The 52,885-nt window shown below is 54.5% G+C and carries 72 protein-coding genes and 1 tRNA gene (2 of these 73 only partly in view); 58 read left to right on the top strand and 15 right to left on the bottom strand.

The annotated features are described in order from the left end of the window. The 3 genes in view from PFER_RS04840 to PFER_RS04830 are tightly spaced (at most 4 nt apart) and all read left to right on the top strand, a layout consistent with a single transcriptional unit that may run on beyond the window. A protein-coding gene (locus tag PFER_RS04840; RefSeq protein WP_170218349.1) for a hypothetical protein crosses the window boundary here: on the top strand, positions 1-963 show its 3' portion. It extends 102 nt beyond the left edge of the window; 963 of the gene's 1,065 nt are visible here — the last part of the coding sequence; its start codon lies off the left edge, out of view; the stop codon is at positions 961-963. A 4-nt stretch (positions 964-967) separates the two neighbouring features. Beyond that, positions 968-2,182, top strand: coding sequence for a hypothetical protein (locus tag PFER_RS04835; RefSeq protein ID WP_048149344.1), 1,215 nt, complete (start codon positions 968-970; stop codon positions 2,180-2,182). Then, a complete protein-coding gene (locus PFER_RS04830) occupies positions 2,179-3,387 on the top strand; it encodes a hypothetical protein (protein WP_157255090.1) in 1,209 nt (402 codons plus the stop codon). Before PFER_RS04835 ends, PFER_RS04830 begins: the two co-directional genes overlap by 4 nt. Before the next feature lie 73 nt (positions 3,388-3,460). Here PFER_RS04830 and PFER_RS04825 read toward each other — a convergent pair whose 3' ends face one another. Both PFER_RS04825 and PFER_RS04820 read right to left on the bottom strand, forming a co-directional pair. After that, positions 3,461-3,676 carry a heavy-metal-associated domain-containing protein gene (locus PFER_RS04825; RefSeq protein ID WP_048149339.1) on the bottom strand — a complete coding sequence of 72 codons (216 nt, stop codon included), beginning with the start codon at positions 3,674-3,676 and terminating at the stop codon, positions 3,461-3,463. Between the two features lie 96 nt (positions 3,677-3,772). Continuing rightward, positions 3,773-4,846, bottom strand: a complete 1,074-nt coding sequence (locus PFER_RS04820; RefSeq protein WP_048149338.1) for a M24 family metallopeptidase — start codon at positions 4,844-4,846, stop codon at positions 3,773-3,775. 245 nt (positions 4,847-5,091) lie between these two features. On the opposite strand from PFER_RS04820, the gene PFER_RS04815 reads away from it, so the two are divergent. The 4 genes from PFER_RS04815 (at position 5,092) to PFER_RS12410 (ending at position 7,963) form a co-directional block, all read left to right on the top strand. Then, positions 5,092-6,108, top strand: coding sequence for a Kelch repeat-containing protein (locus tag PFER_RS04815; protein ID WP_048149336.1), 1,017 nt, complete (start codon positions 5,092-5,094; stop codon positions 6,106-6,108). 156 nt (positions 6,109-6,264) lie between these two features. Continuing rightward, positions 6,265-6,849, top strand: a complete 585-nt coding sequence (locus tag PFER_RS04810) for a 50S ribosomal protein L15e (RefSeq protein WP_048149421.1) — start codon at positions 6,265-6,267, stop codon at positions 6,847-6,849. A gap of 117 nt (positions 6,850-6,966) precedes the next feature. Next, positions 6,967-7,602 (top strand): hypothetical protein, encoded by a 636-nt coding sequence (locus PFER_RS12415; RefSeq protein WP_245612445.1) that lies wholly within the window; start codon positions 6,967-6,969, stop codon positions 7,600-7,602. After that, the gene (locus PFER_RS12410) at positions 7,529-7,963 is read left to right on the top strand and encodes a DUF389 domain-containing protein (protein WP_245612444.1); all 435 of its coding nucleotides are present in this window, start codon (positions 7,529-7,531) and stop codon (positions 7,961-7,963) included. Before PFER_RS12415 ends, PFER_RS12410 begins: the two co-directional genes overlap by 74 nt. Here PFER_RS12410 and PFER_RS04800 read toward each other — a convergent pair. From PFER_RS04800 to PFER_RS04775, 6 genes are read right to left on the bottom strand one after another with little or no spacing between them, the layout of a single operon-like run. Further along, entirely contained in the window at positions 7,960-8,721 is a 762-nt protein-coding gene (locus PFER_RS04800; protein ID WP_048149334.1) for an energy-coupling factor transporter transmembrane component T family protein, read from the bottom strand. The two genes, PFER_RS12410 and PFER_RS04800, sit on opposite strands and share 4 nt — an antisense overlap. Further along, a complete protein-coding gene (locus tag PFER_RS04795) occupies positions 8,718-9,509 on the bottom strand; it encodes an energy-coupling factor ABC transporter ATP-binding protein (protein WP_048149332.1) in 792 nt (263 codons plus the stop codon). Before PFER_RS04795 ends, PFER_RS04800 begins: the two co-directional genes overlap by 4 nt. A gap of 23 nt (positions 9,510-9,532) precedes the next feature. Next, positions 9,533-10,264: a biotin--[acetyl-CoA-carboxylase] ligase gene (locus tag PFER_RS04790; RefSeq protein WP_048149330.1), complete on the bottom strand. Its 732-nt coding sequence runs from the start codon at positions 10,262-10,264 to the stop codon at positions 9,533-9,535. Between the two features lie 3 nt (positions 10,265-10,267). Continuing rightward, on the bottom strand, positions 10,268-10,627 hold the full coding sequence (locus PFER_RS04785) for a ribonuclease P protein component 2 (protein ID WP_048149328.1): 360 nt from the start codon (positions 10,625-10,627) through the stop codon (positions 10,268-10,270). A gap of 26 nt (positions 10,628-10,653) precedes the next feature. After that, the gene (locus PFER_RS04780; RefSeq protein ID WP_048149326.1) at positions 10,654-11,289 is read right to left on the bottom strand and encodes a Ribonuclease P protein component 3; all 636 of its coding nucleotides are present in this window, start codon (positions 11,287-11,289) and stop codon (positions 10,654-10,656) included. Continuing rightward, on the bottom strand, positions 11,286-11,732 hold the full coding sequence (locus PFER_RS04775; protein ID WP_394296995.1) for an RNA-binding protein: 447 nt from the start codon (positions 11,730-11,732) through the stop codon (positions 11,286-11,288). The genes PFER_RS04780 and PFER_RS04775 overlap by 4 nt, the downstream gene beginning before the upstream one ends. A gap of 60 nt (positions 11,733-11,792) precedes the next feature. Between PFER_RS04775 and mobA the strand changes: the two genes are divergently transcribed. Beyond that, a complete protein-coding gene (gene mobA, locus PFER_RS04770; protein ID WP_048149322.1) occupies positions 11,793-12,386 on the top strand; it encodes a molybdenum cofactor guanylyltransferase in 594 nt (197 codons plus the stop codon). On the opposite strand, the gene PFER_RS04765 is transcribed toward mobA, so the two are convergent. Next, a complete protein-coding gene (locus PFER_RS04765) occupies positions 12,383-12,892 on the bottom strand; it encodes a biotin transporter BioY (protein WP_048149320.1) in 510 nt (169 codons plus the stop codon). The two genes, mobA and PFER_RS04765, sit on opposite strands and share 4 nt — an antisense overlap. A gap of 157 nt (positions 12,893-13,049) precedes the next feature. Here PFER_RS04765 and psmA point away from each other — a divergent pair, with 157 nt between their 5' ends. The 16 genes from psmA (at position 13,050) to PFER_RS04685 (ending at position 21,958) form a co-directional block, all read left to right on the top strand. After that, complete coding sequence (psmA, locus tag PFER_RS04760; protein ID WP_048149318.1) at positions 13,050-13,832, top strand: archaeal proteasome endopeptidase complex subunit alpha; 783 nt, start codon at positions 13,050-13,052, stop codon at positions 13,830-13,832. An 11-nt stretch (positions 13,833-13,843) separates the two neighbouring features. After that, entirely contained in the window at positions 13,844-14,554 is a 711-nt protein-coding gene (locus PFER_RS04755) for a ribosome assembly factor SBDS (protein ID WP_048149316.1), read from the top strand. Continuing rightward, on the top strand, positions 14,551-15,306 hold the full coding sequence (gene rrp4, locus PFER_RS04750) for an exosome complex RNA-binding protein Rrp4 (RefSeq protein WP_048149314.1): 756 nt from the start codon (positions 14,551-14,553) through the stop codon (positions 15,304-15,306). The genes PFER_RS04755 and rrp4 overlap by 4 nt, the downstream gene beginning before the upstream one ends. Continuing rightward, positions 15,303-16,040: an exosome complex exonuclease Rrp41 gene (gene rrp41, locus PFER_RS04745; protein WP_048149312.1), complete on the top strand. Its 738-nt coding sequence runs from the start codon at positions 15,303-15,305 to the stop codon at positions 16,038-16,040. The genes rrp4 and rrp41 overlap by 4 nt, the downstream gene beginning before the upstream one ends. A gap of 3 nt (positions 16,041-16,043) precedes the next feature. Continuing rightward, the gene (gene rrp42 / locus PFER_RS04740) at positions 16,044-16,853 is read left to right on the top strand and encodes an exosome complex protein Rrp42 (protein ID WP_048149310.1); all 810 of its coding nucleotides are present in this window, start codon (positions 16,044-16,046) and stop codon (positions 16,851-16,853) included. Between the two features lie 167 nt (positions 16,854-17,020). Continuing rightward, positions 17,021-17,302, top strand: coding sequence for a 50S ribosomal protein L37ae (locus tag PFER_RS04735; RefSeq protein ID WP_048149308.1), 282 nt, complete (start codon positions 17,021-17,023; stop codon positions 17,300-17,302). Positions 17,303-17,331: 29 nt separating this feature from the next. Beyond that, the gene (locus PFER_RS04730) at positions 17,332-17,481 is read left to right on the top strand and encodes a DNA-directed RNA polymerase subunit P (RefSeq protein ID WP_048149305.1); all 150 of its coding nucleotides are present in this window, start codon (positions 17,332-17,334) and stop codon (positions 17,479-17,481) included. 27 nt (positions 17,482-17,508) lie between these two features. Further along, entirely contained in the window at positions 17,509-18,165 is a 657-nt protein-coding gene (locus PFER_RS04725; protein ID WP_048149303.1) for a ribosomal biogenesis protein, read from the top strand. A 10-nt stretch (positions 18,166-18,175) separates the two neighbouring features. Next, positions 18,176-18,781 carry a Na+/H+ antiporter subunit E gene (locus tag PFER_RS04720; RefSeq protein WP_048149301.1) on the top strand — a complete coding sequence of 202 codons (606 nt, stop codon included), beginning with the start codon at positions 18,176-18,178 and terminating at the stop codon, positions 18,779-18,781. Further along, positions 18,757-19,029, top strand: coding sequence for a monovalent cation/H+ antiporter complex subunit F (locus tag PFER_RS04715; RefSeq protein WP_048149299.1), 273 nt, complete (start codon positions 18,757-18,759; stop codon positions 19,027-19,029). The genes PFER_RS04720 and PFER_RS04715 overlap by 25 nt, the downstream gene beginning before the upstream one ends. Beyond that, positions 19,026-19,340: a monovalent cation/H(+) antiporter subunit G gene (gene mnhG, locus PFER_RS04710; RefSeq protein ID WP_048149297.1), complete on the top strand. Its 315-nt coding sequence runs from the start codon at positions 19,026-19,028 to the stop codon at positions 19,338-19,340. The genes PFER_RS04715 and mnhG overlap by 4 nt, the downstream gene beginning before the upstream one ends. Further along, a complete protein-coding gene (locus PFER_RS04705) occupies positions 19,321-19,551 on the top strand; it encodes a hydrogenase subunit MbhD domain-containing protein (protein WP_048149295.1) in 231 nt (76 codons plus the stop codon). Before mnhG ends, PFER_RS04705 begins: the two co-directional genes overlap by 20 nt. Beyond that, positions 19,548-19,793, top strand: a complete 246-nt coding sequence (locus tag PFER_RS04700) for a hypothetical protein (protein WP_048149292.1) — start codon at positions 19,548-19,550, stop codon at positions 19,791-19,793. The genes PFER_RS04705 and PFER_RS04700 overlap by 4 nt, the downstream gene beginning before the upstream one ends. Next, on the top strand, positions 19,790-20,197 hold the full coding sequence (locus PFER_RS04695) for a Na(+)/H(+) antiporter subunit B (RefSeq protein ID WP_048149290.1): 408 nt from the start codon (positions 19,790-19,792) through the stop codon (positions 20,195-20,197). Before PFER_RS04700 ends, PFER_RS04695 begins: the two co-directional genes overlap by 4 nt. After that, a complete protein-coding gene (locus tag PFER_RS04690; protein ID WP_048149288.1) occupies positions 20,190-20,480 on the top strand; it encodes a cation:proton antiporter subunit C in 291 nt (96 codons plus the stop codon). The genes PFER_RS04695 and PFER_RS04690 overlap by 8 nt, the downstream gene beginning before the upstream one ends. Continuing rightward, complete coding sequence (locus PFER_RS04685) at positions 20,471-21,958, top strand: proton-conducting transporter transmembrane domain-containing protein (RefSeq protein ID WP_084593910.1); 1,488 nt, start codon at positions 20,471-20,473, stop codon at positions 21,956-21,958. Before PFER_RS04690 ends, PFER_RS04685 begins: the two co-directional genes overlap by 10 nt. Here the strand turns inward: PFER_RS04685 and PFER_RS04680 are convergent. Further along, positions 21,935-22,342, bottom strand: a complete 408-nt coding sequence (locus PFER_RS04680; protein ID WP_048149283.1) for an ACT domain-containing protein — start codon at positions 22,340-22,342, stop codon at positions 21,935-21,937. The two genes, PFER_RS04685 and PFER_RS04680, sit on opposite strands and share 24 nt — an antisense overlap. A gap of 84 nt (positions 22,343-22,426) precedes the next feature. Between PFER_RS04680 and PFER_RS04675 the strand changes: the two genes are divergently transcribed. The 20 genes from PFER_RS04675 (at position 22,427) to PFER_RS04580 (ending at position 38,178) form a co-directional block, all read left to right on the top strand. Next, positions 22,427-23,572, top strand: a complete 1,146-nt coding sequence (locus tag PFER_RS04675; protein ID WP_157255096.1) for a cation:proton antiporter — start codon at positions 22,427-22,429, stop codon at positions 23,570-23,572. Further along, on the top strand, positions 23,565-23,810 hold the full coding sequence (pcc1, locus tag PFER_RS04670) for a KEOPS complex subunit Pcc1 (protein WP_048149279.1): 246 nt from the start codon (positions 23,565-23,567) through the stop codon (positions 23,808-23,810). The genes PFER_RS04675 and pcc1 overlap by 8 nt, the downstream gene beginning before the upstream one ends. A gap of 74 nt (positions 23,811-23,884) precedes the next feature. Next, entirely contained in the window at positions 23,885-24,235 is a 351-nt protein-coding gene (locus tag PFER_RS04665; protein WP_048149277.1) for a prefoldin subunit beta, read from the top strand. A gap of 28 nt (positions 24,236-24,263) precedes the next feature. After that, positions 24,264-24,566: a DUF3194 domain-containing protein gene (locus tag PFER_RS04660; protein WP_048149275.1), complete on the top strand. Its 303-nt coding sequence runs from the start codon at positions 24,264-24,266 to the stop codon at positions 24,564-24,566. Positions 24,567-24,602: 36 nt separating this feature from the next. Further along, a complete protein-coding gene (locus PFER_RS04655) occupies positions 24,603-24,926 on the top strand; it encodes a nucleotidyltransferase domain-containing protein (RefSeq protein WP_048149273.1) in 324 nt (107 codons plus the stop codon). After that, positions 24,916-25,302 carry a HEPN domain-containing protein gene (locus tag PFER_RS04650; RefSeq protein WP_048149272.1) on the top strand — a complete coding sequence of 129 codons (387 nt, stop codon included), beginning with the start codon at positions 24,916-24,918 and terminating at the stop codon, positions 25,300-25,302. Before PFER_RS04655 ends, PFER_RS04650 begins: the two co-directional genes overlap by 11 nt. Further along, on the top strand, positions 25,299-26,273 hold the full coding sequence (locus tag PFER_RS04645) for a DHH family phosphoesterase (RefSeq protein ID WP_048149270.1): 975 nt from the start codon (positions 25,299-25,301) through the stop codon (positions 26,271-26,273). The genes PFER_RS04650 and PFER_RS04645 overlap by 4 nt, the downstream gene beginning before the upstream one ends. A gap of 60 nt (positions 26,274-26,333) precedes the next feature. Next, positions 26,334-26,663, top strand: coding sequence for a hypothetical protein (locus tag PFER_RS04640; protein ID WP_048149268.1), 330 nt, complete (start codon positions 26,334-26,336; stop codon positions 26,661-26,663). Beyond that, complete coding sequence (locus PFER_RS04635; protein ID WP_048149266.1) at positions 26,660-27,727, top strand: hypothetical protein; 1,068 nt, start codon at positions 26,660-26,662, stop codon at positions 27,725-27,727. The genes PFER_RS04640 and PFER_RS04635 overlap by 4 nt, the downstream gene beginning before the upstream one ends. Next, entirely contained in the window at positions 27,711-28,436 is a 726-nt protein-coding gene (locus PFER_RS04630) for a tRNA-binding protein (RefSeq protein ID WP_048149264.1), read from the top strand. Before PFER_RS04635 ends, PFER_RS04630 begins: the two co-directional genes overlap by 17 nt. 163 nt (positions 28,437-28,599) lie before the next feature. Then, a complete protein-coding gene (locus PFER_RS04625; protein WP_245612443.1) occupies positions 28,600-29,484 on the top strand; it encodes a hypothetical protein in 885 nt (294 codons plus the stop codon). 197 nt (positions 29,485-29,681) lie between these two features. Next, positions 29,682-30,428 carry a hypothetical protein gene (locus PFER_RS04620; protein ID WP_048149260.1) on the top strand — a complete coding sequence of 249 codons (747 nt, stop codon included), beginning with the start codon at positions 29,682-29,684 and terminating at the stop codon, positions 30,426-30,428. A gap of 68 nt (positions 30,429-30,496) precedes the next feature. Then, a complete protein-coding gene (locus PFER_RS04615; protein WP_048149257.1) occupies positions 30,497-31,636 on the top strand; it encodes an RNA ligase in 1,140 nt (379 codons plus the stop codon). Positions 31,637-31,742: 106 nt separating this feature from the next. Further along, a complete protein-coding gene (locus tag PFER_RS04610) occupies positions 31,743-33,107 on the top strand; it encodes an ATP-binding protein (protein ID WP_048149255.1) in 1,365 nt (454 codons plus the stop codon). A gap of 272 nt (positions 33,108-33,379) precedes the next feature. Continuing rightward, on the top strand, positions 33,380-34,975 hold the full coding sequence (locus PFER_RS04605; protein ID WP_245612441.1) for an ATP-binding protein: 1,596 nt from the start codon (positions 33,380-33,382) through the stop codon (positions 34,973-34,975). A gap of 3 nt (positions 34,976-34,978) precedes the next feature. Then, a complete protein-coding gene (locus PFER_RS04600; RefSeq protein WP_157255088.1) occupies positions 34,979-35,239 on the top strand; it encodes a hypothetical protein in 261 nt (86 codons plus the stop codon). A gap of 93 nt (positions 35,240-35,332) precedes the next feature. Then, positions 35,333-36,013, top strand: a complete 681-nt coding sequence (locus PFER_RS04595; protein WP_048149251.1) for a hypothetical protein — start codon at positions 35,333-35,335, stop codon at positions 36,011-36,013. 144 nt (positions 36,014-36,157) lie between these two features. Beyond that, positions 36,158-36,571 carry a nucleotidyltransferase domain-containing protein gene (locus PFER_RS04590; protein WP_048149249.1) on the top strand — a complete coding sequence of 138 codons (414 nt, stop codon included), beginning with the start codon at positions 36,158-36,160 and terminating at the stop codon, positions 36,569-36,571. Then, the gene (locus PFER_RS04585; RefSeq protein ID WP_048149247.1) at positions 36,540-36,944 is read left to right on the top strand and encodes a DUF86 domain-containing protein; all 405 of its coding nucleotides are present in this window, start codon (positions 36,540-36,542) and stop codon (positions 36,942-36,944) included. The genes PFER_RS04590 and PFER_RS04585 overlap by 32 nt, the downstream gene beginning before the upstream one ends. Positions 36,945-37,071: 127 nt before the next feature. Continuing rightward, a complete protein-coding gene (locus tag PFER_RS04580) occupies positions 37,072-38,178 on the top strand; it encodes a hypothetical protein (RefSeq protein ID WP_048149245.1) in 1,107 nt (368 codons plus the stop codon). A gap of 17 nt (positions 38,179-38,195) precedes the next feature. Here PFER_RS04580 and PFER_RS04575 read toward each other — a convergent pair whose 3' ends face one another. Continuing rightward, positions 38,196-38,783: an RNA ligase partner protein gene (locus tag PFER_RS04575; RefSeq protein WP_048149243.1), complete on the bottom strand. Its 588-nt coding sequence runs from the start codon at positions 38,781-38,783 to the stop codon at positions 38,196-38,198. A gap of 52 nt (positions 38,784-38,835) precedes the next feature. On the opposite strand from PFER_RS04575, the gene PFER_RS04570 reads away from it, so the two are divergent. Together PFER_RS04570 and PFER_RS04565 are read left to right on the top strand one after the other, a co-directional pair. Next, positions 38,836-40,044, top strand: coding sequence for a hypothetical protein (locus PFER_RS04570; protein WP_048149241.1), 1,209 nt, complete (start codon positions 38,836-38,838; stop codon positions 40,042-40,044). A 53-nt stretch (positions 40,045-40,097) separates the two neighbouring features. Further along, a complete protein-coding gene (locus tag PFER_RS04565; protein WP_048149239.1) occupies positions 40,098-40,856 on the top strand; it encodes a hypothetical protein in 759 nt (252 codons plus the stop codon). Positions 40,857-40,974: 118 nt separating this feature from the next. On the opposite strand, the gene PFER_RS04560 is transcribed toward PFER_RS04565, so the two are convergent. Genes PFER_RS04560 through PFER_RS04550 form a run of 3 tightly spaced genes read right to left on the bottom strand, consistent with a single transcriptional unit; the run spans position 40,975 to position 44,784 of the window. Next, positions 40,975-43,320 (bottom strand): TRAP transporter permease, encoded by a 2,346-nt coding sequence (locus PFER_RS04560; protein ID WP_048149237.1) that lies wholly within the window; start codon positions 43,318-43,320, stop codon positions 40,975-40,977. A gap of 1 nt (position 43,321) precedes the next feature. Next, on the bottom strand, positions 43,322-43,780 hold the full coding sequence (locus tag PFER_RS04555; RefSeq protein ID WP_084593912.1) for a DUF1850 domain-containing protein: 459 nt from the start codon (positions 43,778-43,780) through the stop codon (positions 43,322-43,324). Between the two features lie 5 nt (positions 43,781-43,785). After that, the gene (locus PFER_RS04550) at positions 43,786-44,784 is read right to left on the bottom strand and encodes a TAXI family TRAP transporter solute-binding subunit (RefSeq protein WP_048149233.1); all 999 of its coding nucleotides are present in this window, start codon (positions 44,782-44,784) and stop codon (positions 43,786-43,788) included. A gap of 313 nt (positions 44,785-45,097) precedes the next feature. Here PFER_RS04550 and PFER_RS04545 point away from each other — a divergent pair, with 313 nt between their 5' ends. The 9 genes from PFER_RS04545 to PFER_RS04505 all read left to right on the top strand — a co-directional run bounded on the left by PFER_RS04545 (position 45,098) and on the right by PFER_RS04505 (position 51,295). Continuing rightward, positions 45,098-45,916, top strand: coding sequence for a D-aminoacyl-tRNA deacylase (locus PFER_RS04545; protein ID WP_048149232.1), 819 nt, complete (start codon positions 45,098-45,100; stop codon positions 45,914-45,916). A 73-nt stretch (positions 45,917-45,989) separates the two neighbouring features. Continuing rightward, entirely contained in the window at positions 45,990-47,117 is a 1,128-nt protein-coding gene (ftsZ, locus tag PFER_RS04540; RefSeq protein ID WP_048149230.1) for a cell division protein FtsZ, read from the top strand. A 32-nt stretch (positions 47,118-47,149) separates the two neighbouring features. After that, on the top strand, positions 47,150-47,341 hold the full coding sequence (locus tag PFER_RS04535) for a protein translocase SEC61 complex subunit gamma (protein ID WP_048149228.1): 192 nt from the start codon (positions 47,150-47,152) through the stop codon (positions 47,339-47,341). Between the two features lie 20 nt (positions 47,342-47,361). Next, on the top strand, positions 47,362-47,814 hold the full coding sequence (locus PFER_RS04530) for a transcription elongation factor Spt5 (RefSeq protein ID WP_048149226.1): 453 nt from the start codon (positions 47,362-47,364) through the stop codon (positions 47,812-47,814). A 15-nt stretch (positions 47,815-47,829) separates the two neighbouring features. Beyond that, positions 47,830-48,318, top strand: coding sequence for a 50S ribosomal protein L11 (locus PFER_RS04525; protein WP_048149224.1), 489 nt, complete (start codon positions 47,830-47,832; stop codon positions 48,316-48,318). Positions 48,319-48,403: 85 nt separating this feature from the next. Beyond that, positions 48,404-49,054, top strand: a complete 651-nt coding sequence (locus PFER_RS04520) for a 50S ribosomal protein L1 (protein ID WP_048149223.1) — start codon at positions 48,404-48,406, stop codon at positions 49,052-49,054. Positions 49,055-49,059: 5 nt separating this feature from the next. Next, positions 49,060-50,085, top strand: a complete 1,026-nt coding sequence (locus tag PFER_RS04515; protein WP_048149221.1) for a 50S ribosomal protein L10 — start codon at positions 49,060-49,062, stop codon at positions 50,083-50,085. A gap of 64 nt (positions 50,086-50,149) precedes the next feature. Continuing rightward, positions 50,150-50,464 carry a 50S ribosomal protein P1 gene (rpl12p, locus tag PFER_RS04510; RefSeq protein WP_048149219.1) on the top strand — a complete coding sequence of 105 codons (315 nt, stop codon included), beginning with the start codon at positions 50,150-50,152 and terminating at the stop codon, positions 50,462-50,464. A gap of 93 nt (positions 50,465-50,557) precedes the next feature. Next, entirely contained in the window at positions 50,558-51,295 is a 738-nt protein-coding gene (locus PFER_RS04505) for a hypothetical protein (protein ID WP_157255086.1), read from the top strand. On the opposite strand, the gene dcd is transcribed toward PFER_RS04505, so the two are convergent. Next, on the bottom strand, positions 51,278-51,745 hold the full coding sequence (gene dcd, locus PFER_RS04500) for a dCTP deaminase (protein WP_048149214.1): 468 nt from the start codon (positions 51,743-51,745) through the stop codon (positions 51,278-51,280). The genes PFER_RS04505 and dcd overlap by 18 nt on opposite strands. Before the next feature lie 48 nt (positions 51,746-51,793). On the opposite strand from dcd, the gene PFER_RS04495 reads away from it, so the two are divergent. The 3 genes from PFER_RS04495 to PFER_RS04485 form a co-directional block, all read left to right on the top strand. Next, positions 51,794-51,869: transfer RNA gene (locus tag PFER_RS04495), tRNA-Arg, on the top strand. Between the two features lie 447 nt (positions 51,870-52,316). After that, entirely contained in the window at positions 52,317-52,517 is a 201-nt protein-coding gene (hpkA, locus tag PFER_RS04490) for an archaeal histone HpkA (RefSeq protein WP_048149212.1), read from the top strand. An 89-nt stretch (positions 52,518-52,606) separates the two neighbouring features. Beyond that, positions 52,607-52,885, top strand: partial view of a TIGR04013 family B12-binding domain/radical SAM domain-containing protein gene (locus PFER_RS04485; protein ID WP_048149210.1) — the 5' portion only. It continues 993 nt past the right edge of the window; 279 of the gene's 1,272 nt are visible here — the first part of the coding sequence; the start codon lies at positions 52,607-52,609; the stop codon falls past the right edge of the window.

Below are 52,885 nucleotides of genomic sequence, written 5' to 3'. Positions count from 1 at the left end.
GGATATTCCAATGCAACGGAGGTCTTCGATCGTGCGGAGTTGGATCTGATACAAAAAGAGCGTTTTGATCCGAGAGTGCAGGAGTATTATAAAATTCTTAAATTCATGGAGTTGAATGGGGTTAATACAAAAGACTTTTTATTAATGCTTGAGAGGAGGATTAGGGAGACTCATGAGATAATAACAACGGATGAGGCAATAGCGCTAGCCAAGCAGTATTATCAACAAAGAACTGGTAAGAGGATTGATGATAATGCCTTAAAGATTCTCACAGTGGAAGAACCCATTAAACCTATGGGTTCAACAGAAGTTGACACAATTTACGACATTTACGACCCTTCCAAGAAAATATACGTTCAAACACGCACCAAACTAAAATTTGATATCTTAGACGCTCAATATGTAGGAATGGCCACATACGTATACATAAAAGATGAGTATGTGGGTAAATCAACTCCCAAAGGAAATGGAATAATCCCTGAGCACTATGATTACACGTGGACAATGTATACCCCTCCTGAAGATGAGAAGAACTGGGTTCTAAATGATCTAAATCAGAAATACGGCATAACTGAAAATATGGTAGAAATGATACACATAAAATATTTTACCAATGCCAAAGCTAAAAGAGTCTATTATGAAGGATGGAGCTTAGGTATTAACATGGGCACCACGATTGCAGGATACATTGCATACTATTACAGCTGGATTGAGCTTTGGAGCGAAGCCAATTATTATCCGGATTCAGGAACATGGGATGGGGAAGGATATCCTAATGATCGTGATGGAGGAGCGGAAATAATTAAAAATAATGGGGAAGTACATACAAGTGCGGGATTTGCGATGGAAGGGTATACTCCGTATCCTATATTTTCCTACAGGGAATTTGGAGGTGGTTCTGAGACACATATCTCTTTAAAACTGTATTCTAGTATATGGCACCAGCAGCAAATCCAGAGGTGATTCAATGAAAAAGGCCTATCTTGCGCTCCCCATTTTTCTTCTCGTTGTGTTGGTGCTTTATTTCTCCCTTTCTGAAAGGCCCTGTGGTCTTGAAACGACCGAGTACTCCTTTGACGGCATAAAGAACGTGATTTTGAGCAACGGCCCTATAGTTGAGTCCGATGATGGCGTCCACATAATAGCCCCCGATGGAAGTGTGAAAACTTTGCCCAGGCCAAACGGCACAGTACTGGGTAACATCGGTGAATTCCTCGTGGTTGAGAGCGCTAACTACCTGGAGGTCATGGGGGAGAAAAGCCTCTTTAGAGCCCCGAAGAGCAAGGTTCTTCGAAAGGTTCTGGTGACGGGAGTGATAAACGAGACAATCCCCCTTGAATTCGGAGTAGGGGACGAATACCTGGCCCTGCTGGAGCCCCTTGATGACTACCACGTCCGGCTGACCTTCTACTATCCCGAATCCGGGAAAACCCTTAGGTACGTCCTAAGCGAAAATCCCAGGTTTCTCAAACTTCTCGTGAGGGGGAATGTCACAGTCCTCGGAGGCTATCCCGATTGGAACCTCTACTACTTCATCAACGGGAGCAGGGCCTACGGGACCAAAATCCCCGTGGAGTGCGGCTACGAGGATTACGGCGGCTTTACAATATGGCTCGGGGAAAAGGGGAGGGGCTACACGCTCACGAGCATGAACGGGACGGCGGGCTACTTTGATGGGCGGGGAGTTAGGACCGTTTCCCTAAATCCCCCGCACTGTTTCAGCCCCTCGGAGCGGGTGAGCCTCACCACGGCGGAGGGCGGCGTTGCCATTGGGGGCTGCCTCGTGCTCACAGTCCATGGAGATGAAGACTATCTCGGCTTCTACGACGTCAACCGCGCTGTTCCCGGGCTCGTCTTTAGGGCCCCCTACACGGCCGACCTCATTGGCTCGGGGGGCTACGTTCTGGCCCGCTATGATAGCGTTTCCGTGCTCTTCAACTGCACGGGGGAAGTTGAGAGAGTCCACCGGCCCTACGATGAGATCTATCCCTTCAGGGGTGGTTTTCTCTTGGTTGGCTACAATGGAGGCACAACCACTCTAACGTTCCTCCCATCGGAGAAAAAATTTGAGATGGAAGGTTTAAAGGTTATAGGAGTTTTAAACGGGAATATTGTGGGAATCAGGGGAGGAAAACTCCTTATTTTTAGTCCAGAGGTAGATGGGTGGAGGGATTCCACATGAAAAGGAGATACGTTGTTTTGGCATCCTCTGCGATAATCCTTCTCCTGCTGGCACTGTGGCCCCTTGACACACCATCTCCCGGAGTTGAGCATCAGGGTAATCGCACCATCATAAGCTACCCTTTTGATAGGATTGACAGTGTGGCAGTATCGAATGGGGTGATTGTGCGTTCCGGTGGAACCGCCTATTTGGTGAGGAAAGACAGCACCAGGGCTTATAGAATCGGGAGTGGGAAGATAGTGGGGGCCGTGGGGGAGTATATCGTAACTTACCTGAATTACAAGGTACACGTGAAACGTGCCAATGGTCTTATCTTGAACGACAAGTGGTCTAAGTCGCTGAAATTAGGGAGTTCCGTGGCCGTTGGGAGGGATTTTATCGTAACCGCGGAGCACGACGATAGGGAGCTGAAGGTGAACGTTCTCTTTTATTTCCCCGAGAGTGGGAAGAAAAAGGAGTACTCCTTCAGAAGCGACCGCAAAGGCACCGCGCCCAGGGCAGTGGCAAATGGGGAATACGCCGTTGTCGGAGTGCCCTATACGTGGAGGCTCTACTACTTCAAGGATGGCGAGCTCCTGTGGGAAGGTTCCCTCCCTGTGGAGTGCGGTTACGGGGATTATCCTTACTTCACCGTATTCCTCAATGAAGACGGCTCCGGTTACGTCATTTCGAGCGAGGGCTACGCGGTGGGCTACTTCAACTCCTCGGGCTTCGGGACGATAGGGTTGAACAGGGGTTACTGCCTCAGCTTTGCCAAGGAACCGCCCGAGAACCTAACCGTGGTTAGAGGGGCGGCGGTTTTTGACGGGTGTGTCGCTTTGATGACTTACATGGGAGAGGGCTCCGGTCTCTATTTTTATAGGGCCGGGCGGGACTATTACGCGGAAAACTTCACTTTCAAGGCGGACTTCACGACGAAGGTTCTAGCAGCTGGCGGTCGTCTCCTCGCCCTCTACAGGAACCATACCTCACTATTCAACTGCACCGGGGAGGTTCTCCGTGTTGAAGGGAGGTACGATGAGGCCTATCCCCTCGCTGACGGCTTCCTCCTCGTGCGCTACGAGGGGGATAAAACGCTCCTCCACATCATACCCTCAGGGGAAACCTACGAACTCGAGGGCGCTAGGGTGGTTGGAACCATTGATGAGGGGGTGGTGGGGATAAAGGGGAATAGGGTGCTGCTCCTAAAGCTCCAGCCGCAGTAAAACCCACAAGAAGTGCCAAAACCGTTTATACGCCCTGAGAAAAGTTGAGATGGTGAAAAGAGGGGAGTGGCCCTCAGCATCCGGCGGGGCCCATCTTCACGTTGAAGCCCCTCTCCCTTATGGCCTCCATTATCTCCCCAATGGTCACCCGTCTGGGGTTGAAATCTATGACCGCGGTTTTCCTTTCGAGGCTTATCTCTCCCATTACTCCCAGGCTCTCCAGTGCCTCCCGCACCTTCTCCAGAGAATCCTGTGACTCCATATCGGGTATAAGCAGAACGGCTTTCATCGAACCCCACCCCGTGTTTTTGTAGGGGCTTCCCCTTCATTAGCTTAACGGCCCTCCTAAATAGAGCTGAGCCGTAAAAAGGGTATTGGGGGGGTTTTAAAGAACCACGAGCTCCCTCTCTGCCTTGGTCAGCCGCTTCCCCCGGCCATCAATCACCGCAACGTCGTCCTCTATGCGAACCCCTCCGAGGCCTGGAAGATAGATCCCGGGTTCTATCGTGAAGGTCATCCTATCCTCGAGGACTACCTCACCGTCGGGCCCTATGAACGGCTCTTCGTGGACGTCAAGGCCTATCCCGTGGCCCGTTCTGTGGGTGAAGTACTCCCCATAACCGGCCTTCGCGATGGTTTCCCTGGCAGCTTTGTCTATCTCCTTCGCCTTCTTTCCTGCCCTTACTGATTTGTAGGCCTTTTCCTGGGCGTCTTTGACAACCTCGTAAACCTCAAGGAGCTTCTCATCGGGCCTTCCAACTGCTATCGTTCGCGTTATGTCCGAGCAGTAGCCCTTCCACTTTGCCCCGTAGTCGAGGATGACCATGTCCCCCTTCCTTATCCTCCTATCGCCAGGTGCGTGGTGGGGATTTGCCGCGTTCTCACTGCTGGCCACTATGGGTTCAAAGGAAATCCCATCGCTCAACTCCCTTATTTCGAGTTCAATTTTGAGGGCCAGCTCCCTCTCGCGCATTCCGAGAATGTCCCAGCTCAAAAGCTCCTCAAAGACGCGGTCAACGACCTTCGCCGCGTGCTTCATATTGTCGAGCTCCCATCTGTCCTTCCTCATGCGGAGCTCCCTCATCACGGAGCTTAATGGGTAGAACTCGAAGCCCCTGTTCCCGACGCGGAGGATGTTTATGAGCCAGTCGGCCCTCATCGTATCCTCGACGAGAATCCTCCCGGAAATTCCGAGCTCTCCTAAGAGCCACGCGAGCTTCTCGTAGGGGTTCTCTCCATCGCGCCAGAACGTGACGGGGAAGTTCACAATGGTGTTTTCATAGAGACCCGGTGCGAGCAGCTGATATTCACCTTCGGAGCTCACGAGGAGGAGGGTAAGCCTCTCCCCCGCCTCGTGGATGTGGAGACCCGTGAGGTAGTACAGGTTCGAGCCGGGGCTTATGAGGGCGCCGTCGTATCCAGTCGTGTTCATGAGCTTTAAAAAGCGGTCAAGCCTCATTCTATCACCTCACAAATGTTCGTGTAATCCCTTAAAGCTTTTTCATTTTGACATGGGATGTATATATTTGTCCATTCTTTTACTCTGGTTTCTTTCGGCTGGAGCAAGTTTTATAACTATTTATTTTGGTTTAAAAATAACCCAAATTAAAAGAAAAAATTATAAGGGTTACTGCCTCAGAGGGAGGAGAGGGAGACAATGTTTAAAATAGGATGACGGAAATACCACCACGGGGAGGATGAAAAATGAAAAGACCCCTCCCATTTTTTCTCATTTTGCTCCTGCTCCTAACGGGCATTGCAGCTGTAAAGATACTGGAGAATGAGTACCTTGACGGCATTGAGGAAGGTACCTTCGGAGGAGTCCCAAAACTCGATGACAGCGTTTACCTTCACGCCCGTTTTGCCGTATGGACCGGGAAAGAAATTGTTGTGGGGGCGGATGTTCTTAGCAAAGAAACGGATACCAAAGAATTCCGAATTTACAAGATTTATGGAGAGAAGAAAAAGGTTGCCCTGAGAATTCCCATTGGAGAGAAACCAATTCCCGGTGAGACTGCCGCCTGGACGGGAAAGGAAGTCATCATCTTCGGGGGCACTGAAAACGAGGGGACGGCGTATGAAACACCCGATGTGTACTTATACAACCCCGAAACAAATCAGCTGACGACCCTGAACGTCTCCTTGCCGTATCCCAATTCGGGCAAAGCCGCACTATGGGACGGGAGGTACGTATACCTATTCTTAAAATCATTTGATTTAGAGGAAAGGTTCGTTTACAGGTTTGATCCGGATAACCCGGGACTTGAAATGTTAAACGTCACGTATCCCGATGGATTCGATAACCCCGGAACGTGTAAGTACTCCACGGTGTGGTACAGAGGGCGAGGCTACCTCGTGTTCCGGGACAGGATAGCCCTGTTCGACCCGCAGTCACTCTCGTTCGAGTGGCTTAACGTGACCTTGCCCACGAAATATTACGCCCGAAGCGCGGTTGCCACAGACGATGGCATCTTCATATTCGGTGGCTTCCTAACGTGGGAGAACTTCAGCACGGAGATCTTCAAATTCAGTCCCGAGGAGAACTCGGTGGAGAAAATGAAGAGCGAACTTCCGTTTCCCCTCGCCCAGGCTCCCGTTGTTTGGGATGGGAGGTATATCTATTTAATCGGTGGATACAGCAACGGTAGGGATGTCAATGCGATAATCACATACGACTACAGGTCGGATAAAGTGCTTTTAGTTGATGAAAAGCGGGGCTGAAGTTCCGGCTGTTCACAGGGTTTGAGAACATTTGAGGTTCAGCACCTAATTCCGCAACCCTTAAAAACCCAACCTCGAACTTCCCATGACTTGGCGGGGTAGACCCGCGGGATGTTCCCGTAAGGGAGAACCACAAACATGGAAGGAGGGAACGAGATGGGAATGTACAAGTACATAAGGGAAGCCTGGAAGGCCCCGAAGGAGAGCTACGTTAAGGAGCTCCTCAGGAGCAGGATGATAAAGTGGAGGAGAGAGCCTTCAGTTACAAGGATTGAGAGGCCCACGAGGCTTGACCGCGCTAGAAACCTCGGCTATCAGGCAAAGCAGGGCTACGTCGTCGTTAGGGTTCGCGTGAGGAGGGGAGGAAGGAAGAGGCCCAGGTGGAAGGGCGGCAGGAAGCCCTCCAAGATGGGTATGGTGAGGTACTCCCCCAAGAAGAGCCTCCAGTGGATAGCCGAGGAGAGGGCAGCGAGGAAGTACCCGAACCTCGAGGTTCTCAACTCCTACTGGGTCGGCGAGGACGGTATGTACAAGTGGTTTGAGGTCATCATGGTTGACCCGCATCACCCCGTCATCAAGAGCGACCCGAAGATAGCGTGGATAGCCGGCAAGGCCCACAAGGGACGCGTCTTCCGCGGTCTGACCTCCGCTGGAAAGAAGAGCAGGGGACTTAGGAACAAGGGTAAGGGTGCCGAGAAGGTCAGGCCCAGCATAAGGGCCAACAAGGGCAGGGGCAAGTGAAGCCCCTTCCATTCTTCTTCTGGATTTTCAGGTTTTGTGCCGTTGATACTTCTTTTACCCCCAAAAAGCGTGCCGGAAACGTTATTAGGCGCGAGCCCTACACCTCCATGATGTCCCATGCTGCGCCTTGAGCTCTACTGCGCGGAAAACGAGGGGGAGAAGGTATCGGAGATTCTCTCCCGCTGGAAGGTGCAGTTCTACGTTGAGGAGGTACGGGGCAGCGGCGAGGTTGTTTTGAGGTTCACCGCTCTGGTTCCCGAGTTCGCCATAAACGACCTTGTGGACGAGCTCATGAAGTCGGTGGACCTCCGCAGGGTGAATTCCTCGATAACGTGGGCCCCCGTTAGCGGCAGGTCCGTCAAGTACTCCAACTCCGTAAGGGCCCTCCAGAAGTTCAGGGGGCGCTGGACGATGGCGGACATAGAGGGGCTCGTGGAAAAGGCCAACAGGCAGGCGGAGGTTGACCCGATTCAGCTGACCCTCGGGGCGGTGGCTTCTATAATAGCCCTCTTCGGCCTGATAAACGAGAGCGTCGTTATGATCATCTCCGCCATGCTTCTCTCGCCCATCCTCGGGCCACTCTACGGCTTCTCCCTCAACATCGTCATGGGGAAGGGACGCACTGAAGGCTGTTTACTCCATTCTAAAGCTCCTTGGGGTTGTATTCACCTCATCCCTTGTGGTCTCGCTCCTTATGAGGTCTCTCTCCCTCATGCCGCCCGCTCCCACGGGGGAAATCCTCGCGAGGGGTGAATCGGGCCTCGTGTACATAGTGCTGGCCATAATCCTTGGCTACGCCGGGGTGGTTGCGATAGTGAGCAGAATCCCGGAGATACTTGCGGGGGTATCCATAGCGGCCGCTCTCGTTCCCCCGACGACGGTTGTGGGGATATCCCTCGCCATGGGCTGGTTGGAGGTCTTCAGGGGCTCCCTGATACTCACCGCGGAGAACGTACTCGGCCTTTTGAGCGGCTCCCTGCTCTCCCTCTACATCCTCAACGTCTCACCGAGGAGCTACTACGAGAAGAGGGCCGCGAAGCTCTACACCAAAAGGACGATGCTCGTTATGGGGCTGATGCTTAGTGCTCTCCTCGCCATGGAGCTCATGAGCTAAAACCTCAACTCAACGTGGCCGAGGCCGTAGCGGTAGCGCAGAAACATCAGCACGGCAAAACCGGCCATCAGAACGGCCAGCGCGGCGTAGTCCCTTCCCTTCATCTCGATATCGTGGAGGAGCGTCCTCTTCTTCCCCGCCCCGAAGCCCCTGCTCTCAAGGGCTATAGCCAGCTCGTGGGCCGTTTTTATGGAGGACACTATTAGGGGTACGAGGATCGGGACGGTCTTCCTCGCCCTCTGAAGGAAGTTACCCTTCTCCAGCTCAAGGCCCCTGGCCTTCTGGGCGTCCATTATGTTGGTGGCGAGAATGTAGAGGGTTGGGATGTAGCGGAGGGCTATCGTGAGGGTCAGGCCTATCTCGTAGGGCATGCCGAGTTTTATGAAGCCGAGCACGAGTTCCTTCTGCTTCGTGGTCAGCAGGAGGGAGAAGGTTATCAAAGCCATGCTCCCGAGGCGGAAGGCGTAGCCCGCGCCAAAGAGAAGGCCGAAGAGCGGGGGCTTTAAAATGAAGGGCCATATGGCAGCGGTGATAATCATTAGGGGAAGGAGGGGCTTTAGAACCCTCCACTGCTCCCCCAGCGTTATCCTCCCCAGGAGCCTGAGGCCCGCGATGAGCATTAGGAAGAGGGCGCCGAGGAGGTAAGGGCTGTTGAAGGTCACCACCGCGACGATACCAAGGAAAGCGCCGATTATCTTAACCCTAGGGTCGAGGGAGTGAAGGAGCGAATCCCTCTGGACGTAGAGGTTGTATATCACGGCAGCTCCCTCCCCAGCCGCTCTATGAACTCGTCCACGCTCCTGACAAAGCCAATCCCCGCCCTTTCGGCTATCTTCAGGAGGGAGGGCTTTTCAAGTCCGTGCATCCTCAGGTCGAGGGAGAAAAACTCTTCCGGAAGGCCCTCGAAGATTTTCCTGCCGTTCTGGAGCATCACGACCCTCTCCGCCAGCTCAAGGACGAGCTCCATCTCGTGGGTTATGAGAACTATCCCGTGGCCATCATCGTGGAGCCTCCTTATGACCTCCTTAACGCTGGCCGCGCTCCTCTCGTCCAGACCCGTCGTTGGCTCGTCCAGAACGAGGTACTTCGGCCTCATAGCCAGAACGCACGCTATCGCCAGCCTCTGCTTCTCCCCACCGCTCAGGGAGTAGGGGCTCCTGTCCTCGTAGCCCCGAAGGTTGACCACGTCTAGGGCCCACTTCACCCTCTCCTCCACCTCATCCTCGCTCAGCCCGAGGTTCCTCGGCCCGAAAGCGACCTCCTTGAAAACGTTCTCCTCGAAGAACATGTGCTCGGGGTTCTGAAAAACGTAGCCCACCTTTCTGCTCAGCTCCGCCACGCTCGCCTCTCTAGTGTCCACACCGTCCACCAGAACCTCCCCCGAGGTTGGCTTGAGCAAACCGTTGAGGTGCTTCGCCAGCGTTGTCTTTCCGCTTCCGTTGGGCCCCACTAACGCCACTATCTCCTCGCCCACGGTGAGGTAAACCCCTTTCAGTGCCTCCTTTCCATCGGGGTAGGTGTGGTGAAGGTTCCTTACCTCTATCATCTCTCAAAACTTCAGGGCCGGACTTAAAAAGGTGTGGGCTGGAGGGCCTTCACGAGCTCATCGAAAAGCCTCCGGGCAAACCCCAGAAGGCTCACCCTCTCCCCCAGTTCCGTTGAGAGCGATGTGCCCCCCTGGGGAACGGGGTTGTTTACGTTCACTCCCACCCCGAGGATGGCGAACCTCACCATGTCGGCCTCCCCGAAGGCCTCCACGAGGGTTCCCGCTATCTTCCTTCCCTCAACGAAGACGTCGCCGTTATCTGCCACCGCCTCAATCCCCATCTCGCCAATGACCCCCGCGACCACTTCCGCCGCCCGTATGGAGAGCTCCCTAACCCTCTCAAGGGGGAGGCGGGGCCTCAGGAGCACGGAGAAGTAGAGGCCGCCGGGGGGAGATTCCCACTCCCTGCCCACCCTTCCCCTGCCCGAGCTCTGCCGTCCCGCTATGACGAGGGCAAATTCCTCCCTCTCGGCCAGCTTTCTCGCCTCGTCCATGGTTGAATGGGTAACTGGGAGGTAGTAGGCCTTAACGTCCAGCTCCCAGGGATAGGGAACGTCCGCCTCGCCAAGAAGCCTGTATCCCCTGGGTGTGGATTCTATGGTGTAGCCGAGTTCGTTTAGTTCTTTAACGTGCTTCCACACTGCTATCCTCGAAACGCCGCACTCCCTGGCTACCTCTTCACCGGAAACGTATTCCTTCTCCCGGAGAAGCTGCAGGAGCCTCCGCCTAACCGGAGAATCGCGGAGGGGCTTCACACTTCACCACCCGAATTCCCTGAGGAACTTGAGCCTGAGCCTCCTTATGGTTCCCGAGACTCCGAGAACCCTGAAAGCTGCCTTGGAGCCGTTTATCTCCGTTATGAGCGCGAGGGCGAAGCGTACCTCTTCGACGTGCCTTCTGTCGCACCGCACTATTCCCGTCTGGCTCTTCTCGTTGAACTTTATGAACCACGGTTTTGCCCGCGCGCTCCCGAGGGTTCCGAGCGTTGAGAGCGCCGCCTCCCAGACGGCGTTCTTTATCTCCTTGGAGGAAAAGGGCCTCTCACCGATAACCTGGATGGCCAGATACCTGTGCTTGTCCCTTAGGGTCGGTGGGAGGGTCTTCGGCTTCTCGCTCATGGGGGAGGGATTGGAGGCGGGGTTTATTAAGTTTGCCTGAGGAGCATCCTCTCCGGGAAAACCGTTAGGGAGGCCTTGGCCTGGGGTAAGTCCATCCCGAGGGCGACGCCGAAGCTCACGAGGTCCCGCGGATCTCTAACGCCCCATCTGGTTTCAGCCGAACTCGTTATGAACCTTGGGGCGCGGTACTTCTCAATGAGGCGCCAGTTGCGCATCATCTCCCTCAGCATCGCAGCCTTCTCGTAGGGGTTAGCCCTGAGGAGGGGCGCCAAGGAAAAGCCTATCGCGACGTCGTTTTTGGCCGCGAGACGTGCCAGGACGTGATCCAACCCCGAATCCCTCCTCCCGAACTCCGGGCTTATGAGCGCATCAACACCACTCTCCAGCGCGAAGCGGTTCACCCTAAGGTTCCCGCCCTGCACGTAGATTAGGGCCTTTAGGTTCCGCCTCTTAACCTCCCTGATCAGGGATGGCTTCGTGGTCTCTATTAGGAGGGCAACGTGGTCGTACTTCCCGCGGAGCTCCCTAAGCTCCTCCTTGAGCTTTCCGTAGTCGGGGCTCTTCTCGAGGCGGAGAACCTTAGTGTAAACCACCTCGTCGAAGAGCTCCTCCGCCCTCTCGTAGGCCTCCTCGCTCCTCACGTCCGGCTCAACCCATCTCATCCCGCCAGCCACTCCTCAACCGCTTTCACAACGCTTTCCTTCCTCATGGGGAACGCCTTGACCTTGACCATGACCTTGATGACGTCCTCGCCCTCGGCCACTTCCGCCTCCCCGAGGTAGGCCTTCTGCTTGTCGAAGCGGATGTAGAGTGTCCCGTCCTCGTCAACCTTCTCGTCGAGGTGCTCGAGGATGTAGTCCACATCATCCTCCGTGAGGAGGCTCTTCAGGTGTTTCAGAAAGGCCCTGACGGCCTTTGAGCGCTTTATCTCCGCGGTAACAACTTTGATGGGGTTGCCGAAGTAACCCTCCGTTGATACCACCTCGAAGTTCACGTCCTCATCGTCAATCTCACCGGGGATAAAGGTTGAGAGCGCCTCGAGCACCTTGTCCTCGTCCTCGGTTGCGTGTATGAAGGTGCTTATCCTCACATGGTGTGCCTGCATTCTCACCACCTGGGCTCACTAGGGCAATGCCCTTAAAAACCATTGCGCGCATGTGGGAGTATGCTCGGAGTAATTCTCGCCTTCAGGGAGAGGGGAATCGGGTACCTCACGCCCCTCGACGATGAGCCGATGGTATCGCTCGTGGAGAGGAGGCTCGGACAGGCCAAGAGGATAGGGGATGTTCTCACGGTGGTCCCCTCCGGGAAGGTGAAGCGCTATTCCCTTCATGTGGGGAACCCCATTGGTGTGCGGGCAAAGAACGAGGTGGAAGCACTCCTGAATGCCCTGCCGCGCTCGGGGGAAGTGTTCCTCGTGAGAGGCAACATGCCGCTTCTCATGCCGTTCCTCGTGAACTACCTCTCCACGCTCTTCCTTGAGAGCGATGCTGAGGCTTTAATACCCCGCTGGGCCAACGGGAGCCTTGAGGTGACACATGCTTTTTACGAGGTTGAGGCACTGAGAGCTACCCTAGATGCGTGCCTGGCCGAGGGGGAGAGCCGTATCTCATGCATCCCCCACCACCTCGACTACGAGCCCGTATCCATAGAGGAGCTGAGTGCCAGGAACCCGAAGGTGACGCTAAGCTTCTTCAAGGTGAGAACTCCCTTTGACCTCAGGTTCGCGGAGAAGAACCTGGAAAATGGGGGAGTTTAGAGGGAGAGGGCCCTTCTTACCCTTCCCGTCACGCTAACGGCTACCGCGGCCTTGATCAGATCGAAAACTACGAACGGGACGACCCCTACGAGGAGGGCCTTCCTGAAGTCGTGGAGGAACAGCCCGAGGCGGAACCAGCCGAGGAGGTATATCACTCCTATAGCGACGAGTGCTCCAAAGATGCAGTACTCGAGGCGTCGTTTCTCAGCAAAGAGGCCCGCTATACCGGCCGCTATGGGGAAGGCCATTAAGTAGCCTCCCGTGGGTCCGTACAGGACGGCCAGTCCACCGGATAGACCCGCGAACACCGGAAAGCCCACCGCTCCGGCTATAATGTACACGAGCTGGCTGATTGCTCCGAGACGCGCCCCCAGAATCGTTCCACTCAGGAGAACGAAGAGCACCTGGAGCGTTATTGGAACCTCGCCTATGGGAATGCTTATTTGAGCTCCTACCGCTGTAAGGGCCGCGAAGAGTCCCGCGAACGCTACCTCACGTCCTTTCATTTCAACCACCGGGGGGACTATAACGTTAACCTTAAAATTTTTGTGGTTAACGAAAGGGGGCGTGGAAAAACTTAATAAAAAACCGGCGGAGGGTATATAAGGGGAAGAGTGAAAGTCGGATTATAAAAAGTTACGATAACTCATGAGGTGATGTAAAATGGCGTTTGTACCACCACAGGCCGGCTACGACAGGGCAATAACTGTTTTCAGCCCTGACGGACGGCTTTTCCAGGTGCAGTATGCAAGGGAGGCCGTGAAACGCGGTGCTACGGCCGTTGGAGTAAAGTGCAAGGAAGGCGTGGTTCTGGCGGTTGAGAAGAGGGTTACGAGCAGGCTTATCGAGCCCGAGAGCTACGAAAAGATATTCCAGATTGATGAGCACATAGCTGCCGCCTCAAGTGGAATAATTGCCGATGCGAGGATTCTCGTGGACAGGGCCCGCTTGGAGGCCCAGGTTTACCGCCTCACCTACGGCGAACCCGTTCCCCTGAACGTTCTCGTTAAGAAGATATGCGACCTCAAACAGATGCACACTCAGTACGGCGGTGTCAGGCCCTTCGGTGCGGCCCTGCTCATGGCGGGTGTTAACGAGAAGCCCGAACTCTACGAGACGGATCCGAGCGGTGCCTACTTTGAGTGGAAGGCCGTCGCCATAGGCAGCGGAAGGAACACCGCCATGGCCATCTTCGAGGAGCACTACAAGGAGGACATGAGCCTCGACGAGGCCATAAGGCTCGCGGTTCTGGCCCTCGCCAAGACTATAGAAGAACCCAGCCCCGAGAGCATAGAGGTTGCAGTCATAACCGTCAAGGACAAGAAGTTCATGAAGGTCGAGAAGGAGAAGGTCGCCAAGTGCCTCGAGGAGGCCCTCAAAGAGGCCGAAAAAGAGGAAGTCGAGGAAGAGGAAGTTGACTACTCCGAACTCGACAGCAACTACTGAGGTGGGGGCGCATGCCGATAAGCGTTGACAAGGCAGTGATTGCCCGGTTAAAGACACACGGTGAGACCTTCGAGGTACTCGTTGACCCCTACCTCGCCAGGGACTTCAAGGAGGGCAAGGACGTTCCGATGGAGGAGATCCTTGCCACCCCCTACGTCTTTAAGGATGCCCATAAGGGGGACAAGGCGAGCGAGCACGAGATGGAGAAGGTGTTTGGCACGAGCGATCCCTACGAGGTGGCCAAGGTAATCCTTAGGAAGGGCGAAGTCCAGCTCACGGCCCAGCAGAGGCGTGAGATGCTCGAGGAGAAGAGAAGGCAGATAGCGGTCATAATTCACCGTAACGGCGTTGACCCGAGAACCGGCTACCCCCATCCGCCGGAGAGAATCCTCAAGGCAATGGACGAGGCTGGAGTCCACGTTGACCTCTTTAAAGATGCTGAGGCCCAGGTGCCGAACGTGCTTAAGGCCATACGCAGAATTCTCCCAATAAAGATCGAGACAAAGGTGATAGCCGTCAAGATACCCTCCGAATACACGGGCAGGGCCTTCGGGGAGGTTCGCCACTTTGGAACCATCAAGAAGGAGGAATGGGCCAGCGACGGCTCGTGGATGTTTTTAATCGAGATTCCCGGCGGACTTGAGAACGAGTTCTATGAGAAGCTCAACGCCCTCACGAAGGGCACCGTCGTAACTAAACTGGTAGAGAGGAAGGGCTTATGAAGAAGGTGTTTGTGAATAGTAAGGAACTGGTGGTTCCGGGAACTCTGATAGCTCAGGGACCATTCAAGGCAGGTAAAGGCACTTTTAGGGAAGGGAACAGGGTTTACGCGGCAGTTATAGGGCTTGTGGAAGTCAGGAACGACCTCGTTAGAGTGATCCCCCTCGAGGGGCCGTACATACCTGAGGTTGGGGACAACGTCATAGGCATGATAGTTGACGTCCGCTTCTCGAACTGGGCCGTTGATATAGGCGCCCCCTATCAGGCCGGCCTTCGCGTCCAGGACGCAACGGACGAGCGTATAGACCTCGCTAAGACGGACCTTAGGAGGATATTCGACATAGGGGACATAATCTACGCCAGGGTGAAGGCATTCAACGAGATAAACCAGATTGACCTCACCACGAAGGGCATGCCCTTCCGCGGTGGTCCCCTCAGGGGAGGCCAGCTCGTCACAATAACGCCCTCAAAGGTTCCGAGGCTCATAGGAAAGGGTGGCTCCATGATAAACATGATCAAGAGCCTCACCCGGACGAGGATAGTGGTGGGTCAGAACGGCTGGGTGTGGGTCAGCGGAAAGGAGAAGGAGCTTGAGAAGGTTGCCATTGAGGCGATAATAAAGGTGAACAGGGAGAGCCACACCCAGGGGCTCACGGACAGGGTGAAGGAGTACATAATTGGACGCCTTCAGGAGCTAAAGGAGCAGGGTGTTATTGAGGAGGTACCCCAAATCGAGGGAGGCGAGGGAGAATGATGGGAAAACCCGAGGATTTGAAGCTCATTGATGAGAACGGAAAGAGGATAGACGGAAGAAAGAAGTACGAACTCAGGCCCATCACAATGGAGGTGGGCGTCCTTAAGAACGCCGACGGTTCGGCCTATATAGAATGGGGCAAGAACAAGATTTTGGCCGCCGTTTACGGCCCGAGGGAGATCCATCCCAAGCACCTCCAGAGGCCGGACAGGGGGATCCTGAGGGTTCGCTACAACATGGCCCCCTTCAGCGTTGAGGATAGGAAGAAGCCCGGACCGGACAGGAGGAGTGTGGAGATAAGCAAAGTCATCAAGGGCGCCCTTGAGCCTGCGGTAATACTCGAGCTCTTCCCGAGGACAGCGGTTGACGTGTTCATCGAGGTTCTGCAGGCGGATGCTGGAACGAGGGTCGCGGGAATAGTGGCCGCTTCACTCGCCCTCGCCGACGCGGGAATACCCATGAAGGACCTCGTCTCGGCCTGCGCCGCCGGAAAGATAGAGGACACGATAGTGCTCGACCTCAACAAGGAGGAGGACAACTACGGAAGAGCTGACGTGCCGGTTGCCATAATGCCCATAAAGAACAACATAACGCTCCTCCAGATGGACGGCTACCTCACCAAGGAGGAGTTCATGGAGGCAGTCAGGTTAGCTATCAAGGGCGCCAAGGCGATATACCAGAAGCAGCGCGAGGCCCTGAAGGAAAAATACCTCAACGTGCTCAAGGAGGAATGAAAGATGAACGTTGTAGCCACGATTATGAAGGATTACATCCTCGAGCTCCTTAAGGAGGGCAAGAGGGCTGACGGCAGGGCCTTTGACGAGTACAGGCCCCTCGAAGTTAAAGTCAACGTTATCGAGAAGGCGGAGGGTTCCGCGTGGGTGAGACTCGGAGACACGCAGGTTCTCGTGGGAATAAAGGCCGACGTGGGGGAGCCGTTCCCCGACCTGCCCAACAGGGGTGTCATGACCACCAACGTCGAGCTCGTTCCCCTCGCTTCACCGACCTTCGAGCCCGGCCCGCCGGATGAGAGGGCCATAGAGCTCGCGCGTGTGGTTGACAGGGGCATAAGAGAAAGCGAGGCGGTTGACCTCGAAAAGCTCGTCATAGTTCCCGGAAAGCTCGTCAGGGTTATATTCATAGACGTCCATGTCTTAGACCACGACGGAAACCTCTTCGACGCCACGGGGATAGCGATAATAGCGGCCCTCATGAGCACAAAACTGCCGAAGGTCGTTTACAACGAAGAAACTGGAGAGCTTGAGACCCTCGACGAGTACGAGCCCCTTCCCGTAACGAAGGTCCCCATCCCGGTTACCTTCGCCAAGATAAGGGATGTCCTTCTCGTTGACCCGAACCTCGACGAGGAGAACGTCATGGACTCGAGGCTGACCATTACAACGGACGAGAACGGCTACATATCCGCCGTCCAGAAGAGCGAAGCCGGAAGCTTCAAGCTTGAGGAGATTGGTGCGGCCGTTGACATCGCCCTCAGGAAGGCGGCGGAGCTCAGGGAGGCAGTGCTTCAGGCGGTTAAGGGGGAGTGAGGCAACTCCTCTCCGTCCTCTTTTGGCTTTTCTCAAGCAAAAGACTTATAAGTGGCTGATTAGAGCTAAGGTTGGCGGAGATAGCTCCCTAAAATTTTAAGGAAAAGCCTTTTAAATGGCCATATCATATGGCCTTCAGCACAATCATCATTAGGGGTGATGCTCATATGGCTAAAGCTAAGAAGAAGAGCAGGAAGGTTGGTAAGGTCGGGTCGGCCGGAAGGTTTGGCCCCCGCTACGGTCTCAAGATTAGGAGAAGGGTTGCGGCCGTCGAGGCCAGGATGAGGCAGAAGCACATCTGCCCCGTATGCGGCAGGAAAGCCGTCAAGAGGATAAGCACTGGCATCTGGCAGTGCCAGAAGTGCGGTGCGACCTTCGCCGGTGGTGCGTACCTCCCGAGCACCCCCGTTGGAAAGGTCGCCCAGAGGGTTACCAAGGCTAGGGGCTGAGCCCCCAAAAACTCTTTTTGGTGAAAGCCATGGTCGAGGCCACGTACAGGTGTTTGAAGTGCGGTAAGGAGTTTACGCTTGATCTGGAGACCGTTAGGGAAGTCCGCTGCCCCTACTGCGGGAGCAAGATTCTCTACAAGCCCAGGCCAAAGGTGGCAAGGCGCGTAAAGGCGATTTGAGTTTCTTTTTTACCCCGGGTGCGAGCCATGATGCTGATAACCACCTCCCACAGACCCACAAGAAGGACGAGGAGCTTCGGACACGACTTGGAGAGGGTTTTCCCCAACTCCCTCTACCTCACCCGGGGAAAGAAGACGCTCCAGGATCTTCTCATGGAGGCCTACGACAGGGGCTATGAGAGGCTTTTGATAATCAACGTCTGGAAGGGCAACCCCCTCAAGATGACCTTCATCAAGGTTGACCCCGAGGACTGGGGCTACCTCGGCTACCTCTACCTCCACGGCATAAAGCTCCAGCGCGAGATAGGGTTCAGGGATTTGAGGCCCATAAAGGAGGACATGCCCCTCGTCGTCACGGTGGCCAAGAGAACTGGAATTGACCACCTCTCCTTCGCCCAGGTCTTTGCGGAACTGACAGGTGGAACCTTCGTCCCGAGGAGGAACTACAGCCTCACCACCATAGCGGACAAGTACAACACGGACGTTATAGGCGTCGTCGAGCGGCATCCAAGGGGAATAGCGATTAACTTCCACCGCATGGATGTGGAGAGGGAGAGGGCGGTTGGTCCGCTCATAAGCGTTAAGATATGGATAATGGAGGACGGTAGAAGGTGGGACTACAAGGAGGCCCTCGGCCTGAAGAGGGGAGAACAGGCCTCAAAAGACTTTTTAAGTTTGGAGTAGAACTCTGTGTATGAGCCGCATCCACTTCTACCTCAAGAGCCGCCTCGAGGAGGTTCAAAGAAGGGTTCTCTACGAGAGCTACGAGGCTAGGAAGCTTCCCGCGTGGGAGAGGGTGGGAATAACTTGGCTTGCACTCTTCGCCTTCTGGCTCGTCGTAAGCGGCAAGTTCTCACCTTCCCACATTATCACAGGGGCTCTTGTGACCCTCATGGTTGCCATGGTAACGAGGGACTTTCTGACGGACGACATAAGGCAGACGGGGCACCTCCTCTCGAAGGCGGCCTACATATTCCTCTTCCTGGTTCCGCAGTACCTTTTCATCATGGCTTTTCGCCTGCTTGAGAGCAACCTTAAGGTCGTCAAGAACGTCATCTTCATGGACATAAATCCCGGGATAGTTAAGGTGAAGGCTGACCTTCACTCCAACACGGGCCTAACCGTTCTCGCGAACTCCATAACACTAACGCCCGGTACTCTCACACTGGACGTGAACAAGAAGCTCGGTGAGGCCTACCTCTACGTGCACTGGATTGAGGTCGAAACCCTCGACCAGGAGAAGGCTGGAATGAAGATAAAGGGGGAGCTTGAGGAATGGCTGAGGAAAATCTTCTGGTGATTCTGCCCTACGCAGTGGCTTTCCTCGTGTTTACTGCGACACTGGTTAGCTACCGTGTTATTTTCGGGCCAACGCTCGCAGACAGGGCAGTCGCGCTGAACACGGCAACGACGAAGGCTGTGGTGATAATAGCGATGCTCTCACTCCTCTACGATGCTCCCTACCTCCTCGACGTGAGCGTAGTGCTCCTCATGGTCAACGCCGTAGGCGGGCTCATCATAGCGAAGTACATGGAGGTGAGGGCGTGATAGCTCTCCTCTTCCTCCTCTTCGGCCTCTTCATAATGTTATTCGGGGCCCTCGGTTTGCTCCGCTTCCCCGACGTTTACACGAGACTCCACGCAACAGCGAAGTGCGACACGGGAGGGGCAATAAGCATACTCCTGGCCCTGGCCCTAGCATCGCACTTCTCCCTTACAGGGAAGCTGAAGTTTCTTGTTATAGCGTTCATGATAGCCATGATAAACCCGATGGTCAGCCACGCGATAGCGAGGGCCGCCTATAAGAGTGGGATAAAGCCGAAAGCGGTGGTGGACATGTATGCCTGGGACAATCCATGAAGTCCTCCTCGTGGCGATAGTACTCCTCTCGGTCTCGGTGATCGAAGCTAAAAAGCTCACCTCCGCGGTGCTGCGCTACGGTCTCCTCGGCCTAGCATTCGTCATCGTCCTGATCCAGCTAAGGGCTCCAGACGTTGCCCTTTCAGCCGTCGTGGTTGGGGCGATAGTCACTGGCTTGTTCCTCTACACCATAAAGGAGGTGGGGGAGTGAAGCGCCTCATCGGAGCGCTCATCAGTTCGGCTCTCCTGCTGGAGCTCCTCGGGCTTGACTACACTAAAGTTTCCGGGGGGAGCTACGCCTACTACATAAGCCATTGGCGTGAGGTTGGGATACCCAACCTTGTGACGGCCATATTAGCAGACTGGAGGGCCTACGACAGTCTTGGCGAGGCAACGCTCCTCTTTGCAGCCGTTACGGGCTTTTACCTGCTCCTCGGGGGGAGAAAGAGATGAAGATGAGCCTGGTGGTGAGGACGACGACCAAGCTCGTTGCCCCGTTCCTGGTCGCCTATGGAGCTTACCTCACCATATACGGCTACGAGAGCCCCGGCGGCGGCTTCCAGGCGGGGGTAATCTTCGCCGTGAGCGTTATCCTGCTCATGACCGCCTACGGCTACAGGAGGACTAGAAAACACTTCCCACTAAGGACCGTCCAGCTCGTGGAGTCCTCCGCGGCCCTATTCATTGTGGGAACCGCGCTGATGGGCCTTGCCTTCGGGGCCTTCTTCCTCAACTTCCTCCGCCCCTACGTTCCCGGGGGGACCGTAATGACCTTCAACATAGGAGTCGCCCTCAAGGTGGGAACTTCCTTCGTCCTTGTATTCTACATCCTTTCGAGGTGGGTTGACCGTGATTAACGCCGAAACAGCTGGAATAATCGTGATGCTCATCGGCCTCTACGGCCTGATATCGAAGGAGAACCCGATAAAGCAGGTGCTCTCAATCAACGTAATCTCCCTCGGCCTGATACTGTTCTTCATAGGGGCAGGCTACGTGGAGGGAGGGAGCTTCCCCATAATGCCCTCCAACCCGGTTGACCCCCTCCCGGCGACGCTCATGCTGACAACGCTCGTTGTGGATGTTGCCATAACCGCGCTGGCCCTGGCGATGATACTGCGCAATGGAGGGGAGTGGACTTGATAGCCGTTCTTGTTGCAATCCCATTGCTCTTTGCCTTCCTCACTGCCCTAACAATCCCCGTTAGAATGAAAAAGTACGCTAAGTACCCTTTTCTGGCCGGCTCACTGCTCCCGTGGCTGGCCTACCTACTCACTGGGAGTGGGAGCGAGGTTGTGGGCGGCTGGCCGAAGATTGGCGGCATAGAAGTAGCTCTCGACGCTTACAACTCCCTCCTCGTGCTCGGCGAGCTTATCCTCTTCTCCGCCGTTTCCCTGTACTCCATTAACTACTTCAAAAAGGAAGTAAAGGCCCTCGTCCTGCTACTCCTGGTCCATGCGGGCCTCCTTGGAGCGTTTATAAGCAGGGACCTCTTCAACTTATACATCTTCATGGAGATAGCCTCGGTGTCTTCCTTCGCATTGGTGGGCTTCTCCGGAGAGAGAAGGGCAACCAGGGCGGCATACAAGTACCTCATGCTCTCCCTCCTCGCTTCCTACTTCTTCGTATTTTCGATAGGCGTCATCTACCTTAAGACGGGCTATTTGAACCTTGAGCTGATTTCCCAGGCTTCGCCCGCAGCGGAAATAAGGGCTGCCGTCGCAGTGGCCTTCACCTCTCTCCTCCTCAAGGCCGGTATCTTCCCCCTCCACACGTGGCTTCCCGATGCACACGCCAACGCCCCCTCCCCGGTCTCGGCGCTCCTTTCTGGTGCTGTTGTCAAGGCCCCAGCCTACGGGATGCTCCTCCTCTCGCTCTACCTGCCGCTTCCGGAAAACCTCAAAACGACCTTTCTCGTTTTAGCGTTCTCCTCGATGTTTTTTGGGGTTGTGATGATGCTGCTGGAGAGAGACATAAAGCGCTTTTTAGCTTATTCGACGGTTTCCCAGATGGGCTACGTCCTCCTCGGGATAGCCACGCTCAACCCGCAGGGGGTTGTCTATTACGCCTTCGCCCACATGCTCTTCAAGGGCGGCCTCTTCCTATCCGCCGGGGCTATGGTGGACAAAGCCAGGACGAGAGAACTTGAGAAGCTCTCCTACAGGGGCGACCCCCTCCTGATGACCTCGGTCCTGATGCTGAGCCTCGCGATAGGGGGGATATGGCCCTTCGTCGGCTCTCCGGCGAAGGCAGCCCTCCTGAAGGCGCTTCCCCATGGTAGGGAACTGTTCTACCTCGCCGGTCTGGGGACGCTCGCTTCCTTCACAAAGCTCAACTACCATCTCATGAGGGGTGGAGGAGAGAGGAGCGGCGCGCTGGCCCTTCCGTCCTCCATGATGGCGCTCGCGGCACTCCTCGCTGGAGTCTCGCTCGGAGGCTCTCCAAAGGTTATGGATGCTTACCTCCTCGCCGGAGGGGTCTTGCTCTTTCTGCTCCTCAAAACAAGCGGTGTGTTTAGGTTAAAGCTTCAAAAAGAGGAAATAGTACCGGAGGAGGTGAACACTGGCGCGGCCCTCTTCGCCCTATTTCTGCTCCTCCTACTCCACCTCTCTCAGGGTTAGCTCCCTGACCTCCTCCAGCCCCTTAAGGGCCTTTTCAAGCTCCTCAAGTGAAACCCTGCTTCCGCTGACGTCCACGATGGCCACTATGGCAGCGAGACCCAGCTCGCCCAGCTCCTCGCTCTCGTTGAAGAGGATGTTTATCCCGTGCTTTCCAAAGAGCCCACTGACCTTGGCCAGAACCCCGGGCCTGTCCTCCACAACGAGTTCAACCTCGACCAGTCTCTTCCCCGGGAGGGCTATCCTCTCCATGTGGGCCTCCTTGAGGTCGGTGTCAACCTCTACCAGGAAGTAGGCTCCTTTGACGAGCCCGAGCTCGTAGGCGAACTCGAGCGGGATCTCCACCTTTCCATCTTCCTTAACCTTTATGAGCTCGTAGTGCCTCATATCCTCCACTCCCTGCCCATCCTAAAATAGCTTGCCATCTCAAAGCATTTAAACCCTGGGCACTACAATATGTGGGGATGCCGCTTGGCTTTTGACGTTATCGGTTACGTCTTCATTATAATCGCCGTTGCGCGCCTCCTGGCCGAGGTTTCCGAGCGCTTGGGTTATCCCGGATTCCTTGGGGAAATCTCGGCGGGCCTCGTGCTTGGAGTTGTCCTCAACGACCTGCCCCGTGAAGATTTGAGCCTCCTGGCCGAGCTTGGGGTGTTCTTCCTCATGATGTACGCGGGCCTTGAGCTCACTCCTGAGGAGGTGCGTATAGGAGGGAGGAAGAGCTTTCCTATCTACACCATCACCCTACTCGCGATGTTCTTCCTCACGCTCCCCTTCACGGACTATCGTGTGGAGACTGACAACTTCATAGTGGCGTCAATACTTGCCGTGGCCTCGGCTCCCATAGTGCTCCGCCTCACGAGGTTCTTCGGCCGGGATTTCCTCCACGTTGCCCTCTCCTATGCGGTGATAAGCGAGGTGGGGGCCCTCGTCATCCTCTACCTCCTCATAAACTTCGAGCTCCACCACCTGAGCTATGTGGAGCTGGGCCTGGAGCTCCTGAAGGATGCCCTCTTCCTTACCGTAGTCCTCGGGATAAACTACGCCATCGGGATAAAGCACAGGGTTTTGATAACAACGAAGCTCCGCAGGCTGAAGAGCGATGAAGCGGTATTCGGCATGGTGATGATTCTGGCAACTTCTTTGGCCCTCATCAGTGAAGAGCTCGGCCTCCACTTCAGTATTGGGGCGTTCCTCGTTGGTTTGATGCTCCACAGCGACCTCATGGGAACTAAGCAGTTCGAGAGGGTGCACACGATAATATCCGGCGTTACCTACGGCATATTTGCCCCCATATTCTTCGCCTGGAGGGGCATAAACTTTGAGACGGAGTTCTCCCTAGATGTTGTTTACTTCTTTGTGGTTATATACATCGTCAGGATTCTCCTCACAACCGTGCTCGTATGGGAAAAGGACCTGAAGGTCTCCTTAACCAGGGGTGCAGGGATAGCGAGCTTTGGAGTGCTCGGCCTGCTCGTCGGTGAGTTGGGTTACTCCTATGGAGTTCTAAGCGAGCACATGTACGCGCTTGCTTCGCTCGCGAGCATACTTGGCATATTCGTCTCAGCCAGCGTGGGGTTGGTACTGAGTCACATTGGGGGTGGGGAAGATGAGTGAACCCATCAGGGGCATCATAGAGATTGAGTTTCCAAACGAGGAAGTGGCGAGGGTGGTTTACGAAAGCGTAAAACTGGAGCACGAGAGCGTGCCCTACAGGAGGAGCAGAATAGAGTTCAGGCAGGAGGGGAGGAAGGTCGTCATCGAGTTCACCGCCGCCGACAACTCCGCCCTCAGGGGAACACTCAACTCCTACCTGAGGTGGATAAAGGTGGCTATGGACTCCTTCGAGATTTAGCTTTTCTCGTCCACAACTTTCTTAAACTCTCCGCCCTATTCTAACCCGGTATTGCGATTACGGAGGTGTTGGCCATGCAGAACATTCCCCCTCAGGTTCAGCAGATGTTGGGGCAGCTTGAGAGCTACCAGCAGCAGCTTCAGCTCGTTGTTCAGCAGAAGCAGAAGGTTCAGCTCGATTTAAACGACGCTAAGAATGCCCTTGAGGAGATCGAGAAGGTCGAGGAGGAGACCCCGGTCTACAAGACCGTTGGAACCCTCATCGTGAGAACGGAGAAGGCGAAGGCGGTGGAGGAACTCAAGGAAAAGATAGAGACCCTCGAAGTTCGCCTCAGGGCCCTCGAGAGGCAGGAGCAGAAGCTCAACGAGACCCTCAAAGAGCTCACCCAGAAGATACAGGGCGTCCTTAGGGGAGTCGCCGGCTGAACGTTCTCTTTTTCTTTCGGGTGAGACCATGAAACGTGTTATTCACATGGGCCTTCCGGAGCTGTCGGAGGAGCAGCTTATCGAGATTGGAGAGCTTGCCCAGGGGGTCGTTTTGAAAAAAGTGTTCTCCGTCCTCCACAGGAGCGACGTTAAGGACATTGAGGTGACCGCGAGGATAAACCGCAATGAGACCCTTGACCTCGAGGTTGAGGCCTACGTTGAGGTTCCGGTCTTCGTGAGGGTGGATGTAGAGAGGCTCGTTGACGAGGCCCTCGAGGAGGCTTACGCGGCCGTCGAGAAGAGACTCAGGGAGATCGCTGGAAAAGATTAAATCACAAAACAAAGATAAATTACGACGGTGGGAGGCATGGACTATCGTACAATGGCGGAGAAGTTTGCAGAGGACGTTAGGAACTCCCTTGGAGATGTGGTTAGGGATATCATACTCTTCGGTTCTGTGGCCCGGGGGGATTATAGAGGCGACAGTGATATAGACATTCTCATCGTCGTTGACACTGATCCCTGGGAGATTCAAAAGAGGGTCTCCGACCTGGTGGTGGAGTATCTCCTGAAACAGGGTGCCTATATCTCTGCCAAAGTCGTGAGCGTTGAGGAGTTCGAGCTTATGAAGGACATAAACACCGCGTTCTATACCAACATCCGCAGGGAGGGAGTCTCACTTGGTCAGTGAAGAAGTGTTCCTCCTCCTGGAGCATGCCCACGAATCCCTCAGTTCGGCGGAACTGCTTCTTGAAAACGGTCTTTACCGTGACTCAATGAGCAGGGCATATTACGCTATGTTTTATGCCGCCAGCGCGCTCCTCAGGTCTAAAGGAATTGTTGCAAAAAGTCATCGAGGGGTTATAGCAAAATTTGGTCTCGAATTCGTAAAGAAGGGGGTGGTCGAGGCATACTACGCCAAAGCCCTCGCCCTAGCCGAGAGCCTGAGAGAGCGGGCAGACTATGACTCAACGTTCAGACCCACCCCTGAAGAAGCTGAGGAGATAGTCAAAGAGGCCAGGAGGTTCGTGGAAAGAGTGGAAAAAGCCCTGGAGGAGCTGAAATGAGGGGAAAACTCAGGCTCAAACGCTTCATTGAGGCCTCAAGGGAGAAGTCCTTCCTCCTGCTCTGCCACCACAACGCTGATCCTGACTCCCTCGGCTCCGCCATAGCGTTCTCGCGCTATTTGGATTCTCTCGGAATAGAGAACCGCATAGGGGTGGCCCAGAGCGTCTCCTCCTACGCGAAAAGGCTCCTCGAGTTCAAAAGCGCTGAAGTAAACCCCGCCGTTGAGGAGGACGTGGTGGTAATCTTCGATACATCCTCCATGGAACAGCTCGAGCCCGTGGAGATTCCCCCCGATAGGCCAGTCATCCTCATTGACCACCACGCCGAGAAGGAGAGACCGATAAGGGCCGATATACGGCTCGTTGACCCATCCCGGAGCTCAACGGCGGAGATAGTGTGGGAATTTCTTGAGTACGCTGGTTTCTATGATGAGACCGCCGCGAGGGCCATTCTCGCGGGGATAGTAACCGATACAGCCAGCTTCCGCTTCGCCAACGCCGATACCTTTGAGATTCTTTCGAAAATACTGCGCCGTTTTGAAATCTCTATAGGGGAGATACAGGCCCTCGTTGCTCCAGTCAGCGATGAGAACGTTGACCAGTCGAAGAGGATGGCCATTCTCAAGGCCTGCCAGCGCATGGAGCTGAAGAAGGTGGGGCGGTTCATAATTGCATACTCCAGGGTCTCTGCCTACGAGTCCCTGGCGTGCAAGGTGTTCCTCCAGCTCGGGGCGGACGTTGCCGTGGTGGGGAGTGAGAAGAAAGGGGTAAGGATTTCGGCCCGGGCCAAGGATCAGCTCGTCAAGAAGGGCCTCCACCTCGGAAAGCTCATGGAGAAGGTTGGGCCCATCATAGACGGCTCGGGAGGGGGGCACGCCGGTGCCGCCGGTGCAAACGGCAGGGAGAACCTCGATAAGGCTATGGAGCTTCTTGTGGGGGAACTTGAGAGGTTCCTCAGGGGAGTGGAGTAGGGGCCCCGAGGCCAAACCTTATATTGTCCTGATGCAGAACTCTTCTCAAGGGGTGATAAGATGGCGAGGTGTCCTATCTGTGGTGAGGCGCTTAAATGGGAGGAGCTAATCGAGCAGATGCTTTCGAGGGAGGACTTCAGGGAGCTGCTGACGAGCAGGGAGCGCTTCATGTCCGTTTTTGAAGACTTCGTGTTCAAATGTCCGCACTGCGGTGAGGAATTCTACGGGCGTTCCCTCCCGGAGAAGGAGGCACTCAAGGTTTTTGAGCTTCTCAACGACTTCAAGGGCGGGATCGACTACGAGAACTCACGCGTGAGGCTGAAGCTCACCAACCTGCTCGCCCTCGACACGATGCTCGAGGAGTGGGACAAGAGGGTGAAGGGGAGATGATGCTCGACAATATCAGGGCCCTCATCCGCGAGGGGAAGGTCGAGGGGGCAATAGAGCTGGTGCTCTCCCTCGAGGACAAAAAGGAAAGGTTCAATATGCTTTGCTACATTATAGAAGAGCTGGGTCCGGCCTTCACGGAGTACCCGGCGATAATGGACGAGATACACTCTCTTCTGGGTGACTTCGAGGGGCCCGAGAGGGCGGAGGGTATGGCGTGCCTCGCGCACTCCCTCTGGGTAGCGGGTGCCGATGAGTCGGAGAGGTACATGAGGGGCGCCATCAAGGAGGCCAAGGATATAGACGACCCGCTCTGGAGGAGCGAGGCCCTTGCGCGCGTGGCCAGTTACATGGCGAGAATGGGGCTTGCGGAGGATGCAATCTATTACTTCAACATTGCGCTGGAGACGTTAAGGAGTTTAAAGCTACCCTACTCCATGGGCATTCAAAAGCTCAAGGAGCTCGCGGACTTGCTCGTCGAGACGGGCGATTACCTCTCCGAGAGTTCCGCGACGGAGTTCTACTGGCTCGCGAAGGAGATATACAACTCCCTCTCGCTGCCCCTGCGTGCGGCCGAGATGGACGCCAAGATAAGAATCGTTAACGAAGCCACGGAGGAGAGGACGCTCGCGGTGGTTAAGGCCCTTGAAACGGGGGACATGGAGCGGGCAATAGCGCTGGTGAAGTACCTCACGGATGAGGAGAGGATAGCGGCGCTCCTCGAGATAGCATACTGGCTCGTCATACACGACAGGAAAGACCTTGCGATGAGCCTCATCTCCGATGCCTTCGATGCCATCCTGCGGGAGAAGATAAAACCGGCCGACACCGAGCTCATGAGCAGCGCCAAGAAGTTCATAAAAATCGGCCTCTTGGATGAAGCCCTCGTGCTGGCGGGGGCGATGGAGGATAGGGACGAGGCTTCCCTCCTCCTCAAGGATATCGCGCTCGCCCTGGCGAGGCGCGGGGAGAGGGGTAAGGCTTTAAACATAGCACTGGGCATTTCAAACGATAGGTTGAGGGAAGAGACCCTAAGGAGGCTTGAAGGAGATGTGGGACACGAGTAAGGATTACAGGCTTATGGTGGCCGAGAAAGCCGTCGAGTACTTCCTCAAGAGCATTGAGGGGGCCAAGTTCAAGGGTAAGTGGGACAAGAAGAAAGCAATCCAGCTCGCCAAGGAGATGATACCGGAAGTTCAGGCCATGCGCTACTCCTACCTCGATCCGGCGGAGCTCGTCAAAACCCCCCAGATGGGAGCCTTGAAGGAGAAGGCGAAGGGCATAATAGAGGCCTTAGGCGGCGAGGACTGGCACCACAAGTTCCTTAGTTTAGCGGATAGGGGCGAGCGCGAGAAGGTCGAGGAGGCCGTTGCGAAGGTCCGCTTCTTCCTCAACACGATACTTGGGCTGGAGAAAAGGCTCGCCCTCGGGAAGATAAACGACCCGGTCATAGCGGTGGACATCAAGGTCGGGGAGGTCATGAGCGTCGGAAAGCACCCGAACGCGGACAGGCTTCTCGTTACGAACGTCAACATCGGCGACAGGGCGATAACCGTCGTCACAAATGACCTAACGGTCAAGGAGGGCAACCGCGTTGCCGTGGCATTACTTCCGCCGGCTAACTTCCGGGGGATCGTGAGTGAGGGCATGTTCCTCGGCGCTGGAGAGGGTGTCCTCAAGGACGTCAAGGGCGAAATCGGCGGCCTGCCGAAGGGAGTTCCCCTCGAGGCCTTCAACGAGACGAGGAACCTGGTTGAGGCGTTTTTGAAGGGGTGACCCTTTCTTTTTTGATGAGCATATTAATCCGACTGCTCCTCCCAATTCTGGCCCCTCACCTCATTGGGAGAATGACCCTCGATGAATTCGTACTCACAAAAGTGAGAGATTTCCTGAACCGCAAGAGGAAACGTTTATATGGTGTGACGTGTATAATGCTATGGTGGTTGCGGTGAGACATTCGCGTCTCCTCTTTACCTTTGTCTTTATTCTCGTAGTGGGAATAGTTCTTGCCCATGCCCATCAGAGCTATCAGCCGGATGGAAATGAAAATGCCACTGCTCCTTCACATCAAAACAACGGTTTTGAGCTGTGTCCCTTTAGAATGGATTCCGAAAACAGGACTTTCGCCCTCAGTTGGGGTGTAGTGGCCCTCCAAAACGTGAGCGAGGTGAGGAACGTTCCCCTCGTGAACTTCAGCGTTGACATCTACGGCAAGACCAACGTAACCGTTGAAAACGTAACAGCCAGCGTTCCGGTTGTCCTTTTGGAGGCCTGCAATTATGAAAGAGGTGCCCTCTGGAAAATGGAGTTCCCCGGTTACCTGTGGGCATATGACAAAGGAAAATACTACAGGTACAACGGGACAGCCGTTCCCAAGGTTTTGATAGCCAATACAAGCGAGTATCTCTACGCCCTCGTGTATCAAACCTCCCCTCAGAACGTCCGGGACGTAAGGAGATACGTATCTGATGATTACTTCTACATCCTGGGGGAAAATGGAACCGTCAAAAAGTTCGACCTCGGGAGTGGCGTCGTTCCGGTTAGAAACGCGTTCCTCGTCTCCAACGGCAGTTATGTGCTGATGGGATTTGAAAGACCCCAGCTCGACGGCTCGCCTTACTTTGGATATGTTATGATTCTGGACGGAAAGGAGGTAATCTTCCAGAGGCTCTTCCGCATGAAGGACCCAACGTGTCTCTGTTACATCATACCCGGAGGGGGCAGGATAGACAAAAATGGCTGTGCAACCTTTGGGTTGTACGATGGGAGCGCCACCTACTGCAACGGGACGCTAACGTTCACACCGAACAGTGATAGTTCCTAGCGAGTTTATCTTTAACCTTTTATTTGGATGTATTCATCAGTGCGCTTATTGTCCGGTTCTCCTTTTTGTACTCGAAAAAAAAGAAGAGATTTTACACATGGCAAAAGGAAAAGTTTATATGATGTAGTGTCCATTTGGTTTATGAAAACCCCGATATATACGAAAGGAAGAAGTTCCCGTGAAGAGGAAGGGAGCAGGTGTTATCATACTCGGAGCTTTTTTTGATTGCCTCCATCTACATCTATGCCCTCGAAAAGTCTAACCCACCTTTGAAAGTCCCCACCGATGAGTCCTTCGTCTCCAGCTACGTGGGCTACGTCGCGGGCTACGTGAACGAGACGGTCCCCCTCCACGTCTACCTGTTAAACACAAACAATGCCAATTTTAACGGCACCGTTGGAGTGAGGAACCTCCCGCCGTGCCTCGAGTCTGAGGGGGTATCCGTTGGCAGATATCCCCCCAATGGTTTTGTGATGAGCATTGCGCTGAGGCTCAAAGAACCGGGCCGCTGCGTTATGGATAAAGCCTACCTTGAAGTCAGGCGCGGGGAGTCTCTAAAGAAGGCCCCCCTCGGCAGGGTCGAGTTTGATGTCATGGAGCCCTCGGGAGAGCAAACCCTCGGAGTCCCCACCTACGTTGAGGCCTCCAGGGGCTCGACCCCCTCGATGCCGAGGCTGGTATACACCCTCTCAAACCCCTTCGATGAGCGGGTGGAGATAGTCAACGTGACCTTTGACGTTCCGGGGCTCGGGGTTGAGGGCTTCGACCCACGGGATGTGCACCCGGGAGGAGAGGCCAACCTGACGGTGAGGCTCACGAACACGGGCGAACTAAACGACCTGTACGTCATCAGGCCGCTCATAGTTTACAAAGTGAATGGAAAAACCTACTCGATGCCGGCCCAGCCTTACTACTACATCACGCTCCCTGATGGGAAGGGTTAACGGGACTTTGAGAGGACCCTCCTAAATCGTTATAACCTCTGGGAGCGAATATACCACGGGTGCGAGGGATGGTAAGCCCGGGATTCAGGAGTATTCTTCTCGACCTCGGCGTGAGGGAGGAGAGGCTGGAGGCCCTCGAGGCCAAGGGGGCCCTCGTGGAGGATGAGTTCGAGGGTTTGCGCTTCCTCCGCTTCAGGGACTCCGCGGGAAAGCTGAGGAGGGGGACGGTCGTCTTTGACCGGCGGGAGGTAATTCTCGGCTTCCCCCACATAAAGCGAACAGTCCACCTTGAGAACGGGGTGAAAAGGCTGTTTAGAAGAAAGCCCTTCTACGTCGAGGAGAAGGTGGACGGCTACAACGTCCGCGTTGCCCTCATAAGGGGCCGACTTCTGGCTTTCACGAGGGGAGGCTTTGTCTGCCCTTTCACCACCGAGAGGATTGAGGACTTCATAAACCCCGACTTCTTCAAGGATTATCCCAACCTTGTCCTCGCCGGCGAGATGGCCGGGCCCGAGAGCCCCTACATAGTCGAGGGGCCGCCCTACGTTAAAGAGGACATCCAGTTCTTCCTCTTCGACATCCAGGAGAAGCTTACCGGCAGGAGCCTTCCGGTGGGGGAGCGCTATAAACTTGCTGAAGAGTACGGGATTCCGCAGGTGGAGCGCTTCGGTCTCTACGACTCTTCCAAAATCACCGAGCTGAAGGAGCTGATCGAGAGACTAAGCGAGGAGAGGAGAGAGGGCATCGTGATGAAGAGCCCCGACATGAAGAGAATCCTCAAGTACGTAACCCCCTACGCCAACGTAAACGACATCAAGATAGGTTCCCACATCTTCTTTGACCTCCCCCACGGCTATTTTATGGGGAGGATAAAGAGGCTGGCCTTCTATCTCGCGGAGAACCGGATCAAAGGGGATGACTTCGAGGAGTACGCTAAAGCTCTTGGAAAAGCCCTCCTCCAGCCCTTCGTGGAGAGCATATGGGCCGTTTCCGAGGGCGAGGAGGTTGAGGAAACCTTTACCGTGAGGGTGAAGAGGATAGAGACGGCCCACAGAATGGTGACCCACTTCGAGAGGCTCGGCCTCAAAATCCACATAGATGACATAGAACCGCTCGATGGGATGTGGAGGATAACGTTCAAGAGGGTTTACCCCGATGCAACCCACGAGATGTTCGAACTCTGGAACGGCAAGGCCTTCGTGGATTGAGGAGTTTGGACTGCTCTCTCGCTCTTATGTTTTCCTCACGCTTTTATAACCCCAAACTGGCCGGTGATGCAAAACCTTTAAATAAAATAATCGCGAGTATATACTCATGATTATGCAAAAGTTCGTCAATAGAAAGGAGGAGCTCTCCAGGCTTCGAGAGGCTTTCAAAAGGAACGCCCTGATAATCATCTATGGACGAAGGAGAGTTGGAAAGACCCGTCTCATTGTGGAGGCCGTGAAGGACATCCAGCACATCTACCATCTCTGCAAGGAGGAGGAAGTGAGCGAGACCCTGAAGAGCCTGAGCCTTAAACTGTTCAATATCACTGGGAACGAGAGGTTTGTAAGGCAGCCTCTCTCTTCCTTTGACGAGTTCTTTGAGGTTCTTCCATCGGGTGTGGTTTTAATCTTCGATGAGTTCCAGGTTCTTGCGAGAAACTACCCGAGAATCCTTGGCCTCCTCCAGGAGTACCTCGACTTTAGGGGGGAAAACCCAGTAGTCCTGTGCGGGTCGAGCGTTTCAATGATGGAAGAACTCACCCAGTACGGAAGCCCCATCTACGGGAGAAGGAGCCTGGCCCTGAAGGTTAAACCTCTGTCCTTCTTCCATGTTCGCGAGTTTCTTCCCGGCTACTCCGTTGAAGAGCTCGTTAAGACGTACGCCGTTCTTGACGGCATCCCAGAGTATCTCCTCCATTTTAGCCCTTCGCTCACACCGGAAGAGAACATTCGGAGGGAGTTCTTTGGGAGGGGCTTCCTTTACGGGGAGGCAGAGCTTCTGCTCCGCTACGAGCTCAGGGACTTAAGCACTTACAACACAATCCTTGAGGCCCTGAGTTACGGCCACAGGTCTTTTGGTGAGTTAAGGAACGCAACGGGGATAGACGGTTCTAAACTCCCCCGCTATTTGGGCGTTCTCATCGAGCTCGGCATCGTGAGGAAAGAAGTGCCGGTGACCTTAAAGGGCAAGGAGAAGGGCCGGAGAAGAAACGCGAGGTACTCTATAGGGGACAACTACTTCGCGTTCTACTACTCCTTTGTTTACCCGTTCAAGGACGAGATAGAGACTGGCCTCCTCGATGCCCCCCTCAAAAACTTCGAGGAGGGCTTCAACCGCTACCTCGGCTTTGCCTTTGAGGGGATAGCCAAGCAGTTTCTTTTTGAGCTGAACAGGGAAGGGAAGCTTCCCTTCAGGTTCGCGAAAATCGGCCGCTGGTGGCATAAGGGCGAGGAGATTGGCCTCGTTGCTCTCAACGAGCGTGAGAGGAAGGCGCTCTTCGTCGAGGTCAAGTGGAAGGATTTGAGCGAGAGGGAGGCGAGGGGAATCTTGAAGGACTTGGAGAGGAAGGCCGAGCTCGTAGGGCTGGAGGATTGGGAGAAGCATTACGGATTAGTAGCTAAAAACGTCGAGGAGAAGGAAAAACTTAGAGAAGAGGGCTGGCTTGTCTGGGACTTGGGGGATTTTGAGTAGTTGAGGGAGACCTCTTCAAAAGGGTTTTATGGAATTGAGCAGTAGTAAATAGCAGTGACCTCTAATCGATGCGTTCAGCCTCCGGAGGAGGGACTCCCCGAGGAAGAGGGTTGAGGACTTCGCCGTTCTGCTCACGGAGGGTAGCCTATCCGAGAAGGAAGCTGAGGAGCGGGCTAAAGAGCTGAAGAACTACCTGAAGTCATATCTGAGTGTAGAAGAAGGCCGAGAATTTAGTTGATACCCTACTCCTCCCCTTCAGGGCCAAAAGGTTCATGGAAAGGTACGGGAGCGCTGAGGACTTTCTCTTCGAGTACGCGTACGTGAGGGCTTCCCGCTACCTCCTCGCAGAGGCTTACGTCTTTGAGGCGCTGAAGGATGGGGACTACGATGAGCTACACGACGGCCTCGCCAGAGTCCTCGCGAACGTCCCCGCACTGGAGAGAAGAAAGGCAGCACTCCTAAGTGCCGAGAGGAACAGGGGAGAGCTGAAAGGCCTGAGGGGTGGGAATAAGTTAGGGTACCAAAAACTTAAAATATTGGAACCCTTAATTTCACATATGCTCGACAAAACGCTCGTCAAGAGGTACATCCTCAGCTTCCATGAGAGGGAGTTTGGGAGGATAATCCCGAGGGAGCTGAAGGTCAAAACACTGCCCGGAAAAGCAACGGTCATAATCGGCCCAAGAAGGGCGGGAAAAACCTACTACCTCTTCTCCCTCATTGAAAGTGAGAGCCCTGAAAAGTACCTCTACGTTGACTTTGAGCACCCGGTCTTCCACCCGATGACGCCGAGGGACTTCATAGACGTTCTCGATGCTTACCACGAGCTTTATCCCGAGATAAAACGCCCGGTTATCATGCTCGACGAGGTTCAGGCCGTTCCCGACTGGGAGAGAATCGTCCGCTATCTGCTTGATGAAGGTTACACCGTCTACGTAACGGGTTCATCCTCAAAGCTCCTCTCCCGCGAGGTGGCGACCCATTTGAGGGGCCGGTCCTTAACCTACACCCTCTTCCCCCTCTCTTTCAGGGAGTTCCTCCACTTCAAGGGCCTCAGCTATGAGGGCAGGGACTTCTACAGGGATCACCCAAAAATAATGGGGCTTCTCGATGAGTACCTCCGTTTTGGAGCGTATCCTGAGATAGCTTTGGCGCCTGAAGATGTGAAAGAGCTTATACTGAGGGACTACCTCGACGTCCTCATCAAAAAAGACGTCCTTGAGAGGCACAGGGTTAAAAACGTCTACCTCCTGAATGAGCTCCTCTACTTCTCCCTCCGGAGCTATTCAAAGTACGTCTCCATTGATTCCCTCTACAGGCTCTTTAAAGGCAGGCTGAAGGTAACGAAGAGAACGATAGCCAACTACCTCGCCCACCTTGAGGAGGCCTTCGCCATCTTCCTCGTCAAAAGGTATGAACGCTCCCCTAAGGGCAGGATAGTTGCTCCGAGAAAGCTCTACCTCATAGACACTGGACTGGCAGTTTTTGGAGAAAAAGATCCGGCGAGGGACATGGAGAACGTCGTTTTCCTTGAGCTGCTGCGGAGGCATTCGCCGAATGCCGAGGTTACCCACTGGAAGGACGAGCAGGGGAGGGAGGTGGATTTCGTCGTCTCGGAGAAGGGAGCTAGGGAGCTGATTCAGGTCAGCCTCAGGCTCGACGATGAAAAAACAAGGAAGAGGGAGTTTTTGGCCCTTCTACATGCATCGAAAAGGCTCAAGTGCGATAACCTGAAAATAATAACGCTTGAGGAAGAGGGAACCGAGGAGGTCTCTCTCTACGGCATGAGGGGAAAGATTGAGTTAGTGTCCCTCGCAAAGTGGCTCCTCGGCGGGGAAAGGCTTATCTCTTCCAAAGCCCAACTTTAGAGGGTGGTGGTCTTGTCGCTCTTGCCGCTGACTGGGATGTTCATATTTGGTGGGAAGAAGAAAGAAAAAAAGACCGCTGAGAAGAAAAAGCCGAATCTGCCAGAATCTGTGCAAGTAGCAATAACTCACATGCACGCAAGGGTCAACAAGGGTTTCATAAAACTCCTTAAGGAGGCGGACCCGGATAAGAACGAGGGGCGAATCATGAAGATCCTCGAGGCAGAACCACAGTATTCAGAGGATAATATATATATCCGCCATTAGGGGAAAAAATACCAAAGCAAAGCAGGGTTACTCCTACAGTTCGAGAAAAAACCGCCAAGAGGTCTGAACATCGTCCACGGTTTTCTCTCACTCTTGATAACGCACCATGGTGGGAAGGCGCTGCCCGAGATCGGCCACGCAATAGGAGACGCCATTAACAGGTACTACTTCGGAGGAGAAACTGAGAGAGATATTGCAGACATTAAGAAAAACCCGGAAGAGTTCGCTATGCTTGTCGCAAGAGAACTAAAAGAGAATGGAATAATAACAGATGAGGAGAAGACAAAAAAGGTGATACTACAAGGGCTTCCAACGATCATACGAATCGCCGAGAAGCTGTGGCCGGAAAACCACGACCCCGAACACCTTGAAAAAGCATCCGATGCGCTAAATAAAGGTGTTGAAAACCCACTCCACATCCTCAAGCAAGCGGGCATCGACATCGAGCCGGAGCTGGAGGAGTTCCGTCAGCTCTTGGCGGAGATCAGCGGGAAGAAGGCCCAAAAGCCCCGCCCCTCAAAAGCCCCTATAGAAACTTCCCCAGACCTCTCCAAGGAGGCCTCAAGGCTCCTCGGGATCATCAGCGGGCTCAAGCTTGCCGGTGCCGACGAGAAAGCCCTGAGGAACCTTGAGGAGAAGCTTTGGGGCGAAGTAATGACCCACAGGGACAACTTAACCCTCGCTGGACTATACGCCGTCGTCATCGGCTACCTCCGCGAGGGCGACCTTGATGGCGCTGAAGAGTTCCTTAGGGGGTTTGACATCCAGTTATGAAAAGTGAGAACAGCATTAACTTGCACCCCTGTAAGTTAAAAAGGGTTCCCTTTGAGCTCATGATTGGGAGTTGTCCTGGTTCGGAGGGACTTGAGAGACCAAAAACCCTAAATTCTCTCACTTCTACTAGACTTTGGTGGTTTCATGTTCCTCATTACCCAGCTCCGCAGGGACTTCGAGGAGTTCAGGAACTCCTGCATGGGGATCCTCCTCTACGGCTCGTGGGTTAGAGGGGAACCTACACGGAGGAGCGACGTTGATGTGTGCCTCGTCAAGCCTACGCCAGGAACCTACGAGAGGGTTCTCGAAAAGCTTGGCGGGAAGTACGACGTCAAGGTTTTTGAGGAACTGCCCCTTTACATTCAGATTGAAGTTATCAAGAACCACAGGGTAATCTACGGGGACGAGCTTGAGCTGTCGGAGTACTTCTACCGGTTCAGAAAGCTCTGGAGGGATATGGAGCACCGGATTAAGGAGAATCGGTTCAAAAGCGTTAGGGAGAAAGCCCTTCTGAGGAGGCGTGCCCGTGAGAAGGCAAAGGTACCTGGAAAAGCTTGAGAAGTTCGAGGAGGAGTACGAGTTCATAAAGGGTCACGAGATGAGGGACGAGGTTACGCGGCGGGCACTTCTCTACTCCCTCCAGGTGTGCGTTGACGTGGCGATGGACATCGTGGCAATGCTCACAAAGGACCTCGGAATAACGGTGGAGGATGATTACACCAACATAGCACGGCTGGAGAGGAAAGGGGTTCTAAGCCGTGAGGAGGCATCGCTCTTGAGGAAGTACAACGGCCTCAGGAATGCGATAGTCCACAAATACGACAGGCTCGACCTGAATGCGGTTGAGGACGGCCTGAAGAGAATGGACGAGCTGTACGGGATCGTCCTTAAGCTCGTGGAGGAATACGAAAGGCTTGGGCAGGAATCTTAACTCCGCGGCAGGGGTAATGGAGGGAGAACCGGGAAAAGGTTGCCCTGTGCGGGATTTCCCTGGTAAGGGTGCCGAGACTTCGAAAGGCTTATTTCTTTGTGAGGCCAAAGTTTAAGGGGGTGGAGAAATGCTGCTTGCACACCGTAAAAGAAAGGGATACATCATCGAAAAGGGGCTTTTTGGTAGAGAAAAAAAGATAGAGCAGGAATACTTGTACGAGAAACATCTTGGGCTGACACCACTCGCTGACAACGTCCTGGGAAAGGCATTAGGAGTAGGCACCACACACATACACTTTGTCGGAAAGATTCGTTACGCAAACGTTGTAGAAGGGCACCACGACGCAGCGGGGTACGATGCGTTGGTTGCAATTGGCAAAGAGATTATAAAGAGAGTGACCGGAACACATGCTCCCGTCGAAACGACACTACACATACTACAGAGTTTCGGAAAGGAAAACGACAGAGAATTCGTAAAAGCATTTGATCCAGACGACCCAAAGCTGGAAAATCACCACCAGCACATTCTAGTCTACTACCCAAAATACGAGGACTTTTATAGGAACCACAAAGAAGAGTTTGCAAACCGAGCCACGGAAAGCATAGAAAGGATCATAGGCAGGAAGTTAACATCTGAGGAGCGCCAAAAGCTGAAAAGAGCTTTCGAGCTCGCAGTGGAATATGGCAAAAGATTCCATGTTATGTTCAGAGGCATAGATGAGAACAGGTACCACATGGTAGCGGAATCTGCAAAAGTGCACCGAACGGAGGGTTTTAAAGCAATAGAATACGCTGAAAAAACTCTTGGAGGGGACTTTCTTGAAAAAGTGGGGGACATCATACTCGAACTAAATAAATTGTTCCCGGGGTTCTCAAAGCCAGAGGAGGTTTACGGTGACCGCTGGTACGAATTCCTAAAGAAGAGAGGGATTAGACCAGAGGAGCTTGTTCCCAAACCAGAGAAGCACATCGCCGAGAAATCCACGCCAAATCTCCCCTCCGACGCCCTCCTCGAAGTCCTCTCCATCCTTCAAGCCCTCGAGTTCGCCGACTACTCCGAGAATGCCAAGGAGAAGGCCCTCCAGAAGCTCTCCTCCGCCGTTAAAGAGCTCTCAAGGAAAGACCCCACTCCGGAGAACCTCCTGAAACTCGGCCTCTACGCCTACGCGGCCGAGCTGATAAAGCGGAACGACTTCGAGAAGGTTAGGGAGCTCGAGGCCCTCAAAGCCCCGTGAAGGGGCCCCTAACACTCCTACTCCCCGAGCTTCTCCGCCAGCTCCTCCAGGACGTCCTTGAACTTGGCGGCATCGACCCACTTTATCCCCATCTTCTGGGCCCACGTGAGTATGCCCACGTCCGCCGAGACTATGATGGCGTCGAGCTCCTTCGCTAGAAGTATGAGCTCAAAGTCCTCCTTGCTGTCAACTATGCCCTCGCGCAGTGCCCTCCTGTAGTTCCTCCTCAGTTTCTGGATTATCTTGTCCACGTTGTCGGCCTCTATGACGCTCTCGCGGACGGCCTTCTCCGCCACCCTCAGCCCCTTGTCTATCCTCCTTCTGAGGTCTTCAATGAGCTCGTAGACCACGAAGGCGGGTATCCTTATGTCGTGCACGTTGGGGGACTTTTTGATGATGTACAGCTCGACCTCGGGGGCGACCTCCTCTATGTCAACGAAGTGCATTATCTCCCTGTAAACGCCCGCGGGCACGTAGAACTCTACCTTCCCGAAGAGCTTCTCCGCATAGCTCAGAAAAGTGCGCATGGCCTCCGTGGGGTTCTCGCCAAAGCCCCCCCTCACGTCCGGGTTGACGAAGATGCTCGTGTCGAGGACGAACCTCATTTTCACCACAACATTATTATGCCCCCGGAGTTTAAAACACTTGGGTGATTGAATGAAAGTTGGCGTTGTTTTTGGAGTCAGCGAGATTGCTGACCCTAAGGCGTTTGAAAAGAAGGCCTCTGAGTTCCTCATGAAGCTCGCCGAGGAGTTCGAGATAATGGGCGGTCTCTTCGTCTCAAAGAAAGCGGACTTCAGGGAGCTCAAGGAGGAGGTTGACTTCAACGAGGCTGACGTTCTGCTCCTCTATCCACTCACTGGCGGGACGGAGAACAGCCTCAAGGAGTTCGCCGTCTACAGAAAGCCCGTGATCATCTACGGGGATCCATTCAACAACTCGATAGCGGCGGGAATAGAGCTTAGGGAGTTCTTCAGGGAGCGTCTCCTTCCGGCCACCCTTGTGAACACCTTTGAGGAGCTTAGGGCCGCTATCCTCGGCTACGAGGACATGGGCGAGCTCTTTGAGAAGTTCCTCAAGATGAGGCTCGGGCTCATCGGGAGAACCTCCCCATGGCTCATTAACGAGCGCTTTGAGCTCCCCTACGTTCACATAAGCCTCAAGAAGTTCTACGAGTACTACGAGGCCGTCACGGACGCTGAAGGGTGGAAGGCCGTGGAGGGAGTGGTGGCAAGGGCCAGGGCCATAAAGGAGCCCAACAGGGAGGAGCTTACCAAGGCCGGGAAGGTCTACGTGGCCCTGAAGAGGATCATCGGGGATTACCACCTTGACGGCTTCACCATAGGTTGCTTCGACCTCATAGGGAAGATAAATACCACTCCATGCCTTGCCCTGGCAATGTTCAACGCGGAGGGAATCCCGGCCGCGTGTGAGGGCGAGCTAAACGCGCTCCTCGGCATGATGATAGCGAGGCGCTTTTTCAACAAGCCGGCGTTCATGGCCAACATAGCGGACTACGGGGACAACTACGTGCTCATAGCCCACTGCACGGCACCGCTCATCTCGGGCTACGTCCTTAGAACCCACTTCGAGAGTGGGACGGGTGTGGGCGTAGCGGTTGAGCTTCCAAAGGGGAAGGCGAGCCTCCTAAAGATAAGGGGCAGGAAAGCAGTGGTGGCCGGCGTTGAGGTCGCTGGCATAGAAAAGAGCGAGCACAGGTGCAGGACGCAGGTGAAGCTCCGCATAGAGGAGGCGAGGGATTTCATAGACGGCACTATCGGGAACCACCACCTGCTGATCTACGCGGACAGCGAGGAGCTGGCTGATCTGTTGAGCGAGCTCGGGTTCGAGGTTATGCTATACTGACTTTGAAATTTTTGCTATTCTATTTTTCTACATAAAAATCCAGGGGTGATATGATGGTTTTCAGGGTTATCCGTGAGGGTGTGCCTTTCAAGATCAATCTAAACGTGGATGACTACGTGCCCACGGCGCTGGTAGTTGGGAACGAACTCCTCGGCGGCTGGTGTGAAAACTACCAAATAAAGGGAGACGATTGCCACCTCCCCAGCCTTGTTGCAGGACTGGTGGACGTTTCCCTCTACTTTCTGAAAAAAATTGCCGAGGTAACGAATGGACCAATGAAGGAAGATTACCTCACAATCATCTCCAGCGCCCTCGCACCAAAGGGGCCCGAATACAAGGACGAGGCTATGTACTGGCATGAGGTCATGATGACCCTTGGGGTAGAGATTGGAGAGGGTGTTCTCACCCACTACGTCGAAGACCTCGGATTCTACTATTCGAGGGCGCTCTTCCTCCTGAGAAAGTCGCAGTCTTCGGACGATTATGACGTCACGATTGTTTTCAAAAGTTGGGGCACTGAAAACTGTCCGGAGTGGATTAAAAAACGCAAGGAAGACGAAATCGTTAGAGTTACGATAACCCTCAGGGAGTTCGTCACGGATGTAATTCAGCTTGCAGAGGAGTACTTAGAGATGTTGGAAGCGAGAAGGGAGTACCTGAACAGGAAAATACTCGTAAACACTAAACTTTCAGAGAAACTCTCACCGGAGGACGAGCAAACGGTGCTCCAGGAGAGAATAAGCGCAATTGGACTTGAATTGTATGCACTCAAAGAGCTTTTTAGGAGACTTTATCAAACAAACATGACTTAAGCGGTTTGAGGATTGTGATTATTTGCAAGGCCTTAAAAAAGAGAAGATGCAGGCGTATTTTAAGGGGAGGTTGGGCATAGTTCCTAAATGGGAGTTACAATAAATTAAAGACAGAGGCTCAGGCCTCACCCTTCTTCCTTCCGAGGAACTTTATGCCGAGCACCGCGACGAGCCCCAGCCCAACCGGAATCGGGTTCAAAGTGGCTGAAGCGAGTCCTATGATGGCCAGAACTGCCCTGAACTCCTTTCTTATGGGTATCTCGAACCATCCCGTGAGGCTTATCGCCAGGATGTACATCACGAGGAGCGTTGCCCCGAAGTCGTAGATAACTGTCAACGCTATCCTCGCGCTCCACTCCTGAACCGTTATGATGAACATTTCCGGGTGGGTGAAGTAGATGTAGGGGCCTATGTATCCCGCGAGGGCGTACTTCACCGCGTTCATTGCCGTCTTCCAGAAATCGCCGCCCGCTAAAGCCGAACCGGCGTAGCTGGCCAGCGCAACGGGTGGCGTGACGTCCGCCAGGATTCCAAAGTAGAACACGAAGAAGTGAGCGGCCAGCAGCGCTATTGGTGTTCCAAAGCCCGGAACGGGGGAGCTGTAGGGCTGTAATCCAAGAACGGCGTTGTAAATTGCCGGCGCAGCAACGAGGGAGGTTATGATGTAGTTGGCCGTCGTTGGAACGCCCATTCCAAGGATTAGGCTGAAGACCATCGTCAGGAGCAGGAGGAGCCACAGGTTTCCCGCGGTGAGGTCAACTAGGCGATAGCCGAGGCTCGTGACGAGGCCCGTCATTGTGAGGACGCCCTGTATGAGGCCCGCGCTCGCCGCCGCCAGCATGACGCTCGTGCTCGTCTTTCCAGCATCTATCATGGACTGGTACGTTGCCTCGTACATCTTCTTCCCGCCCTCGCTCTTGGAGACGTAGCCGACGATGAGCGAGAAGACTATGCCCATGACACCGCTCATGAGGAGTATCTGCTCCTTCGACATGCCGAGGTACTTCGTGAGGGCCACGAAGAGCATGAAGAGCAGGCTGATGTAGAGCTTCTCGTTGAACTCGACCATGTCTGTAACGAACGCCATCCCCGCGAGGGCCAGGGAGAGGAGCACCATCGCGCCGGCGACGGGGGCTGCTATTGACTTCCCCGTGAACATCAGGAGTGTTGTGAGGAGAACCACGCCAACGTATAGCCCCTCGTGTCCCTTTATCTCATCCTTTGCAATCCATGCCACCCATATGGCTATTCCCAGGGAGGATATGGCCGAGATGTGCGGCGGGATTCCCCAGACGAGCGCCACCGTGATGACGGCTATGGGAAGTAGGATGTAGAGCTTCCTCACGAAGTAGCTCAGCGGGGCGAAGTGCTCGGAGGGCATTCCTTTGAGGCCGAGCCTCTTGGTTTCGAGGTCTATGAAGAGGTAAACGCCGGAGTAGTACACGAGGGCTGGAATCACCGCCGCTATGATGAGCTTGTTGTAGGGCACCCCGAGGAACTCCGCCATGATGAAGGCAGCAGCGCCCATAATTGGCGGCATGAGCTGGCCACCCGTTGATGCTACCGGCTCAACCGCTCCCGCTATCTCCGGTGGATAGCCAGCTTTCTTCATGAGGGGAATTGTGAACGTTCCGGTTGTGAGGACGTTGGCGACGCTCGAGCCGCTGACGGTTCCCATTAAACCGCTTGAAACCACTGCTGACTTTGCCGGGCCGCCGGGCCGCTTTCCGAAGAGCGTTATCATGAACTCCGTTATGTAGTCGCTTATGCCGATCTTCAGCAGGAAGGCGCCGAAGAACACGAAGGCAAAGACGTATATCGTCATGACGAAGAACGGGATTCCGAAGATTCCCTCGTCGAAGTAGAGCTGCTGCGTAAAGCGGACCCAGTTGAAGCCTATGTTCTGAATGCCGTAGATGAGGAATATCGTCACGACAAGCGGGAGAACCCAGCCAAGGACCCTGCGCGTTGCCTCAAGGACGAGGATTATAGCGAGCACTCCAAAGACAACGTCAAGCGTGTAGACCTCCGCAAACTCCGCGTAGCGCTGGTAGACGGCGAAGAGGTAGAGCGACGAGATGACTCCGAGGGCCGCCAGTATGTAGTCGTAGAACGGCACTTTCCTTAGTTCCTCCTCCCTCTTGCGGAACGGGTAGAGTAGGTACGTTATCAGGAGGATCATGGCAAGGACGAAGGCTTCTCCCTGCTTAGTCTGGAGGGTCGTTTTCAGGAAGCCTATCTTGAGGCCCATCCTCGCGAACATGTCGTAGAGTGTGTAGTTGAAGTTGAAGATGAACAGTATTTCGTATATGCCTATGAGTATAGCTGCGATCTTTATCAGCGTCTCCAGCTTCGGTGTGAGAGTCCTCGTCTTTTCCAGGACGACCTCAATTTTTTCCTCCTCGATCTCCTTCAGCTCCTCCAGCTCTTCCAATCCTTTCGGTTCATTATCAATATCGGGCATTTCAGCACCTCCCTACGAGTGTTTCGAAAAGTGGGCATCTTTTAACCCTAAACCTCATGAGAGTCTCCTCTTTAGGGGCGAAGATCGTCTCGCCATTAACCTTTATTTCAGCCCTGTTTAAGGGAATGAACCAGAAGTCCAAACTCTTTCCCAGGGGGATGTTTATCTTCTTAACGTAAAATCCGTCCTCCATGTACTGGATGTCCTCCGGCAGTCCTGCCCCGAAGTCCTTCCACCACATCTCCTTGGCGTAGAGGCCGCTGGAGTTTGCCTCAAGCACCTCCCTTATCTCGCTCCTCTCGACGCTGTGTATGTAGTCTATCTCCACCCTCACATCCCCCAGGCGGTACACACGAGATGAGTGCCCATCGCTTACAACGAGGGCATGAACTGGAATCAGTAGGGGTAACACCAACAAAAATGCAAAAAGAAGGGGAAGAGGTCTCCTCAACGACCTCACCCGGTTCACGGCTTAAGCTCGTCCGGGATGCTAATGCCCTTCTCCTCATAGTATTTGATGGCTCCGGGGTGGAGCGGAATGCTCATACCGTCGAGGGCCGTGTCAAGGCTGATGTACTTGGTCTTGGCGTGAACCTGGTGGAGCTCATCGAGGCTGGCCGGGTCAAAGAGTATCTTTGTCATCTGGTAAACGACGTCATCCGGGAGGTCGGCGCTGACTGCGAGCATTGCCTTAACGGCTATGGTGGGGGTGTCCTCCTCCATGCCGTTGTAGGTGTCCTTCGGGAGAACCTGCCTGACGTAGAATATGTAACCCTGATCCTTGAGCTTGGCGAGAACGTCGTCCGGTATCGGAATAACTCTAACGGGGGTCTGGACGGCTATCTGGTTGACGGCGGGGGTCGGTGCGCCCGAAACTATAACCGCAACGTCCACCTGTCCGAGCTTGAGGCTCTGGGCGGCCTCACTGAACTTCTGGTTGACCTTCTCAATGCTGTCCCAGACGCCAGCTGCCTTAAGAACCTGCTCGGCAGCAACCGCGGTACCACTTCCGGCGGCGCCTATGGCGACCTTCTTACCTGCGAAGTCTTGGAGGGTCTTAATGTCGCTATCGGCCCTCACAACAAACTGGACCGTCTCGGGGTAGAGGGCAGCAACGCCGCGTATGTTTGAAATCTTGCTTCCCTCGAACATGTAAAGGCCGTGGTACGCATAGTACGCAACGTCGTTCTGGAGGATGGCCGCCTGGGCGGTGCCGTCTCCTATTGCTTTCGCGTTTGAAACGCTAGCACCGCTCGTCACGGCCTTGGCCTTAACACCGTTCTTGTTGAGCAGTTCGGCGTACTTGGAGCCTGTGGGGAAGTAAACACCGCTCGTACCACCGGTGTAGATAGTTATCTCTACCGTAGCCTGAGTGCTGCTCTGGGTGCCCCCCTGCTGGGTACAGCCCGCGGCCACAACTGCCAGAGCCAACACCAGCATCAAACCAATTGCCTTCCACTTCATACACTACCATCTCCTTTTTATTCTTGGAACAACTAAACAGGACATTACAGTAAAATCCTGTGCGCGTGCACGGTTATATACTTTATGGTTGTAAACTTTTACAGGGCCGTAAAACACGATTTTTTCGGAAGGTGTGACTGCCGTTCTAAAATTTTTGGGCGTTTAGTGGAGTTTTGTAGTTTTAGTGCCATAAAAGTGCCGATGGTAATAACGTCTATCTGGGACATGTCTTTACATTTGACAAGGTAACGCCATGGGCCCTGGAGGGCAACCTTTTTATCCTACCCCCCTTCAGGGCACAGAGGGATGAACGATGAAGGTAGTTATGACGACGAAAGTTGATGTTGCCTCAATGAACATATTAGAAAAGCTGGTTGAGGGCTTTGGTTTTAGGGTAGGGGAGAGAACCTTCGACGGCAACCCGGTTTATGAGGGGAAGGACACGCTCATCCTAACGACGAACGATGAGATGATATACTACGACAATCTGGACGATGCGATAAGGAAGCAGCTCAACCTGGAGCCAGAGCTCATAGTCTTCGCCTCGAGACACTCGAGCAAGCAGAAACTGCCCGCGCTAACGACCCACGTGACGGGCAACTGGGGGGAGGCGGTTTACGGGGGGAAGGACGCATCTCTGGCCATAGCCGAGCCGAAGGCCATGAAACTCGCCCTTACAACGCTAAACGAGCTCAACGACCTTGGGTGGACGGTGTGCTACGAAGCAACGCACCACGGCCCGAGTGAACTCAACGTGCCGAGCCTCTTCATGGAAATAGGCTCGAGCGAGGAGGAGTGGCGAAACGATAGGGCGGGAGAAATCCTGGCGGAAAGCATAATCCGGGTACTCGATAGCTATAAAAAGGTTGACGCTAAAGTTGCCATCGGCGTGGGCGGCGGCCATTACGCACCAAAGCAGACAAAGATGGCCATCGAGAGCGATCTGGCGTTCTCGCATATAGTCCCAAAGTACGCCCACCCGGTACCACGCGAAATGTTGATAAAAGCCATTGAGCGGACGAACGGCGCGGTTGAGGCTATATACGTGGACTGGAAGGGAAGTAAAGGCGAGACACGACAGATGGCAAGGGAACTCGCGAGGGAGCTTGGGATGGAATTTATCAAGGATTAGCTAAAGTTTATATATTGCTTTGAAACAAAGGTTATCAGATTTTAGTCGAAGGTTCCCGTGGAGGGTGAAGAAAATGTTGAAGCTGGTTGAAGGTGTAATCGAAAGGACATCCGAGGAAGCGAAAGCCTCCGAGACCAAGGTTCCGGCGGTTACCAATTCGGACATTGATGAGGAGCTTAAGAGGATACTCGAACAGACTCAGGCTAAGATATACGTTGTTGGTGTTGGTGGGGCCGGATGCAACACCATAAACCGCATGATGGAGGTTGGCGTTGAGGGCGCCAAGATCATAGCTGTAAACACCGATGCTCAGGACCTCCTCAAGGTTAAGTCTCACAGGAAGATACTCATTGGAAAGGAGATAACCCGCGGCCTCGGTGCCGGAAACAACCCGAAAATCGGTGAGGAGGCTGCCAAGGAGAGCGAGAGAGATATAAGGGACGCCCTTGAAGGGGCGGACATGGTGTTCATCACCTGCGGTCTCGGTGGCGGAACCGGAACCGGTGCGGCCCCGGTTGTTGCCGAGCTCGCCAAGAAAATGGGCGCACTTACGGTCTCGATAGTCACCCTCCCCTTCACGGTTGAGGGCATCAGAAGGATCAAGAACGCCGAGTACGGCCTCGAGAGGCTCAGGAAGAACAGCGACACCGTCATAGTCATACCCAACGACAAGCTCATGGAGGTTGCCCCGAACCTGCCCATACACCTCGCCTTCAAGGTCGCCGATGAGATACTCGTCCAGGCAGTGAAGGGAATAACGGAGCTCATCACCAAGCCCGGTCTCGTCAACCTCGACTTCAACGACGTTAAGGCGGTCATGAAGGACGGCGGAATAGCCATGATAGGTATTGGCGAGAGCGACAGCGAGAAGAGAGCGCAGGAGGCCGCTATACAGGCCCTCAACAGCCCGCTCCTCGACGTTGACATCAGCGGCGCCAAGGGTGCCCTCATAAGCATAAGCGGAAGCGACGTCAAGCTCGAGGAGGCCCAGCAGATTATAGAGCAGGTCACCAGCAAGCTCGACCCGGAGGCCCAGATGATATGGGGAATCCAGCTTGACCCCGAGCTCAGCAAGACCATAAGGGTTATGATCGTCATAAGCGGCGTCAGCTCTCCCTACGCCGTGGCCGAGGAGAAGGTATCTCCCTTCGAGGAGGAGGGTGAGAGGAGGCCTATAAAGCTCGACATAGAGGAGCTTTGATTTTCCATTACACTTTATTTGGGGTGAGTAGTATGGCAGAGAGCTACACGGAAAAGCTTAAAAACTTCCTGAAGGAGTGCAAAAGGGTTTTACTGGTTACAAAAAAGCCCAGCTCCAAGGAGTTTAAGATGGCCGCAAAGATAACCGGCCTTGGAATGCTGCTGATAGGCTTTATTGGAATGCTAATCAAAATCGCCGGTGCCCTGATAACGGGAACCGGTTGAAAATTAACGGGTGATACGGGATGGGCAAGATATTTGCAGTGAGGGTCACCGTTGGCCAGGAGGAGAACGTGGCAAACCTGCTCTACAGCAAGGCCAAGACGTACAACATCCCTGTTTACGCCATACTGGCCCCCAGCAAGGTGAAGGGGTACATATTCGTTGAGGCCGCTGAGAAGGGTGCCGTGGACGAGGCCATAAGCGGGATAAGGCACGCAAAGGGAACGCTCCCGCAGGAGATAAAGTTCACGGAGATAGAGCACTTCCTCGAGGAGAGGCCCAGCGTCAGCGGCTTCGAGCCTGGCGACATCGTCGAGTTAATCGCCGGCCCGTTCAAGGGCGAGAAAGCAAAGGTCGTCAGGGTGGACGAAGGAAAGGACGAGATCGTGGTCGAGCTCGTTGGGGCCATCGTTCCAATTCCCGTTACCGTAAAGGGCGAATACGTTAGACTTATAAGCAAGCGGTCGAACCAATAGCCAGAGGTGAGGTAAATGGCACAGGTAGTTGAAGTGCTCGTTGAGGGAGGTAAGGCTACTCCAGGTCCTCCTCTCGGACCGGCCATAGGTCCATTAGGCTTAAACGTCATGCAGGTCGTTCAGAAGATCAACGAGGCCACCAAGGAGTTCGCGGGAATGCAGGTTCCTGTCAAGGTCATAGTCACCGACCCCAAGAAGAAGACCTTCGAGATCGAGGTCGGAATCCCACCGGTGAGCCAGCTCATCAAGAAGGAGCTCGGCCTTGCCAAGGGTTCCGACGCCCCAAGGAACAACATAGTCGGCGACCTGCCCATCGAGAGGGCCATAGCCATAGCCAAGATGAAGATAGACCAGATGCTCGCGGACGACCTCAAGGCGGCCACCAAGGAGGTCATAGGAACCGCCCTCAGCATGGGCGTTACAGTGGACGGCAAGGACCCGAGGCAGGTTCAGAAGGAGATTGACGAAGGCCTCTACGATGAGGTTTTCGCCAAGGAGGAGTGAAGGGAAAAGTTTAAAAATCTCCTCTTTTTACGTGCATTTTGATTTTCGCCTGAGATTAAATCTAAAAAGAATGGAGGTCTAGGACATGGCCTTTGAAAGGCAAAAGCTCGTGGAAGCGGTGAAGGAGGCAAAGGCCCGGGCTAAGCCGCGCAACTTCACACAGACCGTCGAGATGGCAGTAAACCTCAGGGATATTGATTTGAAGAAGCCTGAGAACAGGTTCAAACTTGAGGTTTTACTGCCCCACGGTAGAGGTAAGGAAGTTAATATCGCGGTCATCGCTGATGGCGCGGTAGCCGAGGCGGCTAAGAAGCTCGGGCTTGATGTGATTAGTGGTGAGGATTTGGAGAAGCTCAAGGAGAGCCCAAGGGAAGCCAGGAAGCTCGCGAAGAAGTACGACTTCTTCATGGCGGCAGCTCCGCTGATGCCGAAGATCGGTAGGTACCTCGGTAGGTACCTCGGTCCAAGGAACAAGATGCCGCAGGTCGTTCCACCGACCATGACCAACCTCGAACCCATAGTCAACAGGCTCAAGAAGACCGTCAGGGTACAGCTCAAGAACAACCCCGTTGTCCACGCACCTATCGGAACCGAGGACATGGAGGACGAGAAGCTGGCTGAAAACGCTGAGGCAGTGCTCCATGCCATACTCAACAAGCTGGAGCGCGGCGAGAACCAAGTGAAGTCAGTGTACATCAAGACCACCATGGGCCCGGCTGTAAAGGTGGAGAGGTGAGGTAGATGGCCCACGTAGCTGAGTGGAAGAAGAAGGAAGTTGAAGAGCTCGTCAACCTCATCAAGAGCTACCCAGTGATAGCACTGGTCAACATAGCGGACGTGCCGGCCTACCCGCTCTCCAAGATGAGAGAGACCATAAGGGAGCAGGGTGGAATCCTCAGGGTCTCGAGGAACACCCTCATAGAGCTCGCGCTCAAGAGGGCGGCGGAAGAGCTCGGTGAGAAGGGCCTTGAGGAGCTCGCCTCAAGGATCGAAGGCGGTGCGGGAATACTCGCCACCAACATGAACCCCTTCAAGCTCTACAAGTTCCTTCAGGAGAGCAAGAAGCCTGCCCCGGCCAAGCCGGGTGTTGCCGTTAACAAGGAGGTTGTCATTCCCGCGGGTCCGACGTCACTCGCTCCCGGTCCCGTCGTGGGTGAGATGCAGGCCCTTGGAATTCCCGCGAGAATCGAGAAGGGTAAGGTCAGCATTCAGAAGGACTACACCGTCCTCAAGCCCGGTGACGTCATCACCCCCCAGCTGGCGAACATACTCAACAAGCTCGGCATAGAGCCCCTCGAGGTTGGCCTTGAACTCCTGGCCGCCTACGAGGAGGGCTTTGTGTACGGGCCGGACGTGCTTGCCATAGACGAGGAGACCTACATCTCAATGCTCCAGCAGGCTTACATGCACGCCTTCAACCTGTCAGTCAACGTCGCCTACCCGACCGCACAGACCATCGAGGCAATAATCCAGAAGGCATTCATGGGAGCGAAGAACGTTGCCGTCGAGGCCGGCTACGTTACGAAGGAAACCGCTGGCGACATACTTGGCAGGGCGTTCAGGGTTGCGCTGCTCATAGCGGGTGAGCTCCCGGAGGAGCTCCTCGACGAGAAGACCAAAGAGCTTTTAAACCAACAGGCGCAAGTAGCTGTTGCCGCAGCGCCTCAGCCTCAGGAAGAGAAGGTTGAGGAGGCTGAAGAAGAGGAGGAAGAAGAGGAGGCCTCTGAGGAGGAGGCCCTTGCCGGACTGGGAGCCCTGTTCGGCTGAACCCCTTTCAATTTCCCTCGTATCGTGAATAAGTAAAAAATGAAGATGATTGGAGGTGCGAAAAATGGAGTACGTGTATGCTGCTTTGTTATTACACGCCGCTGGTAAGGAGATAAACGAGGAGAGCATCAAGGCCATACTCCAGGCTGCCGGTGTTGAGGTCGACGAGGCCAGGATAAAGGCCCTCGTTGCTGCCCTCGAGGGCGTCAACATCGAGGAGGTCATCGAGAAGGCCGCCATGCCCGTGGCCGTTGCCGCGGCCCCGGCTGCCGCTCCTGCCGCCGCTGCCGAGGAGGCTCCGGCGGAGGAGGAAGAGGAAGAAGAGGAAGAGGAGAAGGAGGAAGAGGCTCTCGCCGGTCTCGGCGCCCTCTTCGGCTGAACCCCTTTCCTTTCCCGCCTTCGGGCGGGTTCCCAAAACTTTTCTTTGGTCACAACGAAAGGTTTATGTTCACTGTAGTACCATTTGTTTCCGATGCCTATGGAGGTTCCCCCACCGGACATCGAGAAAAGGGGCAGGGGTATTGACGATTACCTCTCCGAGGGACTGGACACGATAATCTCCAACCCCCGGCTTATCATACCATTCGTCCCGGGGGTTCTGGCGAGCTTCCTCTACGGCCTCTACATCCTAAAGGTGCTGCTCCAGGGGGGTTCCCTCCTCAACCCCTCGCCCGATGCACTTGCATTCTTTACCACCAGGCAGTTCTGGGTTATGACTGCGGCGGTTGCCTCGCTGGTGATCGTCTCCACGCTCTCCGGAATGATAAGCGTGGCTAACTTTGTCATGAGCGGCGAGCTCGACCTTTGGATTGGCCTGAAGAAGCTGCCCCGGACGCTCCTGACCTACGCGGTTCTTGTGGCGGTTCTCACGCTTTTCTATCTCCCGCTGGGGGCGTTCAAAAACGTCGTGATAATACTGGGCCTGGTGCTGATAGCGACCGTCCTGTTCATACCTCCCCTCTTCCTCGCTCCCGCGCTTCTGCTCGAGAAGTCCTTTCCGCTTCCCGAGCTCTTGGCCGTTTATAGGGAGAGCTTTGGAAAGAGCCTCGTGCTTGGGATCCTCTACACCCTGGCTACCTCGGCGGCCAGCTCCCTGATACCCGTGGTCGGTTCCTTCCTCAACTACCTCGTGCTGGTGCCGATGTTCACTGCCTCCTATTCCCTTCTCTACAGGGACTTAAAGAAAGAAAAGTCAGCGCTTGCGCTTTGATAGTGCCAGGCGCTGGCTCCCCTGGTAGCTTCCACGGTAGGGCTTGCTCGAGGGGCCTTCGAGGCGGTGGAAGGCAATCTGGACAAATCTCTCACCGTACTCCAGAACAACCTCTTCCTCCGAGGAGTTGAAGAGCGCAAGTGTGAGGTTCCCATCCCATCCCGGGTCAACCCACGCGAAGCTCCCGAGCAGCCCCTCGCGTGCGAAGGTGCTCCTGAGCCTCATGTCCCCCATGACGTCATCCGGGAGCTTGACCCTCTCCAGCGTCAGGACGAGGGCGTGCCCCTTGGGTGGAATGACTATCCGCCCTTCCTCCTCAACATTGACGAAGCTGCCGTTTACCATCGCTTCCCTCCCAACGCGGAGGTCGTATCCTGCTGGCTGAAGTGAACGCTCGTTGAACGGCTCAATTAGTATCTCCTTCCTTATCTTCCAGTCCGGGAGCATCATTTCAACCACCGCAACCTTTATGAGAAAACCCGTTATAACACTTTTTGCGGGCCCGTGGCCCAGGGGATACGGCACCGGCCTTCGGAGCCGGGTTGCCCGGGTTCGAATCCCGGCGGGCCCGCCACAACGTCTCCAACTATTGTGGGATCCTGTGAACTATCCGTTAAATGCTCTTTTTTGCTTCGCTTACGTGCCCTCTTTTACCTCCAGCAGGGCTGTTAGTGCCCGGTTTTTGCGGTTGTCCAGGGGTGTTCTTTGGGTGTTTCTCTATGGAAACCTTTCGTTCATGTCCCTGCCTTCTGGTGATGGCGAAGGCAATATACCGGGGTCAGTGGTTTCCCGATAGTCATATTTGGGCATTCATCTGGGGGAGCCCTCCTATTGCCCAGCACTTTTTATAAAAGGCCCCCACTGATTTAGGACCCGACATGCTTTTTTGGATTTTATGCCCATAATATCTCCACCCCCTCCTGCGCCATTGGGGCCCTAAAATGGCTCCATTTACCAAAAAGCTTATATACCTTGAATGCCCTAAATAGGAATGAAAAACTTTGTATGGAGGTGTTAGGGTATGGAGCTTCCCATAGCCCCGATTGACAGGCTTATAAGGAAGGCTGGTGCCGAGAGGGTCAGCGAGGATGCCGCCAAGGTCCTCGCCGAGTACCTCGAGGACTACGCTATGGAGGTTGCCGGCAAGGCCATCGCCTTCGCCAGGCACGCCGGCAGGAAGACCGTCAAGGCCGAGGACATTAAGCTCGCCATCAAGGCCTGAAGGCCTTTCCTTTTCTTCCTGCTTTTTGGAGACAGCTTTTCTCACATACTCCTGTAAGGTTTTTAAGACGTCATGCATCACTTCACACCATGCCCGAGATAGCAGTTAGGATGACAAAGCGCAACCACAACGCTTTTGTGCATCTCCTTGGAGCCCTCGAGAGCCAGGGCTTTGACCTCGGTGAGCTTCTAATAACGAAGGACTTCCGCGAGATTCTGGAGGCAAAACCAAAGCTCGTTCTCTACTCCTTCTTTACGGAGGAGATATGGGGCCCTTTGAGGGATGAAATCAAGCTCCTGAAGGAGAGGGGGGCGCTTCTCATCGCCGGCGGCTACCACGCCATAGCGATGCCCAAACACACCCTTGGG

Source organism: Palaeococcus ferrophilus DSM 13482, from assembly GCF_000966265.1.
Taxonomy (GTDB): domain Archaea; phylum Methanobacteriota_B; class Thermococci; order Thermococcales; family Thermococcaceae; genus Palaeococcus; species Palaeococcus ferrophilus.
This window is presented reverse-complemented; position numbering and strand designations above follow the sequence as displayed.

What these genes read in the sequence shown, in the direction of transcription:
- PFER_RS04835 (WP_048149344.1), top strand. Translation starts at nt 968, where the DNA reads ATGAAAAAGGCCTATCTTGCGCTCCCCATTTTTCTTCTCGTTGTGTTG.
- PFER_RS04735 (WP_048149308.1), top strand. Translation starts at nt 17,021, where the DNA reads ATGGCTAAAGCTAAGAAGAAGAGCAGGAAGGTTGGTAAGGTCGGGTCG.
- PFER_RS04560 (WP_048149237.1), bottom strand. Translation starts at nt 43,320, where the DNA reads ATGCCCGATATTGATAATGAACCGAAAGGATTGGAAGAGCTGGAGGAG.
- ftsZ (WP_048149230.1), top strand. Translation starts at nt 45,990, where the DNA reads ATGTTGAAGCTGGTTGAAGGTGTAATCGAAAGGACATCCGAGGAAGCG.
- PFER_RS04570 (WP_048149241.1), top strand. Translation starts at nt 38,836, where the DNA reads ATGAAAGTTGGCGTTGTTTTTGGAGTCAGCGAGATTGCTGACCCTAAG.
- PFER_RS04665 (WP_048149277.1), top strand. Translation starts at nt 23,885, where the DNA reads ATGCAGAACATTCCCCCTCAGGTTCAGCAGATGTTGGGGCAGCTTGAG.
- PFER_RS04730 (WP_048149305.1), top strand. Translation starts at nt 17,332, where the DNA reads ATGGTCGAGGCCACGTACAGGTGTTTGAAGTGCGGTAAGGAGTTTACG.
- rrp42 (WP_048149310.1), top strand. Translation starts at nt 16,044, where the DNA reads ATGAACGTTGTAGCCACGATTATGAAGGATTACATCCTCGAGCTCCTT.
- rrp41 (WP_048149312.1), top strand. Translation starts at nt 15,303, where the DNA reads ATGATGGGAAAACCCGAGGATTTGAAGCTCATTGATGAGAACGGAAAG.
- mobA (WP_048149322.1), top strand. Translation starts at nt 11,793, where the DNA reads ATGCTCGGAGTAATTCTCGCCTTCAGGGAGAGGGGAATCGGGTACCTC.
- psmA (WP_048149318.1), top strand. Translation starts at nt 13,050, where the DNA reads ATGGCGTTTGTACCACCACAGGCCGGCTACGACAGGGCAATAACTGTT.
- pcc1 (WP_048149279.1), top strand. Translation starts at nt 23,565, where the DNA reads ATGAGTGAACCCATCAGGGGCATCATAGAGATTGAGTTTCCAAACGAG.
- PFER_RS04785 (WP_048149328.1), bottom strand. Translation starts at nt 10,627, where the DNA reads ATGAGCGAGAAGCCGAAGACCCTCCCACCGACCCTAAGGGACAAGCAC.
- PFER_RS04720 (WP_048149301.1), top strand. Translation starts at nt 18,176, where the DNA reads ATGAGCCGCATCCACTTCTACCTCAAGAGCCGCCTCGAGGAGGTTCAA.
- PFER_RS04810 (WP_048149421.1), top strand. Translation starts at nt 6,265, where the DNA reads ATGGGAATGTACAAGTACATAAGGGAAGCCTGGAAGGCCCCGAAGGAG.
- PFER_RS04645 (WP_048149270.1), top strand. Translation starts at nt 25,299, where the DNA reads ATGAGGGGAAAACTCAGGCTCAAACGCTTCATTGAGGCCTCAAGGGAG.
- PFER_RS04515 (WP_048149221.1), top strand. Translation starts at nt 49,060, where the DNA reads ATGGCCCACGTAGCTGAGTGGAAGAAGAAGGAAGTTGAAGAGCTCGTC.
- PFER_RS04780 (WP_048149326.1), bottom strand. Translation starts at nt 11,289, where the DNA reads ATGAGATGGGTTGAGCCGGACGTGAGGAGCGAGGAGGCCTACGAGAGG.
- PFER_RS04725 (WP_048149303.1), top strand. Translation starts at nt 17,509, where the DNA reads ATGATGCTGATAACCACCTCCCACAGACCCACAAGAAGGACGAGGAGC.
- PFER_RS04830 (WP_157255090.1), top strand. Translation starts at nt 2,179, where the DNA reads ATGAAAAGGAGATACGTTGTTTTGGCATCCTCTGCGATAATCCTTCTC.
- PFER_RS04580 (WP_048149245.1), top strand. Translation starts at nt 37,072, where the DNA reads ATGCTGCTTGCACACCGTAAAAGAAAGGGATACATCATCGAAAAGGGG.
- dcd (WP_048149214.1), bottom strand. Translation starts at nt 51,745, where the DNA reads ATGATGCTCCCGGACTGGAAGATAAGGAAGGAGATACTAATTGAGCCG.
- PFER_RS04775 (WP_394296995.1), bottom strand. Translation starts at nt 11,732, where the DNA reads ATGCAGGCACACCATGTGAGGATAAGCACCTTCATACACGCAACCGAG.
- PFER_RS04765 (WP_048149320.1), bottom strand. Translation starts at nt 12,892, where the DNA reads ATGAAAGGACGTGAGGTAGCGTTCGCGGGACTCTTCGCGGCCCTTACA.
- PFER_RS04640 (WP_048149268.1), top strand. Translation starts at nt 26,334, where the DNA reads ATGGCGAGGTGTCCTATCTGTGGTGAGGCGCTTAAATGGGAGGAGCTA.
- PFER_RS04550 (WP_048149233.1), bottom strand. Translation starts at nt 44,784, where the DNA reads ATGAAGTGGAAGGCAATTGGTTTGATGCTGGTGTTGGCTCTGGCAGTT.
- PFER_RS04505 (WP_157255086.1), top strand. Translation starts at nt 50,558, where the DNA reads ATGCCTATGGAGGTTCCCCCACCGGACATCGAGAAAAGGGGCAGGGGT.
- PFER_RS04615 (WP_048149257.1), top strand. Translation starts at nt 30,497, where the DNA reads ATGGTAAGCCCGGGATTCAGGAGTATTCTTCTCGACCTCGGCGTGAGG.
- PFER_RS12415 (WP_245612445.1), top strand. Translation starts at nt 6,967, where the DNA reads ATGCTGCGCCTTGAGCTCTACTGCGCGGAAAACGAGGGGGAGAAGGTA.
- PFER_RS04575 (WP_048149243.1), bottom strand. Translation starts at nt 38,783, where the DNA reads ATGAGGTTCGTCCTCGACACGAGCATCTTCGTCAACCCGGACGTGAGG.
- PFER_RS04565 (WP_048149239.1), top strand. Translation starts at nt 40,098, where the DNA reads ATGGTTTTCAGGGTTATCCGTGAGGGTGTGCCTTTCAAGATCAATCTA.
- PFER_RS04795 (WP_048149332.1), bottom strand. Translation starts at nt 9,509, where the DNA reads ATGATAGAGGTAAGGAACCTTCACCACACCTACCCCGATGGAAAGGAG.
- rpl12p (WP_048149219.1), top strand. Translation starts at nt 50,150, where the DNA reads ATGGAGTACGTGTATGCTGCTTTGTTATTACACGCCGCTGGTAAGGAG.
- PFER_RS04520 (WP_048149223.1), top strand. Translation starts at nt 48,404, where the DNA reads ATGGCCTTTGAAAGGCAAAAGCTCGTGGAAGCGGTGAAGGAGGCAAAG.
- PFER_RS04680 (WP_048149283.1), bottom strand. Translation starts at nt 22,342, where the DNA reads ATGAGGCACTACGAGCTCATAAAGGTTAAGGAAGATGGAAAGGTGGAG.
- PFER_RS04535 (WP_048149228.1), top strand. Translation starts at nt 47,150, where the DNA reads ATGGCAGAGAGCTACACGGAAAAGCTTAAAAACTTCCTGAAGGAGTGC.
- hpkA (WP_048149212.1), top strand. Translation starts at nt 52,317, where the DNA reads ATGGAGCTTCCCATAGCCCCGATTGACAGGCTTATAAGGAAGGCTGGT.
- PFER_RS04660 (WP_048149275.1), top strand. Translation starts at nt 24,264, where the DNA reads ATGAAACGTGTTATTCACATGGGCCTTCCGGAGCTGTCGGAGGAGCAG.
- PFER_RS04630 (WP_048149264.1), top strand. Translation starts at nt 27,711, where the DNA reads ATGTGGGACACGAGTAAGGATTACAGGCTTATGGTGGCCGAGAAAGCC.
- PFER_RS04545 (WP_048149232.1), top strand. Translation starts at nt 45,098, where the DNA reads ATGAAGGTAGTTATGACGACGAAAGTTGATGTTGCCTCAATGAACATA.
- PFER_RS04525 (WP_048149224.1), top strand. Translation starts at nt 47,830, where the DNA reads ATGGCACAGGTAGTTGAAGTGCTCGTTGAGGGAGGTAAGGCTACTCCA.
- PFER_RS04705 (WP_048149295.1), top strand. Translation starts at nt 19,321, where the DNA reads ATGCCTGGGACAATCCATGAAGTCCTCCTCGTGGCGATAGTACTCCTC.
- PFER_RS04820 (WP_048149338.1), bottom strand. Translation starts at nt 4,846, where the DNA reads ATGAGGCTTGACCGCTTTTTAAAGCTCATGAACACGACTGGATACGAC.
- PFER_RS04635 (WP_048149266.1), top strand. Translation starts at nt 26,660, where the DNA reads ATGATGCTCGACAATATCAGGGCCCTCATCCGCGAGGGGAAGGTCGAG.
- rrp4 (WP_048149314.1), top strand. Translation starts at nt 14,551, where the DNA reads ATGAAGAAGGTGTTTGTGAATAGTAAGGAACTGGTGGTTCCGGGAACT.
- PFER_RS04755 (WP_048149316.1), top strand. Translation starts at nt 13,844, where the DNA reads ATGCCGATAAGCGTTGACAAGGCAGTGATTGCCCGGTTAAAGACACAC.
- PFER_RS04825 (WP_048149339.1), bottom strand. Translation starts at nt 3,676, where the DNA reads ATGAAAGCCGTTCTGCTTATACCCGATATGGAGTCACAGGATTCTCTG.
- PFER_RS04530 (WP_048149226.1), top strand. Translation starts at nt 47,362, where the DNA reads ATGGGCAAGATATTTGCAGTGAGGGTCACCGTTGGCCAGGAGGAGAAC.
- PFER_RS04605 (WP_245612441.1), top strand. Translation starts at nt 33,380, where the DNA reads ATGGAAAGGTACGGGAGCGCTGAGGACTTTCTCTTCGAGTACGCGTAC.
- PFER_RS04610 (WP_048149255.1), top strand. Translation starts at nt 31,743, where the DNA reads ATGATTATGCAAAAGTTCGTCAATAGAAAGGAGGAGCTCTCCAGGCTT.
- PFER_RS04815 (WP_048149336.1), top strand. Translation starts at nt 5,092, where the DNA reads ATGAAAAGACCCCTCCCATTTTTTCTCATTTTGCTCCTGCTCCTAACG.
- PFER_RS04590 (WP_048149249.1), top strand. Translation starts at nt 36,158, where the DNA reads ATGTTCCTCATTACCCAGCTCCGCAGGGACTTCGAGGAGTTCAGGAAC.
- PFER_RS04715 (WP_048149299.1), top strand. Translation starts at nt 18,757, where the DNA reads ATGGCTGAGGAAAATCTTCTGGTGATTCTGCCCTACGCAGTGGCTTTC.
- PFER_RS04695 (WP_048149290.1), top strand. Translation starts at nt 19,790, where the DNA reads ATGAAGATGAGCCTGGTGGTGAGGACGACGACCAAGCTCGTTGCCCCG.
- PFER_RS04655 (WP_048149273.1), top strand. Translation starts at nt 24,603, where the DNA reads ATGGACTATCGTACAATGGCGGAGAAGTTTGCAGAGGACGTTAGGAAC.